General features: G+C 72.7%; 39 protein-coding genes and 1 pseudogene (2 of these 40 running past the window's edge). 16 read left to right on the forward strand and 24 right to left on the reverse strand.

Annotation, left to right across the window (positions count from 1 at the left end; all coding sequences use genetic code 11):
• A protein-coding gene (locus ACWD26_RS00265) for a glycoside hydrolase (protein WP_451265239.1) crosses the window boundary here: on the reverse strand, positions 1–1,379 show its start. Its footprint begins 1,771 nt before the window's first position; 1,379 of the gene's 3,150 nt are visible here — the first part of the coding sequence; the start codon lies at positions 1,377–1,379; its stop codon lies off the left edge, out of view.
• A 218-nt stretch (positions 1,380–1,597) separates the two neighbouring features.
• Between ACWD26_RS00265 and ACWD26_RS00270 the strand changes: the two genes are divergently transcribed.
• The 3 genes from ACWD26_RS00270 (at position 1,598) to ACWD26_RS00280 (ending at position 5,116) form a co-directional block, all read left to right on the forward strand.
• Positions 1,598–2,599 carry a pectate lyase family protein gene (locus tag ACWD26_RS00270; RefSeq protein ID WP_451264570.1) on the forward strand — a complete coding sequence of 334 codons (1,002 nt, stop codon included), beginning with the start codon at positions 1,598–1,600 and terminating at the stop codon, positions 2,597–2,599.
• Between the two features lie 34 nt (positions 2,600–2,633).
• Entirely contained in the window at positions 2,634–3,275 is a 642-nt protein-coding gene (locus ACWD26_RS00275; RefSeq protein WP_451264572.1) for a hypothetical protein, read from the forward strand.
• Positions 3,276–3,385: 110 nt separating this feature from the next.
• On the forward strand, positions 3,386–5,116 hold the full coding sequence (locus ACWD26_RS00280) for a hypothetical protein (protein WP_451264574.1): 1,731 nt from the start codon (positions 3,386–3,388) through the stop codon (positions 5,114–5,116).
• Positions 5,117–5,188: 72 nt separating this feature from the next.
• Here the strand turns inward: ACWD26_RS00280 and ACWD26_RS00285 are convergent, their stop codons facing one another.
• The 6 genes from ACWD26_RS00285 to ACWD26_RS00310 all read right to left on the reverse strand — a co-directional run bounded on the left by ACWD26_RS00285 (position 5,189) and on the right by ACWD26_RS00310 (position 16,142).
• Positions 5,189–5,830 carry a cutinase family protein gene (locus ACWD26_RS00285; RefSeq protein ID WP_451264576.1) on the reverse strand — a complete coding sequence of 214 codons (642 nt, stop codon included), beginning with the start codon at positions 5,828–5,830 and terminating at the stop codon, positions 5,189–5,191.
• 169 nt (positions 5,831–5,999) lie between these two features.
• The gene (locus tag ACWD26_RS00290) at positions 6,000–7,229 is read right to left on the reverse strand and encodes a PucR family transcriptional regulator (protein ID WP_451264578.1); all 1,230 of its coding nucleotides are present in this window, start codon (positions 7,227–7,229) and stop codon (positions 6,000–6,002) included.
• A gap of 122 nt (positions 7,230–7,351) precedes the next feature.
• Positions 7,352–8,335 carry an alpha/beta hydrolase gene (locus ACWD26_RS00295; RefSeq protein WP_451264580.1) on the reverse strand — a complete coding sequence of 328 codons (984 nt, stop codon included), beginning with the start codon at positions 8,333–8,335 and terminating at the stop codon, positions 7,352–7,354.
• Positions 8,336–8,357: 22 nt separating this feature from the next.
• Positions 8,358–12,593, reverse strand: a complete 4,236-nt coding sequence (locus tag ACWD26_RS00300; protein WP_451264582.1) for a beta-ketoacyl synthase N-terminal-like domain-containing protein — start codon at positions 12,591–12,593, stop codon at positions 8,358–8,360.
• Positions 12,590–14,341: a fatty acyl-AMP ligase gene (locus ACWD26_RS00305; RefSeq protein ID WP_451264584.1), complete on the reverse strand. Its 1,752-nt coding sequence runs from the start codon at positions 14,339–14,341 to the stop codon at positions 12,590–12,592. Before ACWD26_RS00305 ends, ACWD26_RS00300 begins: the two co-directional genes overlap by 4 nt.
• Before the next feature lie 130 nt (positions 14,342–14,471).
• Entirely contained in the window at positions 14,472–16,142 is a 1,671-nt protein-coding gene (locus ACWD26_RS00310) for an acyl-CoA carboxylase subunit beta (protein ID WP_451264586.1), read from the reverse strand.
• Positions 16,143–16,488: 346 nt separating this feature from the next.
• On the opposite strand from ACWD26_RS00310, the gene ACWD26_RS00315 reads away from it, so the two are divergent.
• Positions 16,489–16,665 carry a hypothetical protein gene (locus ACWD26_RS00315; RefSeq protein ID WP_451264588.1) on the forward strand — a complete coding sequence of 59 codons (177 nt, stop codon included), beginning with the start codon at positions 16,489–16,491 and terminating at the stop codon, positions 16,663–16,665.
• 53 nt (positions 16,666–16,718) lie between these two features.
• Here the strand turns inward: ACWD26_RS00315 and ACWD26_RS00320 are convergent, their stop codons facing one another.
• Positions 16,719–19,166, reverse strand: coding sequence for a penicillin acylase family protein (locus ACWD26_RS00320; protein WP_451264590.1), 2,448 nt, complete (start codon positions 19,164–19,166; stop codon positions 16,719–16,721).
• 204 nt (positions 19,167–19,370) lie between these two features.
• On the opposite strand from ACWD26_RS00320, the gene ACWD26_RS00325 reads away from it, so the two are divergent.
• Positions 19,371–19,892 (forward strand): hypothetical protein, encoded by a 522-nt coding sequence (locus tag ACWD26_RS00325; protein WP_451264591.1) that lies wholly within the window; start codon positions 19,371–19,373, stop codon positions 19,890–19,892.
• A 26-nt stretch (positions 19,893–19,918) separates the two neighbouring features.
• On the opposite strand, the gene ACWD26_RS00330 is transcribed toward ACWD26_RS00325, so the two are convergent.
• From ACWD26_RS00330 to ACWD26_RS00355, 6 genes are all read right to left on the reverse strand, one after another.
• Positions 19,919–21,037 (reverse strand): SGNH/GDSL hydrolase family protein, encoded by a 1,119-nt coding sequence (locus ACWD26_RS00330; RefSeq protein ID WP_451264593.1) that lies wholly within the window; start codon positions 21,035–21,037, stop codon positions 19,919–19,921.
• Between the two features lie 148 nt (positions 21,038–21,185).
• Positions 21,186–22,037 (reverse strand): dioxygenase family protein, encoded by an 852-nt coding sequence (locus tag ACWD26_RS00335; RefSeq protein WP_451264595.1) that lies wholly within the window; start codon positions 22,035–22,037, stop codon positions 21,186–21,188.
• Complete coding sequence (locus tag ACWD26_RS00340; RefSeq protein WP_451264597.1) at positions 22,030–23,172, reverse strand: maleylacetate reductase; 1,143 nt, start codon at positions 23,170–23,172, stop codon at positions 22,030–22,032. Before ACWD26_RS00340 ends, ACWD26_RS00335 begins: the two co-directional genes overlap by 8 nt.
• Positions 23,169–24,464 carry an MFS transporter gene (locus tag ACWD26_RS00345; protein ID WP_451264599.1) on the reverse strand — a complete coding sequence of 432 codons (1,296 nt, stop codon included), beginning with the start codon at positions 24,462–24,464 and terminating at the stop codon, positions 23,169–23,171. Before ACWD26_RS00345 ends, ACWD26_RS00340 begins: the two co-directional genes overlap by 4 nt.
• Entirely contained in the window at positions 24,461–26,050 is a 1,590-nt protein-coding gene (locus ACWD26_RS00350) for a bifunctional 3-(3-hydroxy-phenyl)propionate/3-hydroxycinnamic acid hydroxylase (RefSeq protein WP_451264601.1), read from the reverse strand. Before ACWD26_RS00350 ends, ACWD26_RS00345 begins: the two co-directional genes overlap by 4 nt.
• Positions 26,043–27,047 (reverse strand): amidohydrolase family protein, encoded by a 1,005-nt coding sequence (locus ACWD26_RS00355; RefSeq protein ID WP_451264603.1) that lies wholly within the window; start codon positions 27,045–27,047, stop codon positions 26,043–26,045. Before ACWD26_RS00355 ends, ACWD26_RS00350 begins: the two co-directional genes overlap by 8 nt.
• 455 nt (positions 27,048–27,502) lie before the next feature.
• On the opposite strand from ACWD26_RS00355, the gene ACWD26_RS00360 reads away from it, so the two are divergent.
• Positions 27,503–28,288 (forward strand): IclR family transcriptional regulator, encoded by a 786-nt coding sequence (locus ACWD26_RS00360; RefSeq protein ID WP_451264605.1) that lies wholly within the window; start codon positions 27,503–27,505, stop codon positions 28,286–28,288.
• Between the two features lie 20 nt (positions 28,289–28,308).
• On the opposite strand, the gene ACWD26_RS00365 is transcribed toward ACWD26_RS00360, so the two are convergent.
• Positions 28,309–29,124, reverse strand: coding sequence for a PaaX family transcriptional regulator (locus ACWD26_RS00365; RefSeq protein ID WP_451264607.1), 816 nt, complete (start codon positions 29,122–29,124; stop codon positions 28,309–28,311).
• A gap of 192 nt (positions 29,125–29,316) precedes the next feature.
• Here ACWD26_RS00365 and ACWD26_RS00370 point away from each other — a divergent pair, with 192 nt between their 5' ends.
• From ACWD26_RS00370 to ACWD26_RS00385, 4 genes are all read left to right on the forward strand, one after another.
• Positions 29,317–30,849 carry an FAD-dependent monooxygenase gene (locus ACWD26_RS00370; RefSeq protein ID WP_451264609.1) on the forward strand — a complete coding sequence of 511 codons (1,533 nt, stop codon included), beginning with the start codon at positions 29,317–29,319 and terminating at the stop codon, positions 30,847–30,849.
• Positions 30,850–30,851: 2 nt separating this feature from the next.
• Positions 30,852–32,960 (forward strand): acetate--CoA ligase family protein, encoded by a 2,109-nt coding sequence (locus ACWD26_RS00375; protein ID WP_451264611.1) that lies wholly within the window; start codon positions 30,852–30,854, stop codon positions 32,958–32,960.
• Complete coding sequence (locus tag ACWD26_RS00380; RefSeq protein ID WP_451264613.1) at positions 32,953–34,638, forward strand: (2,3-dihydroxybenzoyl)adenylate synthase; 1,686 nt, start codon at positions 32,953–32,955, stop codon at positions 34,636–34,638. Before ACWD26_RS00375 ends, ACWD26_RS00380 begins: the two co-directional genes overlap by 8 nt.
• 89 nt (positions 34,639–34,727) lie before the next feature.
• Positions 34,728–35,456 (forward strand): alpha/beta fold hydrolase, encoded by a 729-nt coding sequence (locus ACWD26_RS00385; protein WP_451264615.1) that lies wholly within the window; start codon positions 34,728–34,730, stop codon positions 35,454–35,456.
• 30 nt (positions 35,457–35,486) lie between these two features.
• Here ACWD26_RS00385 and ACWD26_RS00390 read toward each other — a convergent pair whose 3' ends face one another.
• The 6 genes from ACWD26_RS00390 to ACWD26_RS00415 all read right to left on the reverse strand — a co-directional run bounded on the left by ACWD26_RS00390 (position 35,487) and on the right by ACWD26_RS00415 (position 47,607).
• A complete protein-coding gene (locus ACWD26_RS00390) occupies positions 35,487–37,754 on the reverse strand; it encodes a hypothetical protein (protein WP_451264617.1) in 2,268 nt (755 codons plus the stop codon).
• Positions 37,751–38,920, reverse strand: a complete 1,170-nt coding sequence (locus tag ACWD26_RS00395) for a VWA domain-containing protein (protein WP_451264619.1) — start codon at positions 38,918–38,920, stop codon at positions 37,751–37,753. The genes ACWD26_RS00390 and ACWD26_RS00395 overlap by 4 nt, the downstream gene beginning before the upstream one ends.
• The gene (locus ACWD26_RS00400; RefSeq protein WP_451264621.1) at positions 38,917–41,382 is read right to left on the reverse strand and encodes a DUF5682 family protein; all 2,466 of its coding nucleotides are present in this window, start codon (positions 41,380–41,382) and stop codon (positions 38,917–38,919) included. The genes ACWD26_RS00395 and ACWD26_RS00400 overlap by 4 nt, the downstream gene beginning before the upstream one ends.
• Before the next feature lies 1 nt (position 41,383).
• Positions 41,384–42,484, reverse strand: coding sequence for an ATP-binding protein (locus ACWD26_RS00405; RefSeq protein WP_451265241.1), 1,101 nt, complete (start codon positions 42,482–42,484; stop codon positions 41,384–41,386).
• A 92-nt stretch (positions 42,485–42,576) separates the two neighbouring features.
• Positions 42,577–46,269, reverse strand: coding sequence for a DUF4132 domain-containing protein (locus ACWD26_RS00410; protein ID WP_451264623.1), 3,693 nt, complete (start codon positions 46,267–46,269; stop codon positions 42,577–42,579).
• Positions 46,270–46,425: 156 nt separating this feature from the next.
• On the reverse strand, positions 46,426–47,607 hold the full coding sequence (locus ACWD26_RS00415) for a phytanoyl-CoA dioxygenase family protein (RefSeq protein ID WP_451264625.1): 1,182 nt from the start codon (positions 47,605–47,607) through the stop codon (positions 46,426–46,428).
• A 268-nt stretch (positions 47,608–47,875) separates the two neighbouring features.
• Here ACWD26_RS00415 and ACWD26_RS00420 point away from each other — a divergent pair, with 268 nt between their 5' ends.
• From ACWD26_RS00420 to ACWD26_RS00435, 4 genes and pseudogenes are all read left to right on the forward strand, one after another.
• Positions 47,876–48,547, forward strand: a complete 672-nt coding sequence (locus tag ACWD26_RS00420) for a DUF6629 family protein (protein WP_451264627.1) — start codon at positions 47,876–47,878, stop codon at positions 48,545–48,547.
• 32 nt (positions 48,548–48,579) lie between these two features.
• A pseudogene (locus ACWD26_RS00425) lies at positions 48,580–49,323 on the forward strand (GNAT family N-acetyltransferase); the annotation flags it as partial.
• A gap of 15 nt (positions 49,324–49,338) precedes the next feature.
• Positions 49,339–49,887 (forward strand): DinB family protein, encoded by a 549-nt coding sequence (locus ACWD26_RS00430; RefSeq protein WP_451265243.1) that lies wholly within the window; start codon positions 49,339–49,341, stop codon positions 49,885–49,887.
• Positions 49,888–50,001: 114 nt separating this feature from the next.
• Positions 50,002–51,504 (forward strand): glycoside hydrolase family 3 N-terminal domain-containing protein, encoded by a 1,503-nt coding sequence (locus tag ACWD26_RS00435; protein WP_451264629.1) that lies wholly within the window; start codon positions 50,002–50,004, stop codon positions 51,502–51,504.
• A gap of 22 nt (positions 51,505–51,526) precedes the next feature.
• Here ACWD26_RS00435 and ACWD26_RS00440 read toward each other — a convergent pair whose 3' ends face one another.
• Positions 51,527–52,753: a glycoside hydrolase 5 family protein gene (locus ACWD26_RS00440; protein WP_451264631.1), complete on the reverse strand. Its 1,227-nt coding sequence runs from the start codon at positions 52,751–52,753 to the stop codon at positions 51,527–51,529.
• A 76-nt stretch (positions 52,754–52,829) separates the two neighbouring features.
• Here ACWD26_RS00440 and ACWD26_RS00445 point away from each other — a divergent pair, with 76 nt between their 5' ends.
• Entirely contained in the window at positions 52,830–53,861 is a 1,032-nt protein-coding gene (locus tag ACWD26_RS00445; protein ID WP_451264633.1) for a BadF/BadG/BcrA/BcrD ATPase family protein, read from the forward strand.
• Between the two features lie 103 nt (positions 53,862–53,964).
• On the forward strand, positions 53,965–56,337 hold the full coding sequence (locus ACWD26_RS00450; RefSeq protein WP_451264635.1) for a glycoside hydrolase family 3 N-terminal domain-containing protein: 2,373 nt from the start codon (positions 53,965–53,967) through the stop codon (positions 56,335–56,337).
• Here the strand turns inward: ACWD26_RS00450 and ACWD26_RS00455 are convergent.
• Complete coding sequence (locus ACWD26_RS00455; RefSeq protein WP_451264638.1) at positions 56,327–57,244, reverse strand: carbohydrate ABC transporter permease; 918 nt, start codon at positions 57,242–57,244, stop codon at positions 56,327–56,329. The genes ACWD26_RS00450 and ACWD26_RS00455 overlap by 11 nt on opposite strands.
• Positions 57,241–57,671 carry the 3' end of a carbohydrate ABC transporter permease gene (locus ACWD26_RS00460; RefSeq protein ID WP_451264639.1) on the reverse strand. The gene runs 589 nt beyond the window's last position, so only the last 431 of its 1,020 coding nucleotides appear in the window; its start codon lies off the right edge, out of view — the gene reads right to left on this strand; its stop codon occupies positions 57,241–57,243. The genes ACWD26_RS00455 and ACWD26_RS00460 overlap by 4 nt, the downstream gene beginning before the upstream one ends.

Raw genomic sequence — 57,671 nt, forward strand, 5'->3', positions numbered from 1 at the left:
AGGTCGAGGGTCACCGAGCGCGCGGTCGTGCCGCCGTTGACGTGGACGACGCTGGCCGCCCGGCCGGACTTCTTGACCGCCGCGACGCTGGACGGGTCGTCGACCTTCACGAAGTGGTCGCCGGGGCGGATGTGGTGGGTGAAGTTCCGGATGGTGTGGAACTTGGAGTTGGCCCGGATCGGGCACGTCTCCAGGGTGTCCTCGGCGGTGCAGTTGAACGGGACGTGGATGCTGCCCCAGTTCTTGCCGGCCGCGGCCTGTGGGATGGAGTCCTCGACCGGCTGCCAGAACACCCAGGCGGAGGGCTCCAGTTCACGCATGTCGTCGACCATGCGGGTGGCGATCCCGAGGCCGGGCTCCATGCTGGTGAAGTCGGTGCCGGTGCCCCAGGTGCCCTCGACCTCGCTCATCCAGAGCTTCTTGTCCGCGCCCTTGGCGATGTCACGGGCGCTGGTGCGCATGCCGGTGCCGTAGGTGTGCACGTTGAGCTGGGGGACGGCGGCACGCGCGGAGCTGTCGTACGCGTTCCAGTTCTGGGTGAAGATCGTGGGGTTGGTCTCGTCCATCGCGGAGATCTCGGCGTCGGTCCCCGCGCCCTGGAGTGCCTTGTCGAGTGCGAGGACCACCTTCTGCTGGAGCGCGGGGCCCGCGTGCGCGCCCTCCTGTCGGCCGCCGGTGGGCTGGCCGTCCGCACCGATCTGGGTGCCCCAGTAGTTGGTGTTGGGCTCGTTCAGCGGGGCGATGGTGTCGAAGTCGATGCCGTGCTGCTTCTCCATCTCCTCGGTCACCCGCACCAGATACGCGGCGAACTCGTCGACGCGGTCCGCACGGATCTGGTCCGTGTTGGCGTCGAAGCCGCCGGAGACATAGCCGCTGACCGTCTGGAACCAGGGCGGCGAGTTGCTGAAAGCCTCCCAGGTGGTGATCTTGTCCTTGATCTGGTCCACCCACCAGCGCTGGCCGGAGTCGGCGTTCCAGTCCCAGTGGTCGGGGTTGTCGGGGTCCCACCACTCCATGTCCTGCCGGGTGGTTCCCTCGGGGGCCTTCCAGAAGCCCTCCATCGTCGCGCCGGCCTTCATGTAGTCCTCGCGGACGTCGGGGGCGTTGCCGCCGCCGATGTTGTAGCGCGCGATGTTGAGCTTCAGACCGTCCTCACCGAACAGCATGTCGACGAGCTGTCTTCGGACGGGCTCGGGGTAGTTGCCCGTGGCGTTGGCGAACCAGACGAGACTCGTGCCCCACCCCTCGAACTCCTGCTGCTGGTACGACGGGTCGATCCGTACGGTGACCGCGCTCGGCGCCGCGGAGGGCGAGGCCGGGGCGTCCGCGGCCGCCGCCGGGGCGGCCATCAGACCGGCGCCGAGCACCAGGGGGACCATGGGCGCCAAGGCCCGGACGATGCGATGTCGTGGAGTCACGACACTCCCTTCCACAACACAGGGACCACTGGGGTTTCGTTGACATGCCCAAAACACGTGCTTAGCATTCAGGAAACTGAAAGCGCTTTCTAGTCTCTGGGCACTCGTTTGTGTGCTTTTTTGTGTGCTTGTTTTCGCACGACCCGAAAGATCCGCCCACTCGCCCCGGGAGGAACCACATGAGGTCGTCGTTGTCACGCGCCGCACGCGGCGTTCCCGCTCTCACGCTCGCCCTGCTGCTCGCCGCGATCGCGCCCGTGGAGGCGGGGACGGGGGCGGACGTGGTGCCGCTGGCGGAGACGTCCCCCACCGGCTTCGCCGCCGTCAACGCGCTCGGCCAGAACGGCACCACCGGCGGGGCCGGCGGCCCCACCGTGACCGCCACCACCACCGAGCAGTTCCTGGAGTACATCGACACCACGGGCCCGCTGGTCATCCGGGTCCAGGGCACGATCGACATCACCAGCAAACAGGGTGTCCGCCCCGACAAGACCATCATCGGGGTCGGTTCGTCGGCCGTCATCAACGGCGGCGGTCTGGAGTTCTACCGCTCGTACAACGTCATCGTGCGGAACATCAGGTTCACGGGCGCCGAGGACGACGCCATCAGCGTGGGCCAGCAGTCGCACCACATCTGGATCGACCACAACGAGTTCGTCGCCCCGCTCGACGGCGCGGTCGACGTGGTCCGCGCCGCCGAGTACGTCACGGTGTCCTGGAACTGGTTCAACAAGACCGACAAGAGCATGCTGCTCGGGCACTCCGACGGCAACGGCAGCCAGGACACCGGCAAGTTGAAGGTGTCGATCCACCACAACTTCTTCGACGGCTCACGGCAGAGGCACCCCCGGGTCCGGTTCGGTGAGCCGGTGCACGTCTACAACAACTACTACAAGGGGAACGCCATCTACGGCGTCGCCTCGACCATGAACGCCGGCGTCGTCGTCGAGGGCAACCACTTCGAGGGCGTCCCCAACCCCTGCTATTCGGCGAGCGGTTACGACGCCTCCGGGCCGGGCCGGCTGGTCCAGCGGAACAACGTCTTCACCGGGTCCGGTACGTGCGAGACCAACGGCACGGTGACCGAGCCGCGCACCTACTACGGCTACACGCTGGACCCCGTGGCCGACGTCCCGGCCCTCGTACGGGCCGGGGCGGGCACCGGCAAGATCGGTGCCTGATCCCTCCCCCCACCCATGCACAGGAGCCCCCCACATGAGTTCACTGCGCAAGAAGACGGTCATGGCGGCGTTGGCGGCCGCGCTTCTGGCCGGACCCGGTGTCGCGCAGGCGGCCCCACAGGCCCCACAGGCCCCGCAGGCGGCCCCACAGGCCCCGCAGATCGCGCCGGTGCCCCGGGAGCAGGCCGCGGCAGCCACGATCACCTGGACCCTCGTACGGGCGAGCAACCCGACGCAGGACCAGCAGTCGGCGTACACGCTCATCACGGCGGCCATGAACGCGGCGGTCGCCCGGTACAACAACCTCAGCGACCTCGGGAAGAACATCACCGTCCGCTACGAGCCGGGCGTGCCCACCGCCGACGGCAACATCAACGGAACCATTCGCTTCGGTTCCAACCGCAGCTACATGAACGAGCGGACCGCGCTGCACGAGATCGCGCACACCATCGGGGTGGGCACCAGCTCGGGCTGGTCGCGGCTGGGCGGCAGCGGCACCTGGACCGGCGCACAGGCCACGGCGCTGGTCCGGCAGTTCGACGGGGCGAGCGCGAAGATCTCCACCGGCGGTGGCCACTTCTGGCCGTACGGGCTGAACTACGACAACGAGTTCTCCGGCACGGCGGCCGACCGGCACGTCCGGATCGTCGCCGCGATGGTGAGCGACGGGCTGTAACTCCGGTAGCGGCAGGGGGAGTTGGTGCCTGATGACAAAGGCGCCGACAGTAGCTGCGTTGTTGTGAGCATGGGGCGGTGGGGGCGCTTTCGCGGTCCTACCGTCCCAGCATGAACACGAGCCGCAGCAGGAGAAGGAACCCCAGGGCGCGGCGGAGCGTCGCGCTGGCTGTGCTGCTGACCGTCGGAGCGCTCACCGGGGCCGCCCCGGACGCCCGGGGCGAGGAGGCGCGGACCGAGACGGTCGTGGCGTCGACGAGGCCGGCCGACGGCGTGACCGAGACGCTGGTGCGCGTCAAGGCGCCGCTGCCGGCGTCCTTCGGGGCGCGTCCGGCGGCGTGCGACTGGCTGTCGTACCTGCGCTACCGCTCCGCCGACGGACCGGCGGCCTCGGCCGACGCCGACCGGATCCTCGTCGCCCAGCCGGGCATCCTGGAAGGCGCCGGAGCCTTCGACAGCGTCGCCCGCAACACCGTCACCCGCGCCGCCGAACAGGGGCAGCACATCGAGTTCTGGGCGCTGGACCGGCGCTCCAACTGTCTGGAGGACCGCACCGGCGTGGCCTCCGGCGACCAGCACACGGCCGTCGACTACTACTACCGGGACAAGCAGGTCGAGGGCCGCACCTTCGACGGGTTCGTCGGCAACGGCGACCTCGGCTGGATGGCGAAGCTCGGCATCGAGCGCACCGTCCGCGACCAGTACGACCTGCTCATCGCCGAACTGCCCGACCAGCGGGTGCGCGAGGAGAAGGTGCTGTGCGGCGGGCACTCGCTCGGCGGGGTCATCACCGGCTACTTCGCGACCGCCGACTTCGACGGCGACCGGGCCACCATGGCCGACGCCGGACACCGCCAGTGCGCCGGCTACTTCGCCCTCGACACCACCGTCTCCACCTCGCTCGCCGACCTCAGCGGCAGCATCCCGGACGACACCAACCTGCCCGACGTGGGCCTCGGGTACGGCGCGGTCCAGGCCGGGCTCGACAGCGGACTGCTACCGCGCTCACTGTCCGCTCCGGTGCTTCTCAACCCCGAGATGATGACCCTCCTGGCCATCGCCGGTCTGGGCGCCCTCCAGGACCCGGGCGGCGAGGCCACCCTGCCGAGCTATCTGCCCCTCAACACCAACATCGAGGTCACCAACCGCTTCCTGTTCTCCGAGGACACCGCCACCTTCCTCAGCGGATCACCCGCCGTGAAGGACTTCCGGCTCACCAACGAGGCGGTGCTCGGCGCCCTGATGGACGACCACTCCGTACCGCTGGCGTTCCTGCAGAGCAGCGTGGGCTTCTTCGACGGCGGGCCGGTCGTCGACAAGAACTTCCCCGTCGCCAACGGCGGCGAGCAGCAGCCGGCGCTGTTCGGCAGCGAGTACAAGGCCATCCCCGACCAGCCGGGCGGTCCGCTCTACACCTGGCGCAATTACGACCGGGTCGGCGACCCCGACGACCCCGGGTACCGGTCGGCCGACGGGACACCGTTCACCGACGCGGGCAAGGAGGTCACCGACATCCAGGAGCTGGCCCGCAGCATGGCCGAGCAGCCGCTGGACTTCACCGAGCAGTACTTCCCGACCAAGCTGGTCACCGACCTCCAACTGGCGACCTCGCCCCAGGTGAAGCGCCTCGTCGTCCACCCGGACGGGCTCACCGCCCATCCGACGCTCACCGTGCTCGCGGGCGACGGACTGCTCGCGGGCCGTGTCCCGGCCGACCTCGACCCCGTGGTCGCCGACGGCTACCAGCACCTGGACGTGCTGACCGCCGCACCCGTCCAGAACGACGGCCGCCCCGAGCCGGTCTCCACGAGCCTGACGGAGTTCGCGCGGGAACCCAAGTAACCCTGGAAGCCACCGCCCCATGGAAGAAGGGCCCGGGAGGATCTCTTCTCCCGGGCCCTTCGCCTGTGTGTGTCAGACCTTGGTCGCGGCGAAGGCCGCCGCCGCGTCGGCGTTCGCGGTGTAGCCGAGGTGGGCGCCCACGTCACCCCCGCCGTTCTCGCAGACGGGGTCGCCCGCCGCGCAGAAGTCGATGGTGCGGCTCTGGTAGGTCCCGGTGACGCTCTTGCCGATGGCCCGGATCGGGTTGCCGAACAGCAGCACCGCGGCGACCTTCGGTTCGAGCGCGGCGGGGATCGTCGCCACGATCGGGCTGCCGACCACCGCGCCGGCGCTGCTGATGCCGATGGAGTTGTCGACGACGTTCGCACCCTGCGAATAGCCGACGAGAATGAAACGCTGGTTCGGACAGGCGGCGGCCTGACTCCGGACGTGGTTCACCAGATCCGAGTTGCCCTGCGCTGCCGACGTGAGAGAAAGGTCCGCGGGATAGTTCACCTTGTAGCTGGACAGTGATTTGCCCGCGATTTTCTTCTGCAGCGCCGAATACACGGGGTCGCCGACGATGAAACCGAGGTTGCCCGGCTCGAAGGTGCCGCGAGCCGCGACGACGTCGATGTCCGTGCAGGCCGCGGCCGTGGCGGGGGACGCCGAGACGGTGGCCAGTCCGGCCCCGCCGGCCAGCGAGAGCGCGGCGAGGAACAAGCGGATACGCATGGGGATCCTTTGAGGGTGGGGCGCGTGGAGCGCCTGCGGAAAAGGACGTCCCGAAGGTATTCGCCGGGTCAGGCCGAGTGTTATGGCCGGGAATTCAGTATTCTCTTTTCTTTTTGCGCCGAGGTGAGTCGCTTTCCGAGGTGAGTCGCTTTCCTGGGAGGCCGGTTCCTTACGCGGTGAACGTGTCGTCGTCCCGCAGTGCCTCCGCGCGCAGGGCGAGGATGAGGTCCAGGCGGGTGCCGGGGTCATGCAGGGCGTCGCCGAAGAGCTTCTCCAGCTGGCGCAGGCGGTAGCGGACCGTCTGCGGGTGGATGTGGAGACGGGCGGCCACATCGGGCACGTTGCTGCCGCTGAGCAGCCACGCCAGCAGCGTCTCGGCGAGCCGGCCGCGCGTCCCCTCCGCGACCGCGTCCAGCGGGGCCAGCACCTGTGACTGCAGCTGGGCCAGGATCGGTTCGTCGCTGTGCAGCAGCAGCGTCGACAGATGGTCGGCGCAGCGCACCACGCCCTGCCGGGGCAGGATGCCGCGCCCCATCAGGCCGAGCGCACGGGTGGCCCAGTGCAGTGAACGGGCGGCCTCGGTGAGCGGGACCGTCGGGCCGATCGCGGCGGGCCGGCCGCGCAGCGCGAGGGTGAACGCCCGGCCGCCGAAGCGACCGGAACCGTCCGGGTCGGGCACCAGCATCCGGGGCGGCCGGGAATCCATGTCCACCAGCGCCCCGGCCGCCGCGAGCGGCCGTTCCGCCTCCCGCTGGTCGGTGGTCGCCGCCAGCGCGACCACCGCGACCTGCCTCGGCACCGACCACCGGGCGCCGTGCGCCAGGTCCTGCACCGCCTCCGGGGCCACCGGCCCCTCGCCCAGCAGCAGATCTAGCAGCCGTCCGCGCCGCCGCTCCAACTCGTCGGTGCTGCGCGACTGGGCCTCCGCGTATCCGGCGGCGGCCGCCTCGGCGACCTCGTGCACCGTCCTGAACGCCAGTTCGCCCAGCGCGGCCACCACCGAGGAGTCCAGGCCCAGTTCCTCCGCCGTACGGCCCATCAGCCGCCAGGCATGCAGACCTCCGACCCGCAGCGCGGACTGCAGCGCGTCCAGCGCACGGCCCTCCAGGGCCTCGCCGCGCCCGAGTTCGTAGTAGGTGGCGGTGATCGCCGCACCGTGGCCGCGCGGATCGGCGATGTGGTCGACGAACAGGGTCAGCGCCTGGACGACCCCCGATCTGAGGTGCGCGCGATACGCCCCGGCCGGGCGGGCGTACTCCGGGACCTGTCTGCGCACCTCCTCCTCCACCTCGTCGGCGACGGCCTCCAACTGGTCGCGCAGCAGTTTGGCCAGTTCAGGCGGCACTGGGGCGGCGACGGGACCGTCCGGTACGCCGAGCGGCGGGGTGGGGGCAGCCACGGCGGACCCTCCTTTCACCCGGAAGCGGCTCACCCGCGGGCCGGTGCCCGTGGGGCGAGGGACAAGTCCTGGGTTGGACGTGCGTCCCCTGCGCTCCGTTCCGTGCCCCGACGGCACCGGCCTCACGCCGGCACCCCCAGCGCACCGGCGAGCATCGGCCACGACGCGGCGAACTCCCGCCTCCAGTAGGCCCAGCTGTGCCCTCCGCCCGCGTAGAAGTGGGTGGTCACCGGGACGCGCAGCAGGGCGAGCGTGTCGGTGAACGCGTGCGCGGACGGCCACAGCGCGCTCTCCAGCGCCTCCGGGAGCCAGTCGCCGATGCCGCCCACCACCCCGCTGCCACTGGACACGTACAGCGCGGTGCCGCGCAGCCCCGCCGCGCGGGAACGCGGGTTGAAGTCCCGCCAGGTCAGCACGTTCAGGATCGGGTTGCCCCACAACGACAGGGGCGCCAGGTTCTCGCGGGCCACGATGGCGTCCATCAGCGTGGGCACGCCGGGCGCGGTGGTGTCGAGGATGCCGCTGTACGAGGCGGCGGCCCTGAACATGCCCGGATGCCGTGCCGCGTGCGCCATCGCCCCGTACCCGCCGGTGGAGACTCCGGCGACGACCCGGACCCCGGACGCCCGGTAGTCGCGGGCGAGCAGCGCCGGAACCTCGGCGAGCTGGAACGTCTCGTAGTCCGGGCCGTTCCGCCAGGCGGTCGGAATGCCCGTGGGCCCCGCGTCCGGCATCGCCACGATCAGCTCCCGGCCCGCCGTGAACGCCTCGATGTCCGTCTCCCGGGTCCACGACGTGTAGTCGTCGTGGGCGCCGTGGAGGAGGTACAGCACGGGGTACGTCCGGCCGGGCCGCGTGCCGAAGGACGAGGGGAGGATCAGCCGTACGGGGGCGCTGCGGCCCAGGGCGGCGGAGGGGAGGGAGACGTCGAGGGTGCGGGGGCCCAGGCGGGTGGCTGCCTCGGCGGTGCCGGTGGCTGTCATGCCGAAGAGGGCGGCCAGACCGGTGGCGGCCGCCGCTCTGGTGACGGTGCGTCGGGACACTCCGGTGGTCTCGGGGGACGTCGCGGTGTCGCGCGGGGACATGCGGGCGGAACGGTCGGACATGGCGGCTCTCCTCGGAGCGGGTTCAGCGGTTGGTGTCCTTGGCGAGCTCCCACCGCAGATGGGCGGCGATCTCGTCGACGTGCGGCGGGTCGAGCAGCGACAGATGGTGACCGGCGACCCGTACGACCGTCAGCCCCGGGCACACGTCGTCCCAGCCGAGCGCGTCGTCGTCCCGCTCGTACGAGGGGTCGCGCACGGTGTGCGGGGCGGGCTCGGTGGCCCGGTACAGCACCACCCGCCCCTCGTGGCGGCCCGGCCGGTGGGCCTCACCGATCCGCAGATCCAGATAGGAGGCCCGCTGGTGATCGAGGGCGGCCTGCGGTAAGTCCGCTGCCTCGCGCAGCGCCCGCAGCACGGTGTCGACGCGCTCGCCGTCGTCCTCCATCGCGGACAACTCGTCGTACGGCAAGTCCAGTTCGACCCCGTACGTGTCGGCGACGTGCCGGGCGAAGCCCGTGAAGTGGGCGCGGATCCGGTCGGCCGGTGTGCCTTCCGGCCGAGGGAGCGGCCGTACGGAGTCGATGAGCACGACGAGTTCCACGTCCCGTCCGGCCGCCGTGAGCTGCCGCGCCGTCTCCTGCGCGACGAACCCCCCGAACGACCAACCGCCCAGCAGACAGGGCCCGTCGGGATGCGCGGCGGTGATCGCCTCGGCGTAACGGCGTGCCTTCTCGACGACCGTGCGAGCCTCTTCGACCCGCTCCAGCCCGTACACCGGCCGCTCCGCACCGAGGCGTTCGACGAGGGGCCGGTAGACCTCGGTCGTGCCACCGGCGGCGTGGAGGAGGAAGAGCGGGGGGCGGGTGCCGGCGGGTTGGAGGAGGTGGAATGGCCGGGAGTCAGTGGCCGACGTGCGGTCGCCCGGCGATGGGGCCGCTGCCGCGATCGCCGTCGCCCTGCCCGGCAGGGCCTGCTGGATGCGGTGGGCCGTGTCCTCGACCGTCGCGGCGCCCAGCAGGTCGCGCAGGGGCAGTTCGATGCCGAACTCGCGCTCCAACGCGGCGCGGATGCGGACGGCCATCAGTGAGTCCAGGCCCAACTCGGCGAAGGCGGTGGCCGGGGTGATGCGCGTCGGAGGGTGCCCGGTGACGGCGGCGATGTGGTGACAGAGGAGCGCGGAGACCGAGAGGTCCTCCACCGCCGTGCCCTCCGACGTGCGGCCGCCCCCGGATCGGCCCGTCTCCGACGCGCGGCCCCCTTCCACCGCATCGGCCCCGCCCGGCTCGTGGCCCTGTACCGCGACACGGCCCCCTCCCGCGAAGCGCCCCTCGTCGGCCCGCCCCGCCGGAAAGCCCGTCGCCGTACTCCCCGCCCGCCCGTCCGTCCACCAATGCCGCACGTGGCGCCAGCGTGGTGCCGGCAGGTCGATCACGCGGCCCGGCGGCAGGGGCAGTCGGGAGCCGGCGCAGTGGAGAGTGGCGAGTCGGGTGAGGAAGTCCGTGGGGGTGTCGGCGTCGCGGTGGAGGGTGGCGAGGGCGAGGGCGCCGGGGGCGGTGTCCACGATGGCCCGGGTGAGGACCGGGTGGGGGGAGAGCTCGACGAAGGCGGTGTGGCCGTCGGCGGCGGCAGCGGCCACGGCACGGTCGAGACGTACGGGCCGCCGCAGGTTCGCCACCCAGTGCGCCGCGTCGAAGACGCAGTCCCCCCGCGGGTCGTCCAGCACGGTGGAGTAGACGGGCACGCGAGGGCGCCCGCCCCGGATGTCGGCCAGGGAAGCCGCCAACTCGCCCAACAGAGGCTCCACTTGAGGAGAGTGACCGGCCCCGACCACCCGCATGGCGCGTGCGGCACGACCCTCCCCCTCCAGTCGGCGCACCAGTCGGCCCACCGCCTCCTCGTCCCCGGTGACCACTTTCTGCCCGGGTGAGGAGTGCACGGCCACATGCACTCCGGGGAACTCCCTCTCCACCGCGTCGAGTTCGCCGTCGTCGAGGTCGACCACCGCCATCGCCCCGCCCCGCAATCCGCTGAGCAACCGTGCCCGTACGGCGACCACGCGCGCCGCCTCCGACACCTCCAGCGCGCCCGCGCACACCGCGGCGGCCACCTCGCCCAGGGAGTGGCCGATGACGGCGGCGGGCTCGACACCGTGCGCACGCCACAGCTCGGCGAGCGCCAACTGGAGGCCGAAGAGGACGGGTTGGGCGACCTCCAGCCGATCGAGGTCGCCGCCGGAGGCCACGTGGTCGTACAACGACAGACCGCACTCGGGAGCCAGACGCGCGTCCAGCTTCTCCACGGCCGCGGCGAAGGCGGGTTCCTCGGCCAGGAGCCGCCGCCCCATGCCGGTCCACTGGCTGCCGTACCCGGAGAAGACCCAGACGGGCCCGCGCCCGATGAGATCTCGGTCGCCGGTCATGACCCGCGCGTGCGGGCGCCCGGCCGCCAACGCGCCCAGCCCGTCGGCCAGTTCGGCTCGGTCACCGGCGACGACCGCGGCACGTACCGGCCCGCGCCCCGCGCGTCCCGCCAGCGTGCGGGCCACGTCGGCGGGGTGCGCGGCCCGTCCCTCCGGCGTGTCGAGCCAGTCGGCGAGCCGGGCGGCGGTGTCGCGGACACGGGCGGTGTCGGCGTCGGAGAGGAGGTGGAGGCGGGCGGGGGGTTCCTCGGCCGGGTGCGGGAGCAGGGCGCCGGGCCGCCATTCCTCCAGTACCGCATGGGCGTTGGTGCCGCCGAACCCGAACCCGGAGACGCCGGCGGTGGCCGTGCCCCCGTACCGGGGCCATGGCTCGGCCTCGGTCACGACCCGCAGCCGTGCGTCGTCCAGGGCGCTGCCCTCGGCACAGTGCAGTGAGGGCGGGATCAGGTCGTGGTGGAGTGCGAGGACCGTCTTCACCAGGCCGGCGATGCCCGCGGCGGACTCCAGGTGGCCCAGGTTGCCCTTGACGGAGCCGAGGAGCAGCGGCTGGTCGGGGTCGCGGCCCGCGCCGAGCACGGCACCGAGGGCGCCCGCCTCGATGGGGTCGCCGAGCGGGGTGCCGGTGCCGTGTGCCTCGACGTGGTCGATGTGCGCGGGGGAGAGACCGGCCCGCGCGTAGGCGGTGGTCAGGAGCGCTTGCTGGGCCGTCGGGTTGGGGGCGAGGAGACCGTTGGAGCGGCCGTCGGAGTTGACGGCGGTGGCGCGGATCACGGCGAGGACGCGGTCGCCGTCCCGTTCGGCGTCGGACAGCCGCTTCAGGAGCACGGCCGCGCAGCCCTCGCCCCGGCCGATGCCGTCGGCCGCCGCCGAGAACGGCTTGCACCGGCCGTCCGGCGCGAGGGCGCCCGCCCGCCGGAACGCGACGGTGACCGTGGGGGAGAGCAGCACGTTGACCCCGGCGGCGATCGCGGCGTCGCTCTCGCCCGTGCGCAGGCTGACGCACGCGTGGTGCACCGCCACCAGGGACGACGAACACGCGGTGTCGACCGCCATGCTCGGCCCGCGCGTGTCCAGGACGTACGACAGTCGGCCCGCAGCCACGCTCAGCGCCCCGCCGGCCGGCGCCCAGGGGTCGACGGCGGCCGGGTCGGCGCCGGTGAGCTGCCCGTACTCGGGCGCGGAGACCCCGACGAAGACACCGGTGGCGCTGCCGGCGAGGGACGCGGCCGGGACGGCGGCGTGGTCGAGGGTCTCCCGCACGACCTCCAGCAGGATCCGCTGCTGCGGGTCCATCACGGCCGCCTCGCGCGGGGTGACGCGGAAGAAGTCCGCGTCGAACCCGGCGACGTCGTCCAGATAGCCGCCGTACGGGAGCGCGTCGGCGGGCGGGTACGGCGTGAAGTCCCGCCACCGGTCCTCCGGGACCCGCCGGATCGCGTCGACGCCGTCGAGGAGCATCCGCCAGTAGTCCGCCGGGCCCCGCACGCCGCCGGGCAGCCGGCAGCCGACCCCGACGACGGCGATCGGCTCACCGGAAGAGGGCGCGGGAGGGGGAGAGGCCGCGACTTCCACCGGAGCGGTCTCCGCCGCCGTGCCGCACAGGCGGGCCACCAGCGCGTCCACCGTGGTCGCCTCCCACAGCAGCGTCGCCGGCAGGTCCCGGCCCGTCGCCCGGGACAGCTCCCCGGCCAGCACGACCGCGTCCCGCGACGACATACCGAGATCCGCGAACGGCCGGTCCGTCGGCACGTCCCGGACGGCCACACCACTCCAGGCGGCCACGTGCCCGGCGACCAGCCGCCGCAGCGCGTCCCCCGCACCCTCGCGCGCCGACCGGCGCGGCTCGCCTGCCTCGTCCACCGGCCGCAGCGGCTCGTCCGCCTCGCCCACACCGCTCATCCCACGACCTCCGCCGCGTAGGCACCCGCCAGATAGCGCTCACGGGTCAGTGCCCGCGACACCTTTCCGCTGGACGTACGCGGCACCGTGCCCGGTGGGACGAGGACGACGTCGGACAGCCGCAGCCCGTGCCGGGCCGAGACGGCCGCGCGGACCGCCCGTACGAGGTCCGGTACGTCGATGTCCGCGACAGCGACGGTCCGAGCGTGTTCCGCGACGACGACCACCCGCTCGCCGGAGCCGCCGGGAACACCGAACGCGGCGAGCCGGTCGCGCCGTACGGCCGGGTGCGCGTCCTGGGCCGTGGCCTCGACGTCCTGCGGGTAGTGGTTGCGCCCGTCGACGACGATGAGATCCTTCAGGCGCCCGGTGACGATCAACTGGCCGTCCAGGACGGTCCCCAGGTCGCCCGTCCGCAGCCACGCGCCGGAACCGTCCGTGGCATCGGCGAGAGCGGCGCCGAAGACGCGGCGGCTCTGCCGCTCCTGATTCCGGTAGCCACGCCCCACGTTGGGACCCTGCACCCAGATCTCGCCGACCTCCCCCTCCGCCAGCGCCACCCGCGACACCGGGTCGGCGATCCGTACCCGCTGGCCCGCCGGCGTGCCGCAGCCGGCCAGGAGGACGGCCCTCGGATCGTCGGGCCGTGCGGGCAGGGCCTTCCCGGTGGCCAGGGCGTCACGGTCGAGCGCGAAGCCGCGCAACGGCTCCCCGGGGCGGGCGGCGCTGACGAAGACGGTCGCCTCGGCCAGCCCGTACGACGGACAGTGTGTCTCCGGCACGAGCCCCTGTGCGGCGAACGCGGCGTGGAAACGGTCGGCCGTGCCGGGACGGACCGGTTCGCTGCCGTTGATCAGCGCGGCGATCCCGTCCAGCCGCAGCCCGGCCTTCTGCGCCTCGGTGACCGCCGACGCGCAGTAGTCGTAGGCGAAGTTGGGGGCCGCGCTCAGCGCGCGCGGGTGCGCGGCCAGCAGCCGCAGCCAGCGCACCGGCTCGTGCAGGAACGCCACCGGGTCCATCAGCACGGACAGCAGCCCCCGCACCACCGGCGCCGCGACACTCAGCACGAGCCCCATGTCGTGGTACAGCGGCAGCCAGCCCACACAGGTCACCTGACGCGTGTCGGCGCGATAGGCGGCGAGCGCCTGGCGGGCGTTGGCGACGACGTTGGCGTGGGTGATCTCCACGCCCGCGGGGGTGCGGGTCGAACCGGAGGTGTACTGGAGATAGGCGACGGCCAAGTCGTCGAGCGCGGGTGACGGCCGCCAGTCGGCGGCGGCCGCGTCGGGCACCTGGTCCCCGGCGAGGACCTTCACCGCCCGGCCCTCACACAACTCCCGTACCTCGCCGAGGGCGTGACCCGTCGTCACGACGACCGCCGGGCTCGCGTCGGCCAGGACCGCCGACAGCCGGTCACCCTGCCCGGGCAGCCCGGGCGGGAACAGCGGCACGGCGACCAGCCCGGCGGCGAGCGCCCCGAGAAAGGCGGTCACGTACTCCGTTCCTTGCGGACACAGCACGGCGACCCGCGCCCCGGGCTCGGCCTCCGCGGCGAGCCGGGCGGCCACGGCCCGCATCCGCAGGTCCAGCCGGCGCCAGGTCAGGGTGCGGTGGACGCCCCGGGACCGCGGGGCGGGATGGTCGACGAAGGTGAACGCCCGGCGGTCGGGGGTGGTCTCGGCCCAGTGCCGCACATACTCCGGCAGACTGCGGAACACGGGCGCGAGCGGGGGGCGGCGGCTGTCCATCGGGCATGGCTCCTCACGTCGCGGGGGACGACTTGCGGTTCAGAGAGGACGTAGGGGGTCGGCAACGACCTTGTGAGGCCGGGCAGTCGGGTCGGCCACACTTGTGCCGGGAGGCCGGTCGGAGCCGGGTTCAGAGCGGGATGTTGCCGTGGCGGCGCTCCGGCATCGGGGCGCGTTTGCCGCGCAGGGCGCGCAGCGCGCGGCAGATGTGGGCGCGGGTGTCGCGCGGGGCGATGACGGCGTCGACATAGCCGCGCTCGGCGGCGAGGTAGGGCGTGCCGTACGTGCCCTCGTACGCGGTGACGAGTCGGGCGCGCAGCGCCTCGGGGTCGGCCGCGGCGGCGAGTTCGCGGCGGTGCAGGACCCCCACCGCGCCCTCGGCGCCCATGACGGCGATCCGGGCGGTGGGCCAGGCCAGGTTGATGTCGGCGCCCAGGTGCTTGGAGCCCATCACCGCGTATCCGCCGCCGTACGCCTTGCGCACCACCACCGTCACCTTGGGGACGGTCGCCTCGGCGTAGGCGTACAGCAGTTTCGCGCCGCGCCGGATGATGCCGGCCTGCTCCTGGCGGACGCCGGAGAGATAGCCCGGGACGTCGGCGAAGGTGAGCAGCGGGAGGCCGAACGCGTCGCAGAACCGCACGAACCGCGCGGCCTTCTCGGAGGCGTCGATGTCGAGGACCCCGGCGGCGTGCAGCGGCTGGTTGGCGACGACCCCGACGGCGGCACCCTCGACGAGGGCGAGCGCGCAGATGATGTTCGGCGCGAACAGCTCCTGGACCTCCAGGAGTTCACCGTCGTCGACGATCGCGCGCAGGACGTCCCGCATGTCGTAGGCCTGCCCGAGCCGGTCCGGCACCACCGTGTCGAGCTCCAGCCCGGCGGGCGCGGCCCCCGGAGAGTACTGCGGGGGCCGCTCCAGATTGTTGGCGGGGAGGTACGACAGCAGGTCGCGTACGGTGTCGAGGGCGTCCACCTCGTCGGCGGCGAGGAAGTGGGCGTTGCCGTTGACGGTGTTGCTGGTGCGAGCGCCGCCCAGCTCCTCGGCGCTGGTGCGTTCACCGGTGACCGTCTCGATGACGTCGGGTCCGGTGACGAACATGTGCGAGGCGCCGTCCACCATCACGGTGAAGTCGGTGATGGCGGGCGAGTAGGCGGCCCCGCCGGCGCACGGCCCCAGGACCACCGAGATCTGCGGGATCACCCCGGAGGCCTGCACATTGCGGCGGACCAGCTCAGCGTAGAGCGCGAGCGAGGTGACGCCCTCCTGGATACGGGCGCCGCCGCCGTCGTTGAGCCCGATGACCGGGCAGCCGGTCTTCAGGGCGAGGTCCATCAGGGCGATGGTCTTCTCACCGAAGGCCTCACCCATGCTGCCGCCGAACACCGTGGCGTCCTGGGCGAAGACACAGACCTGACGGCCGTCGATCGTGCCGTGCCCGGTGACCACCCCGTCGCCGTACGGGCGCCGGCCGCCCTCTCCGGTGGGGCGGGCCCGCACGAACAGGCCCGTCTCCGTGAACGAGCCCGCGTCCAGCAGCAGATCGATCCGCTCCCGGGCGCCGTACTCCCCCCGTCTCCTCGGCCCGCCCGGAGCGACCGCCCGCACCCGGCGGCTCTCCAGTTCCGCGATGCGGTCGGCGGTCCCGTCCGCGGCCCGGTCGGCAGCCCGGTCGGCGGCCCGGTCGGTGTTCCCGTCCGTCTGCCCGTCTGTCTTCCGGTCGACGGTTCGTTCACGGACCGGCTCGGGCACGGGACCGGCCGTCCGCTCCGCCACCTGCCGCGCCCGGGATGTCGTCACCTCTAGTGTCACAGCCACCTCCGAAGTGGCTTTCGAATATGGCAGCGCGTGAGGGGCGGACCGGGGCAATCACCGTTCTGTTTGCGGGAGATGAGTCCTGCGGGACCGGGGTTCGTCCGTGGGTGACAAGGGTTCGGGGGCGACCGGACGCGTTCGAGACGGATGGCTGTAATCGTGCTTCACTTGAGGTTTCAACGTGCCGGGATCTCGGCGCCCGAAACTCACCGTGAAGATCGTCGACCGCTGGCCCCGAGTGCGTCCCCGGCGACGTCGACCTCGGCCAGCAGGCCTTCGCCCGTATCGCCGACCCCGTGGCGGGACGGGTGCCGATCACCTGGACCCTGGCATGACCTGGCGCCAACTGCCGCGCCAGGGGTACCACTACTTCGTCTCGGCCGACGGCATCGGCTGCGGCTCCGACATCCGCGTCACCGACATCCACGGCCGGACCCTCACCGACACCGGCGTCACCCTCACACCTGACGTCGACCAGCCGGACCGCGCCCAGTTCACCAAGCGCTGACCCGTGGGCAGGGTGCGCGCCCCGGTCGGCCTCCGTCAGCGGTGGTCAGCGTGTCAGCGGTGCAGCGTCGTCACCTCCAAGGCCGGATCACTCGCTATCTCGGTCTGGGTGAAGCGTTCTCGGACCCACTGCTCGCGGGAGTAGAGGCGCGTCTGGTCGGTGTAGTGCGGGGAGGCCTGATTGGCCGACTGGCCGTAGGTGAGGAGGGTGTGGGCGCGCGGGCCGTCAGGGGTCAGTTCGACGGCCATGAGGAAGCTGGTGCCGAAGGCCCCGGCGGGCGGGGTACCGGTGCCCGACTCGGGGCCCGCGTCCACGACGTTGAAGCATCCCTTGTCGCCGGTGCAGCCGGAGAGCGGTATGCCGGCCCACTTCTGGACGGCGCCGAGCTCGATGTCCACCGGCAGATCACGGGCGGCGAAGTCCCGGACGGCGTCGGCCAGGGCGCGCCCGACCCGAACGTCGTCGCCCTTGATGCCGCGCGGCGTGGTGAGTGGCTGCTCCGGGTCGTAGGGGACGCGCCGCCAGGTGTCGGGCGGGCCGGCCCCGAGGAGATGTTCGAAGAAGGTCATCCAGAGCGCGGCGCCCCGGCTGCCGGTGTCGGCGCGGGTGTCCCAGGCGGCGAGGGTCGCGCAGGCCTGCCGAACGTCGACTGCCTGGCCGTCCGTGGCCTTCGGCATCGGGTTGGCACGGCACATGGCGACCACGTCGTCTCGGCCCGTCTCGGCCGACAGGACGCGGTTGCCCAGCATCGAGGCACGCAGGCCGTCCAGGGTGAAACCCGGGGCGCCGAGTCCGTCCGTGCCGGCCGCGCGTTCCCCGATCATCCGCAGTCCGAGCTGCGCACGCTGCCCGAGCCGGGCATCACTGTCGTACGCGGCGGGGAAGCCGGTGAGGGGAGACTCCGGGTTGGTGTACCGGGGGCCGTTGTTGGAATTGGCGACGTAGTCGGCGCGGCTCAGCCTCGGCTGGTGGGACGGGCCGTGGACACCGGGCACGATCGCGTCGGGGTCGCTGCCCCAGGCACAGGCCGAGGTGGAACCGTCCAGAGCGGAGGGCCGCCCTTCCTCGTCGCCCGGCAGGCTGCAGCGCCTCAGCTGTTCGTCGGTGAGATGGGCGACCACAGAGGAGTCGGTGAAGTACGTGCCGCCACCGGTGTCGGCCGCGAGGGTGTACGTCCAGGGAATGCCCTGGTAGGTCTCCTGGGCGCTGCGCAACTGGCCGAGGTCGCGGGCCTTGCCCATGGCCAGCCAGGTGTTCATGGAGCGCAGGTTGTCGGCGTTGGCGTCGCGGACGGCGTACGCCGTACCGGTGGTCCAGCCGGAGGAGAGCACGGCCCCGAAGCGGGAGGTGTAAAGGGTCCGCTCGACGGTCGTGAGCCCGCCGTTCTCGTCGCGGACGGTGACCGGGACCGTGCGGCGCTGCATACGCTCGGCCTTGCCGTCGACCACGTAGCTGGTCGGGTCGCCGGGCACCAGCTTCAACGCGTAGACGGAGGAGTGCTGGGCGTCGCTCGCGGTGTGCGTCCAGGCGACATGCCGGTTGTGGCCGATCAGGACCACGGGTGTGCCGTAGATGCCGGCGCCGGACACGTCCAGGGTGCCGGGGATGGTCAACTGCACCTGGTAGAAGCGGAAACCGCCCATGGCCCAGGGCAGATGCGGGTTCGCGAGGACCATCGCGTTGCCGGTGCGCGTGGCCTCGCGCCCGAGGGCCCACCCGTTGCTGCCGAAGTCGGCGCCGAGGCCCGGCAGGCGCGGGGCCGCCTTCGCCGTCGTGTTCCCCTTCGCCGTCGTCTCTCCCTTCGTCGGTGGCTTCGCGTCGCCGATGTCCGGGGCAAGCGGGACCGCACCGGTCGCGCCATTGACGTCGTACACCACCTTCCACAGGTCGAGCGCGGTGATCGGCCGTACCCACGGCTTGCCCTCGCAGCGGGCGTCCGGGAGATCGTCGACGCCCGTGTCGCGCAGGTAGCGGTTGTACCCGGCGGCGTACCCCTCGACCATCCGGCGCAGTTCCGTCGTCGGCCCCACCGGCGCCTTCCGGTCGAGCAGCCGTCGGACGGTGCCCGCGCGTGACTGCCCCTCGTAATACGTGTCGCTCGCCAGGTTGGCGCCCTCACCGGCCTCCCCGTCCGGCCCGAAGAACCTCGACCGCTCTCCGCGTAACGTCACCACCTGGTCGGCGAGTTCGCACACGTTGTCCTGCGCGAACGCGTAGCCGTAGCCGTATCCGAGCCCGTCGAAGTCGCGGGCCAGTATGTGTGGGATGCCGTACTCGGTACGGCTGATCCGGGCCGTGTATCCACCCTCGCCCACCGCGTCGCCACCCGTCTCGCCCACTGCCCGGTCCGCCGCCTCGCCACCCGCTCCCGTCGCCGCGGACGAGGGAGCGGGCAGCAGGACGGCGGTGGCGGAGGCCACGCAGAGCGCGGCCGCGACAGCCGCCAACCGGCCGGTGAAAAATCCTCTGTGACGCTTCGTCAGCGTCCTGGTTTCGCCCATGGCGCTACTTTTGCGGAACGACCCGGGGGGCGCATCGCGCCCCGGATTGATTTCCCGGAGCCGTATCAGCCTGGGGAGGTACATCTTTCGGTTCAGCAGGGAAATGTGGCCCAGGACACGTCCCCTCCGTGGCCTGCGCCATTTCCGTGCCGACGGCATCCGGTTACGTTTTGCAACGCATTCCCGACACCCACGGATGGCCCAGTGCTCGCAGATCTCTCCCCGCTCATAGCGGCGACCACCCAATGGCTGACCCGCGCCTACCCGGCGGGCGGCGGCGCGCTCGACGACGCGCTCTGCGAGGCCCAGGCCCGGCAGGCCGTCACCGTGGCGGCCTGGCTTCGCTATCCGACACCGATGGACGCGGCGCTCGTCGGCATGGCGGGACCCGGTGGTTCCGCACGGCTCGACTGGATCACCGGCGCCGACGACGTCCCGGCACCGGAGGAGTACGCCTGGCGGACCTGGGTGGACGAGGTCGTGGCCAGCTGGGCGGCCTGTCTGCTCGCCGACCCCGAGCTCGCCCACGCCGCCGTGGCCGCCCTCACCGACTCCCCGCACACGGCCGGCTCACCGGTCGCCTTCCGCCGCCTCCTCACCCCGGACGACCTCGACCGGCGGGCGGCCACCCTGCTGCGCCACCCCGACCTCCTCGCCCCCGTGGCGGCCCTGCACCACGCAGGGCTCCTCGACACGCTGCAGCCGGGGCAGGCGCTGACGGCCTGAGCCGCGCGGCGACCGCCCCGGCCCCGCTACCAGCGCAACGGCAGCCCCGCCAGGTGATCGTCCAGCAGCCCGGAGATGATCCGGTGGTCGTGGAGCGAGGGGTGCCAGTCGCAGCCCAGGTGATCCAGAGCGGGGTCGTCGTAGTACCAGTGGCTGACCCGGGCGTCGCCCCGTCGACGGCGCTCCTCGACGATCCGCAGGGTGGCCTCCGCGAACGCGGTGGTGTTCCAGAGGTGGGCGGCGGAGACCACGAGGAACGTCCCGGGCCCGTACCGGGCGCGCAACGTGTCGAGGAAGCCGTGGTAGGCGCTCTCGTAGGCGGCGACCAGCTCGGCCTGCGTGGCCCAGCGCTCGCCCGGGTTCAGGGGCGTCGAGAAGTCGTTGATGCCGAGCCCGACCACGACGACCTGCGGACGCCAGCTCGCCGGTTTCCGCCAGACGTCGCCCTCGATGTTCAGCAGGGCCCGATCGTAGTACGTGCGAAAGTCGGTGCCGGGTTCGCCGCCGTTGTAATTGCGGACCATTCCACGGCCGGAAAAGGCGTTGATCTGGTGGTCCGCGTCGAGGTTTCGTGCGGTGAGCGCGCCGAAAGCGAGATCGGCGTTGCTGTTCCGGTTGACCCCGCCGTTGCCGGAACAGTCCTGGGTGGTGGAGACATTGCCGTATCCGGCGGTGAACGAGTCACCGATGAACTCGATCTGCCTGCTCCGTGCCCGGGGTCTCGCGAGAACCGCGCCACCGGCGGCGGCGACGAACCCGCCGAACCTGCCCGCCGCCCACGGGCTCTCCGTCCGCTTCACCACCCGCACGCGGTGCGTGCCGTCGGCGAGCCCGTCGATCCAGGATATGGTCCGGCCCGGGGTGACCAGGGTGGCGACGGTCGTTCCGTCGACCTGGACGTCGTAGTCGTTGTCGGCGTCGTCGAGGACGACGCCGACCCCCGTCCCTCGGAACCGCCCCTCGAAGGAGATGCCGGGCCAGCTGTACCGCACGGTCCCGTCCGAGGCCTTCCTGACCCGGCCCACCGTGTGAAAGCGGGCCGCCCGGGCGTCGGCGGCCCGCGCGGGCGACGCGACGGTGGTGACGAGTCCCGCGGCGGCGGCCGCGACCACCGTCCGACGGGGTAACTGGCGAGGCGTCTGCATGTGGCCGTCCCTTCGACACACGGTGAGTGGGAGCGCTCCCAGATACGTGCGCTCTCGACGCTGACCGTCACACGCGGCGCCGTCAACCCCTGACGACGACCTACGTCACCCCGCCCACGACCGGCCGGGCGAGCGCCGTACGTGCCCCCTACTCCTTCCTCAGCACGATGTCGAAGCGCGCCGAGGTCCACGTCCCTTCCACCGGGCGGCCGTCCGGTGTGGGTGTCCCGGCCGGACGGCGGTCGAACGGGCGGACGAGTGAGTCCTTCACACCGAAGACCGAGTCGGCGTCCAGCGTGGGGTCGCCCGCGACGAAGATGTGCGTGATGAGCGGGCGGTAGCCGGGTGCCGTCACCTTGAAGTGCAGGTGGGGTGCCCGCATCGGGGAACGGCCGGCCCGGTCGAGAAGGCGCCCCACGGGGCCGTCGTCCGGGATCGGGTACGGCGTCGGGGTGAGCCCCCAGAACCGGTAGCGGCCCTCGGCGTCGGTGAACAGGTGCGCGCGCCCGGCGAGCCCGCCGTCGTCGTACTGGACGTCGTACATCCCGTCGTCGTCGGCCTCCCACACCTCGACCCGGGCCCCGGCGACCGGGGAGCCGTCGGGGCCCGTGACCCGGCCCTCGACCCACGAGGGCTCGCCGCTCGCGCCTCCCGCGATGTCCCCGCCGAGTGCGATGCCGGGCGAGTCCTGGACGAAGAAGGGGCCGAGGACCGTGGACTCGGTGGCCTCGCCGTCGCCCGGCTCGTTCACCGCGACGGTCAGCATCGAGATGCCGAGCACGTCCGAGAGGAGGACGAATTCCTGGCGGGTGTCGGTCGTGAGGTGACCGGCCGCCGTCAGGAACGCGATCGCCGCGGACCACTCCTCCTCGGTGAGCCGCGTCTCGCGCACGAAGGCGTGCGCGTGCCGGACGAGGGCCCGCATCACCTCGCGGAACCGGTCGTCCCGCGCGCCGTCGAAGCTCGCGACGACCTTGTCGGTCAGCTCCTGCTCAGTCATCGGCCGGCTCTTTCGCGCGAGGGGACTCATTCGGATGAAGGCCGGCCGGAGACACCGGTACTGGCACCGGCACGTCCCCGCGCCATGCGCGCCCCAGCAGCGCGCGCATGGCGTCGCGGGTCACCGGGCGCGGGTTGGCGGCCGGGACCTGGGCCATGACCAGTTCGGCGGCCCGGTCGAGTTCCTCCTCGGCTAGTCCCAACTCGGCCAGGGAGCAAGGGGGTTGGAGCCTGGCGTAGAGGTCGAGGAGCGCGCCGAAGGGATCGGCGGGCGAGCCGAGTGCCCCGCCCAGGCGCTGTGCGGCGTCGGGGGCGGCGGGCAGGTTCAGGCCGACCACATGGGGGAGCACCACGGAGTGCAGGGCGGCGTGTTCGAGGTCGTACGCGCCGCCTAGGACGTGGCACACCTTGTGGTGCAGTCCGGAACCGGCCCCGGCGAAGGCGACCGCCCCGAGGTAGGTGCCGAAGAGGATGTCGCGGCGGGCGGCGACGTCCTGGCCGTCGGCGACGACGCGCGGCAGCGCGGACGCCAGCGACCGGACGCCCTCGGCGGCCAGGGCGGAGCTGATCGGGTTGTGCCGGGGGGCCCACCACGCGTCGACGCAGTGGGCGAGGGCGTTGAGCCCCGACGTCACCGACAGCCGGGCCGGCAGCGACAGCATCAGGGTGGCGTCGTAGACGACGACCCGGGGGAGCACCTTCGGGTCGACGCCGGTGCGCTTGTGGCCGTCCTCGGTGAGGCCCCAGACGGGGGTGGCCTCGGAGCCGGCGTAGGTGGTGGGGACGGCGAGGACCGGCAGGCCGGTGGTGAGCGCCGCCGCCTTCGCGGTGCCGGTGGTCGAGCCGCCGCCGACGCTCAGCAGCAGGTCGGCGGCGTGCTCACGGGCGGCGGCCCGGACGGCGCCCGCGACCTCGGCCGGTACGTGGGGCCGGACCCCGCCGAAGATCCCGACGACGGGGAGGCCCTCGCAGAGGTCCTCGGCCAGGGCGCGTTCGGCGTCGGCCGCGATCACCAGGACCCGGCGCGCGCCGAGCCCGGTGACCTCGGCCGCCACGTCGTCCCGCGCGGTCCCGGAGCCGAAGACGACCCGCTGACCCCAGGACTCGTACACCACCGTCGAGCGGACGGGGCTCACGGCGCCACCGTCGCGCGTACCCGGGGCACGGCACCCGCCGCGACCGCCCCGGCCAGCGCGGGGACGGCGAAGGCGTAGAAGGCCCACTCGACGTCGGCGCCGGAGCTGAGCACGAACGCGCCCAGGGACGGGCCGACGATCGCGCCGAGCCGGCCGATGGACAGGGCCCAGGCGAGACCGTTGCCGCGCACGGCGTCCGGATACCTGGTCACGATGAACGCGTTGCCGAGGATCTGCGAACCGATGAACCCGAAGCCGCTGATGAACATGAGCACGAACATCACGACCGTCGGCGGGCGGGTGCTCATCGCGATCAGGCTCAGGGTGCCGACCAGGAAGGCGACGACCACGACCCGCTTGGCGCCGAGCGCGTCCGCGATCCGGCCGCCGACGATGGCGCCGACGCCGACGCCCAGCCACATCGCCGCGGTCTGCAGCAGCGCCGAGCCGAGCGAGAAGCCGGCGGCCTGCATGATGCTGGGTAGCCAGGTGCTGATGCCGAAGACCAGCAGGAGACCGCAGAAGGACATGGCCCAGAAGAGCACGGTCGACACCGCGAGCCCGCCCGTCAGCAGCGAGCCGAGACCCAGCAGGCGGCCCGGGTCCGCCGTCGGCGCCGCCTCCGCCGGGGCGAGACCGAGCCGCTCCTCCACCTCACGCGCCTCGGCCGCACGGCCCGTACGGCGCAGGTGGAACGGGCTCTCGGGGAGCCTGAGCAGCAGCGGCACGGCCAGGAACACCGGGACGACACCGATCACATACAGCCAGCGGTACGACACGTCGGGGAGCAGGGCCGTGCCCAGCAGAGGGGAGACCAGGGCACCGGCCGCGTAACCGCTCATGATCAGGGCGATGTTGCGGCTGCGGCGGTTCGGTTCGCTGAGGTCGGCGACGAAGGCGTTGATCGTCGGCAGGACGACTCCCAGACCGAGGCCGACGATCAGACGGCCGGCGCCGAAGGACGGCACGCCGCCCGCGACCGTGCAGACCGCCATGCCGACGGTGAACACCGTGGTCCCGGCGAGCAGGAGCCGGCGTGGCCCGGTGCGGTGGACGAGGGCCCCGGCGAGGCCCGCGCCGATGAGCATGCCGATGCCGACGAGCGAGCCGATCGTGCCGGCCTCCGCCTTGTCGATGCCGAGTGAGGGGTCGCCGAGGAGCGCGGGCACGGTGACGCCGTACACGGCGAGGTCGTATCCCTCAAGGGAGGAGACGATCCACGCGGCGACCAGCATGAACGTGGTCGCGGGTACTCTGCGGACGGTCGGGCGTATGACGGACGGAGCGGTCATGGCCGGATCCTTTCTCCGACGATTGCAGGAGCCTGCATCGGCTCGACTGCTGTGGCAAGGGTCTTCAGGAGCGCGGGGGCATCTGTGAGCGAGGCCACGGCGCCGAGGATGTAGAAGTCGGGCCGCCACAGGACGGCGGCGCTGCCGGTCTCGTCGAACCAGCGCCCGTAGACGCCGCCGACATCGGTGAACCCCTCGGTGGTGAGGCGGCGGTCGGTGAGGTGGTGGACGCCGACGCCGAGCCGGGCGGCCTCGGCCATGGCCGAGGGGGCGAGCGAGCCGCCTTCGCGGCCGTCGGCCAGGAGGACGAACCCCCGGCCGAGTACGGCGTCGAACAGCCCCACGGTGCCGTGCGCCTCGACCAGGCCCTGCGGCATCAGATGCCCGGCCTGCGGGGACGCGTCGTGCAGACCCGGGCCGAGACCCGGGAAGCGCATCTTCTCGGGGCGGCCGTCGGCCTGGCGCTGCGCGATCAGCCGGGCGTCGCGCTCGGCGGCGGCCACCGGGTCGCGCATCGTCTGCACCCGGCCCAGCTCGATGCCCTTGGCGATGATGGCCCGGACATGGGGCTCGCGCTCGCTCTGGTAGGTGTCGAGCAGCGCGTCGTCGGCGCCGCGCAGCACGGCGTCCAGCTTGAACGCGATGTTCTGGGCGTCCCGGATGCCCGAGCACATGCCCTGCCCGAGGAACGGCGGCATCTGGTGGGCCGCGTCCCCGGCCAGCAGGATCCGGCCGCGGCGCCAGTGCTCCGCCACGAGCGAGCGGAAGGTGTAGGTGGCGACGCGGATGAGGTCGGCCTGGCTCCGGTCGACGTACTCGGCGACCCGCGCCCACACCCGGTCGGGCTCCCGCTCGACGGGGAACGACTCGACCGAGTCGAGCATGAAGCTGAACCGGTGGTGCTCGGGGCCCAGCGAGATGATCGAGACGGGCTGCTTCGGGTCGCACACCTGGCGGGCCTTGGGGATGTCCGCGCCGCCGTCCTTCCTCAGCCGGAAGTCGCAGACCATCCACGGCTCGGAGAATCCGTAGTCCTCCTGGCCGACGGCGAGCCAGTCCCGGGTGAAGCTGTTGCCGCCGTCGCAGGCGACGACGTACCGGGCCGGGACGACGGCGTCCGTTCCCTCGACCCGGACGTCCACGCCGTGCGGGGCGTCGTGGAGGGCGGTGACCTTGGAGTCCATGCGGATCTCGACGTTGCCGAGACCACGGACCAAACCGTCGAGGGCGTCCTCCAGAAAGGGCTGGTACATCATGTACCACTCCGCCCAGCCCTGGCCGCCGACGGCGGCGAAGTCGTGCTCGATGAGCAACTCGCCCGCACCGTTGCGCCACTCGTAGTTCCGCTGGACGTGCAGCGTCGGCAGCAGGGCCCGGGAGAGACCGAGACGGTCGAAGGTGCGCATCGTCTCGTCGTCGAAGATGGCGGCGCGCGGCAGGTTGTAGAGGGTGGGGTAGCGCTCCAGCACGATCACGTCATGGCCTGCCTGACCCAGCAGTGCCGCCGTGACCATGCCCACGGGCCCGTACCCGATGACGGCGACGTCGTACATGTGCGTGCCCTTCCGTTCCACTGCCTCAGACACCGGCGTACGCGGGTGCGGGTGCGGGGGCGTCGTCGGTGGCGAGGCCGAGGAGCTTCTCGGCGTTCCGGTGGCCGATCTTCACGCGGTCGGCGTCGCTGATCGGCGCGTTCCGCAGGAACTTCGTGGCCGTCTCGATGTCCTCGAAGGGGTAGTCGGTGCCGAAGAGGATGTGGTCGGCGCCCATCGAGAGCAGCGCGGTCAGCAGCGGGGCGGAGGAACAGACACCGCTGGTGGTGATGTAGAGGTTCTCGCGGATGTACTCCGAGGGACGCCCGCGCTTGAGCTCGATGCCGTGGTGGGCGTGGAACTCCCAGCGGGAGTCCATGCGCCACAGCACGAACGGCAGCCCCTCTCCCATGTGGCCGAGCAGCAGCTTGGCCTTGGGGAAGTCGTCGAAGACTCCGCCGAAGACCAGCCGCAGGACATGGGTGGCGGTGTCGATGCCCCAGCTCCACATCGGCCCGACGAGCTCGGGGTGGCCGGACAGCACGTGCGCGGTGTCGACGCCGTTGGCCGGGTGCAGATAGAGCGGCACGTCGAAATGTTCGGCGCGCTCCCAGACGACGCGGAGCTCGGGGTCGTCGAGGTAGCGGCCGTGGGTGTGCGCGTTGACGAGGGCACCGCGCAGACCGAGCTGGGTGACCGCGCGCTCCAGCTCGTCGGCGGCGGCCTTCGGGTCCTGCAGCGGCAGGGCGGCGAAGCCGGAGAAGCGGTCGGGGTGCTCGGCGATGACACCGGTCAGGAAGTCGTTGACGGTGCTCGCCTGGCGTACGGCGGCCGCCGGGTCCTTCTCGGCCTGGAGACCGGGGGAGTTGAGCGACAGCACCTGCATGTCCAGGCCCGCCGCGTCCATGTCGTCGAGGCGTTCCTCGGTGAGGTCGAGGAGCCGGCGCGAGGCTTCCGCCCAGGCGTGCGGCTGGGCGATGGAGGCGGTGGACGCGCCGTGGCCCACCAGATCCGGGGTCACGAAGTGCTCTTCGAGGCCGATCAGCTTCATTGCGGAGTTCTCCTCGGGGCGGCCGGGGGCCGGGGATCGGGTGGCGAACACCGACGAGGCCTCGGGGGAGCGAGGTCTCGCCGGCGGTTGCGGGGAGGGGGCCCGGTTCGGCGTACGTGGCCGGAGCGGGCGGGGTGACGGCGAGTGTGTGCGCGTCGGACAGGCGGCTCTTCGGCTGCGAGGGGGGACGCCGGTACGGCGGGGCCAGCCGGGTGGCGGTGAGTGCCACCGGTCCGCAGTTCACCAGAACGTAACGCGTTCCGCAATAGTGAATGTAAGATCGGTCGAGAAAACGCGGGGTAGGCTCGTCGGCCGGCGGTTCGCCGACGCCCCAAAGGGGCGCGGGCAACGGCGCGACCAGCCACGACGGCGCCGCACAGGAACCCACGGCACATCGCGGCACTTCCAGCGGAGCGCCCACGCGTTCGTCCATCGACAGGGGAGAGAGCTGCGCCGTGACCACCACTGACCCCAAGGACCACAACGGGGAACGGCAGGGCATCCAGTCCGTCGAGACCGCGATGCGGGTCCTGCTCGCGCTGGAGAGCGGCGGCGGCGCCCTGAGCCTGTCGGCGATCGCGCAGGCCAGCGGCATGCAGCCCAGCAAGGCGCACCGCTACCTCGTGAGCCTCGGCCGCATAGGGCTGACCTCGCAGGACCCCGCGTCCGGCCTCTACGACTTCGGCGCCGCCATGCGCCGTATGGGCGCCGAGGCGTTGCGCCGCACCAACGAGGTAGCGGTGGCGGACGGCCACGCCGCACGGCTCCGCGACCGCACGGGCCACTCCGTGAACCTCTCCGTCTGGGGCGACCGCGGCCCGATCGTCGTCAGTTGGGCCTACGGCACCCGCCCCCTGCCCCTGACCGTGCGCGTCGGCGCCACGCTCCCGCTGCTCACGTCATCGGTCGGCCGTGTCTTCCTGGCCCATCTGCCCGAGAGCCTCACCGGCGAGGTGCTGAGCGGCGAGCTGCGCGGCAAGGAGGCCGAGTGGACGGCCGAACGCCTCGCCGACACCCGGGCCCGCGTCCTCGAACAGGGGCACGCCGAGACCCACGGCAGCGTCATCCCGGGCATCATCTCCGTCGCCGCCCCGGTCTTCGCGGCCGGCGACCCGCTGCCGCTCGCCATCTCCGTCGTCCTCCCGGAAAGCGCCGGTACCCCGGACCACCTCGCCGAGGTGACCCGCGAACTGCACGCGACGGTGACGGCGGCGTCGCACGAGCTGGGGCACCTTTCGTAACGCGACGCCGCCGGTGGCGGCTACGCCCGCGGCGTGCGGCGGGTGCCCGCCACCTCGTCGTAGTACGACTCGGCCGACGGGCCGAGGACGTCGTGGGCCTCCAGAAACATCTCGTGCGCCTCGTGGCCCACCCAGCCCGCCGGCAGCAGCTCGGTCGGCAGAGCGGGGTCGCGGAAGGGGAACTTGCGGTAGTCGTACGTCAGCCGCATGCGCTCGACCAGGGCCTCCTCGGGGCTGAGGTGCCCGGCCCGGTACGACGGCATCCGGCCGCGATAGGTGCGCAGCAGCTCCCGGTAGTCCTCGTTCAGGGTGGCCAGGTCCCAGCTGCGGGCCGCCATCTCCCGGTCGACGGGCAGTCCGCCGGACTGGCAGCGCAGGGTGTCGAGCCGGACGGCCGGCTCGTCCGCGAACTTCTCCCGGACCTGCTGGAGCCGGTCGTGCGGGGAGACGTAGGTGGACGGCGCCAGCGGGCCGAAGCCCAGCCAGGCAAGGTCCTTGCGGATGCGGTCGCGTACACCGCGCTCGGTCTCCGGGACCGAGTAGATGACCATGTACCAGTGCCGGTCCCAGTCGGCCGGTGCCCGGTCGAAGATGCGTGAGCGGCCCTCGTCGAGGAGCTGGAGACTGCGCTTGTTGAGCGCGTAGACGGTCTCCCGGCCCTCGCGCCGGACGTCGAACCAGCCCTCCTTGCGCAACCGCGCCAGAACCACCCGGACCGTGCTCTCCCCTACGCCGAAGCAGCCCATCAGGGTGCTCAGGGTGCGCATCCTGGCGTCGCCGCCGCGGTAGCGGACGTAGTCGCCGAACAGGTCGAAGACGATTGATCGAGGCTTCACGGAAACGACTATGGCACACGGACGGTCGTCGTGAAGGTGAGCGGTTCGGTCGGCACTCCCCCCGAGCAGTGGGCTGATCCCGCACTTCCCCTCGCGAAAATGCGCAACAAATTATTGACGCCCGTGTATCCATTGACACAAGATGCTCGCGGGCCTGAGTCTGGGCCTGTACTCGATGCGGAGGTCGCAGCCATGGTTTCTCGGATCGCTTGCGTGGGAGGCGGCCCCGGCGGGCTGTTCTTCGCGGCGCTCGTCAAGCAGGCCGATCCGTCGGTCGAGGTGACGGTCTTCGAACGGAACCGCCCGGAGGACACCTTCGGTTTCGGCGTGGTGTTCTCCGACGCGACCCTGGCCGCCATCCACGAGGCCGATCCCGTGCTGCGCACGGCGCTCGCGGACCACGGCCGGCACTGGGACGACATCGAGGTACGGCTCAAGGGCCGACGGATCCGCTGCGGCGGCAACGGCATGGCCGCCATCACCCGCAAGACCCTGCTCCAGCTGCTGCACGAGCGGGCCGCCGAGGTCGGCGTCGATCTCCGCTTCAGCCACGAGATCCCCGCCGATCCGGCCGGGCTCGCCGACTACGACCTGATCGTGGCCGCCGACGGGGCCAACTCCCGCTTCCGCGACCGCCTCGCCGACGTCCTCGTCCCCGAGGTGGAGGTCGCGACCGCCAAGTTCATCTGGTTCGGCACGAACTACCTCTTCGACGGCCTGACCTTCGTCCATGAGCACGGGCCGCACGGCACGTTCGCCGTGCACGGCTACCCGATCAGCGACAGCGTCAGCACCTTCATCGTGGAGACCGACGAGGAGTCCTGGCGGCGGGCGGGCCTCGACGAGTTCGACACCGCACAGCCGCCCGGACCGAGCGACGAGAAGACCAGGCACTACCTGGAGAAGCTCTTCGCCGAACAGATCGACGGCCATGAACTGCTGGTCAACAACTCCCGCTGGGGCAACTTCCGCACCCGCCGCACCCGCCGCTGGCACAGCGGGAACGTCGTCCTGCTCGGCGACGCCGCCCACACCGCGCACTTCTCCGTCGGCTCCGGCACCAAGATGGCCATGGAGGACGCCGTCGCCCTCGCCGACAGCCTCGTCGCCCACCGCGACGACCTGCCGGCCGCCCTGGAGGCGTACGAGGCCGCCCGGCGCCCCCCGGTGGAGAAGATCCAGGGCGCCGCCCGGCCCAGCCTGTCCTGGTGGGAGCACTTCGGGCGCTACCACGACGCCCTCGGCCCCACCCAGTTCGCCTTCCACTTCATCTCCCGCTCCATCGGCAAGGACCGGATCGCCCGTCGCGACCCCGACTTCGTCGACCGGGTCGTACGGGACTGGCGCGTCGCCCATGAGGGACACGCCCCCCTCGACACGCCGTTCATGGAGTTCGACCGACGGCGCCTGACCGCCGAGCAGCTCGCGGAGCTGCGGGGCGGGGGCTCGCGGTGCCTGTGGCTGACGGCGCCCGACGGGGAGGCTGAACTCCCCGCGCTGTACGAGGAGTTGACCGCTGCCTTGGGCGGTGATGTGCCCCCGGACCTGGTCGCCGTACAGGACGGCACCCCGCTCACCAGGTCCCTCCTCGCCGAACAGGCCCGGCTGGTGTACGGCGTTCCCGCGCTGATCGTGGAGGACGGGATGGACGACGACCGGGCCGAGACGCTGCTGCTGTCCGGCCGTGCCGACCTGGTCGCCTCCACGGCAGAAGGGCGGTCCTGACCATGACCGAGAACCCTGCACACAATCTGGCACCGAACCCGGCACCGAACCTGACACCGCTCCTCGCACCCGAGGGCGTCGTGGTCATCGGTGCCTCGCGGCAGGCCGGGAAGCTCGGCGCCGCCATGGCCCGCTCGCTGGCCGTCTTCACCGGCGCCCGCGCGCTCGTCAACGCGCGCCGCCCCGAACCCGCGGCCGGCGTGTACGCCTCGGTCGCCGAAGCGGCGGCACACACCGAAGGGCGCCTCGACCTGGCCGTGTTGTGCGTACCCGCGTCCGGCTGCGCGGACGCCTTGGCCGAGGCGGCCGCCGCCGGATGCCGCGCCGCGCTGGTCTGCGCCGGCGGGTTCGGTGAGGCGGGACCGGAGGGCGAGGAACACGCGGACGCGCTGCGCCGGGTCGCGCGGGAGACCGGGGTCCGGCTGCTCGGCCCCAACACCTCCGGGTTCTTCGCGCCCCACCTGGGCCTGACGGCCAGTTTCGTGCCCGCCGCCGGACAGCTTCCGGCCGGTGACATCGCCGTCGTCGCGGCCAGCGGGGGCGTCAACCACGCGCTCTCCTTCGACCTCGCCGCCGCGGGCAACGGCATCAGCCTCGGCGTCGGCATCGGCGCGGGTCTCGACGTCACCGCCGCGGAAGTCCTGGAGCACCTCGTGACGGACGACCGTACGACGGCCGTCGCCCTGCACCTGGAGACGGTGCCGGACGGACCGCGGCTGGTGGCGGCCGTGCGCGAGGTGGCCGCCGTCAAACCCGTCGTGGCGCTCGTCGTGGGCCGCAGCGACGTCGGGGACTTCGCCCGCTCGCACACCGGCGCGCTCGCCACCTCCTGGCGCACGACGCGGGCCGCGCTGCGGCAGGCCGGGGCGGTGGTCGTCGACGACGAACGGGAGTTGGTGGACGCGCTCACCGCGCTGTCCCGTATCCGGCTGCGCCCCCAGCCGGACCCCGGACTCGGCATCGTGACCGCCCAGGCCGGTCCGGGACTGCTGCTGGCCGACCGGGCGGGCGCGGACGGCATCCGCATGCCGGAGCTGGCGGCCGGCACACGGCACGCCCTGGGCGAACTGCTGCCCCTGCTCACCTACCAACGCAACCCGGTCGACACCGGCCGGCCCGCCGAGACCTTCGCCCGCGTCCTCGCCTCCACGGCCGCCGACCCGGCCGTGGACCTGCTCGCCGTCTACGCCCTCACCGAGCCGGACAGCGTCGACCTCGCCTCCGCCGCCCAGGACGCCGGCCTCGGCGCCGACTCCCCGGCCGTGGTCGTCGTCGGCGGACTCCCCGACGACGTCGCCGAGCAACGAGCCCGTCTGCACAAGTCGGGCATCCCGGCCCTCCCGGGTCCTGCCTCCGCCGCCAACGCCGTACGCGCCCTGGTGACGGACGCGCGACAGCGGGCGATGCGGGAGGCGGGTTCCGTGTCCGGTGGACCCGCGCCGGTGTCCGCTGCCGCGTCCGTGCCGACCGGACCTCTCGACGAGGACGCCGCCAAGTCGTTCCTCGCGGAGCTCGGCATCCGCACCCCCGACCGGGTCGCCTGCGACTCCCGCGCGGACGCCCATGACGCCCTGCGGCTGCTGGGCGGCCCGGTCGCGGTGAAGGTGCTCGACGCCGCCATCCTCCACAAGACGGAGGTCGGTGGGGTGCGTCTGGGAGTGCGTACGGCCGACGAACTGGACGCGGCGCTGGACGCCATCGGGGACGGGCGCCGCTACCTGGTGGAGACGATGGCCCCGCCCGGTGTCGATCTGGTGCTCGGGGCGCGGCGGGACCCGGTGTTCGGGCCGGTCGTGCTGGCGGGGCTGGGCGGTACGGCCGCCGAGGCGCTCGCCGACGTGGCGATCCGGCTCGCCCCGCTGTCCACAGCCGAGGCCGCCGCCATGCCCGACGACCTGGCCGCCCGCGCCCTCCTGGACGGATGGCGTGGTGGGCCGGTGCTCGACCGGGCCGAGTTCGGGCGGGTCGCGGCGGGGCTCGCCGCCGCTCTGGCCGCGAGCCCGGGGACCGCCGAGATCGAGATCAACCCGCTGCGGCTGACCGCCGACGGGCTGATCGCCCTGGACGCCGTGATCGTGCACCACACCTCTGAGGAGAGCGACCATGCCTAGGCCGAGCAGCGACGGAGCTGTGCCCTGGCCCGCGGAGTACGCGGCGCGCTACACCGCCAAGGGCTACTGGGAGGGCGTCGCCCTCGGGGACCGGCTGCACACCGCCGCCGACGCCACGCCCGACGCCCTCGCGGTCGTCGACGGCGCACGACGCCTGACGTACCGCCAACTCGCCGAACACGCGGACGCCACCGCCCTGCGCCTGGCCGCGCTGGGCCTTCGCCCGGACGACCGGCTCGTGGTGCAACTGCCCAACACCGCCGAGTTCGTGATCCTCACCTACGCCTGTCTGCGCCTCGGCGTCATCCCGGTCATGGCGCTCCCCGGCCATCGCAGACACGAGATCGGCCACCTCGTCGAGCAGAGCGAGGCCGTGGCCCTCGCGGTGCCGGACTTCCTGAAGGACCACGACCACCAGGCGATGGCGTTCGAGGTCGCCGAGACCTCGTCGACGCTCCGTCATGTGCTGGTGCTCGGCGACAAGGTGGGCGACGGCGCCGTGGATCTGCGGGAGCTGTGCGCGGCGCCCGAGGGCGAGGACGGGGGACAGGGCGTGCGGGAGGCCGTGGACGCGTACCGGCCCGACAGTCGTTCCGTCGCCGTCTTCCTGCTCTCCGGCGGCACCACCGGCCTGCCCAAGCTCATCACCCGCACCCACGACGACTACCTCTACAACGCCCGCCGCAGCGCCCAGGTCTGCGAACTCGGCCCCGACACGGTCTACTTCGCCGCACTGCCCCTCGGCCACAACTTCCCGCTCGCCTGTCCGGGCCTGCTCGGCACCCTGCTGAACGGCGGCCGGGTCGTGCTCGGTTCGCCCAGCCCCGAGAAGGCGTTCGCGCTGATCGAGAAAGAGGGCGTCACCGCGACCGCCGTGGTTCCCGCCATCGCCCAACGCTGGCTGGACCACCGCGCGGACCACCCCGGAACCGACCTGAGCTCGCTGCGGCTGCTCCAGGTCGGCGGCTCCCGGCTCGCCGACCACGTCGCCCGCCGCGTGGGCCCCGAACTGGGCTGCACCCTCCAGCAGGTGTTCGGCATGGCCGAGGGGCTGCTCAACTACACCCGCCCGGACGACCCCGAGGACGTCATCTGTACGACACAGGGGCGCCCCATGTGCGACGACGACGAACTCCTCGTCGTCGACGAACTGGGTGAGCCGGTCCCCGACGGGACACCAGGCGTGCTGCTCACGCGCGGCCCGTACACCCCGCGTGGCTACTACCGGGCCGAGGAGCAGAACGCCCGCGCGTTCACCGAGGACGGCTGGTACCGCACCGGTGACATCGTGCGGCTGCGGCCCGACGGCAACCTCGTCGTCGAGGGCCGGGACAAGGACATGATCATCCGGGGTGGGGAGAACATCTCCGCCGAGGAGATCGAGAACTTCGCCTACCAGACGCCGGGTGTCGCCCGCGCCGCCGCCGTCGCCATGCCCGACCTCGAACTCGGCGAGCGGGTCTGCCTCTACGTCGTACCGGAACCGGGTCACACGGTCACCCTCGACGACATCCACCACGTCATGGAGCGCGCGGGCATCGCCCGCTTCAAGTTCCCGGACCGGCTGGTGACCGTTCCCGAACTCGCCGCCACCAAGGTCGGAAAGATCGACAAGAAGGCCCTGCGCGCCGACATCGCCCACCGCCTGGACACCGAGGGCACCCCCGACCGCCACTGACCCGGTGACCCCGGCGCGTCGCTCACTGGCGCACCGATCACCGTCGTCGAGGACAAGGCGTGAGCACCTTCATCCCAAAGGAGATCGACATGAGTGAGACGTTCGTCCTGGTGACCGGGGCGTGGCACGGCGGCTGGGCCTGGCGGCCGGTCGCGAGCGAACTGCGGTCCGCCGGCCACGAGGTGCACACCCCGACCCTGGCCGGCCTGGGCACCGGCGACGACCCGCGCGGGGTGACCCTCACGGACTGTGTGAACAGCCTCGTGGAGTACGTCGAGAGAGCCGGTCTGCACGACATCACCCTCGTCGGCCACAGCTGGGGCGGATACGTCCTGACCGGCGCGGCACCGAAGCTCGCCGCACGCGTCCGCCGCCTCGTCTTCTGGAGCGCCTTCGTGCCGAACGACGGCGAGTCACTGATCGAGGCGTGCCCACCGCACTACGGCGAGATGTTCCACGCCCTGGCCGCCGCCTCCGGCGACGACACGGTGAGCCTGCCCCTGGAGGTCTGGCAGCAGGCGTTCATGCAGGACGCCGGCGAGGAGGCCCAGCGGCTCGTCCACTCCCTCCTGGTCCCCCAGCCTCTCGGCACGTTCACCGAGAAGCCCGACACGACCGCCTTCACCGCGCTCGACCTCCCCACCGCCTACATCCTGTCCACCGGGGATCTCTCCCTCCCCGGTGAGTGGGCCTGGGCCGAACGGTTCCCCCAGCGGCTCAAGAACCCCCTCGTCATAGAGACCCCGGGCAGCCACGAGGGCTGCTTCACGCGACCCGCCGAGCTGGCGGGGGCGTTCGTCCGGGCTTGCGCGGTGTAGCGCCCCGGGCCGGGTCGGCCCGGGTGGGGACTAGCGAGTGAGTTCGGATGTGGCGAGCAGGCGTATGCATGCGTCGGTCCAGGCTCTGGTGGCCGCGTCCGGGACGTCGAGTACGCCTCCCTGTCTCTGTCCCTCTCCATGCACGTGGTGTCCCTGCTCGTGCTGTCCCCGCTCGTGGCCGTGGCCGTGTCCGTGGCCGTGATCCAGCGTGTCGAGGAGCCGTCTCAGCAGGCTCGACGAGGTGGCGAGACCGGTGCGGGTCAGCCGGTCCGCCGCCTCGCGGAGCCGGTCGAGGGCCGAGCGGGGGAGACGGCGCAGACCGTGGTGGGCCGCGTCGGCGAGCGCGGTGAGGCCCGCTTCGACGGCTGTCGTGACCGGGTCGGGAGGGGTGCGGTCGGCGAGCGGCAGCGCGGGGGGACTCGTCGGCGGGGCGAGGTCGGGGACGACTACTCCGTCGGGGCCGAGGAGCGCGAGCGGGGTGATGAGGGCCTGGCCCCGGACGTGGCGCACGGCCCCGCTCAGATACCGGACCTCGCCTCCGACGAGGGCCACGGCGAGCGCGTCCAAGGCGTCCGGGCACAGCGGATTGTGGGGTGCGTGGACGAAGACCGGATTCCCCACGGCATCCCGGACGGTCGCTTTGAGGACTTGCTCGGCCGGGTCGTAGCCCACCTCCAGGACCTCGGAGAGTTCGACGACCCGTACCGACTCCGCCTCCACCCGCGCCCGGATCAGCCGTGGCGGGCGGTCTTCGGTCGACGCGGCGAGGCCCGGGACCTCGCGGACCAGGAGCGGTGCGGGCAGTTCCGCCCAGGACCGGCCGACCGGGGACACCGTGGTGGCGGCCAGGCGCCCACGGGTCAGGGTCAGTCTGCGGCTCGGGGTGCGGCGGGCGTTCTCACTGACCAGGTTGCCCGTGGCCAGCGCGGACAGGGTCGTGCCCAGCAGCCGCCGGGACGCGAGGGCGTGCCTTGCCGCGGGCGGCGAGGGACGATGTCCACCGGGCCCCGGTTGCGGGGCCGTGTCCCGTGGCCTGGCCTCGGGCCAGTCCTTGCGGAGGACGAGGACGACCCCCGCTGCCGCATGGGCGAAGTACACCTCGGCCACGGGGCGTTCGGCGCTGCCGGAGACACGGCAGCCGAGCGCGGTGAGCCGCACCCGCCGCAGTGGCGTCTCCGCCGACTCCCGCGTGCCGAGCACCTCGGGGTGATCGGCGGCCCGGTGCCGGGCGTGCAGTTCGGCGAGGAGGGCCGCGACCTCCTCCGGGCGGTGTGTCGCGTCGCGGTCCGCGTAGGCGTCCAACTGATCCGCCAGTTCCTTGGCCGCCGCCGCGGGCCAGTGCAGCGAGGCCGCCGCGAGCCGCCGACCCGTCGTACGCAACGCGACCGTCTGGACCGGATCGGCGTGGGCGACACCGTCCCGGAGCAACTCGTCGGCCAGCTCGACCGCTCGCCGGAGATGCGAGGCCGACACCGACCGGGGCCGAGGCGTCTGCGGCGAGAGGGCCTCGGGGCGCGGCGGCTCGTGAGGTCCGTCGCCGACGAAATCCCCCTGGAGCGGTCCGTCGCCGGCGGCCTGGTGCCGGAGCGGGTTGTCGCTGTCGGTCTCCTCCTGGAGCGGGTCGTCGCTGTCGGTCTCCTCCTGGAGTGCGGCGTCGCCGTCGGCGGCCGGTGTCCGGAGGGAGACCAGGACGAGCCTCGCTTGCCGGTCGGTCGTGTCGGCCGTGCGGAACGCCCAGAGCGCGAGGGCCAGCATCTCCCTGCGCACGGTGTCGGCCGCGTCGGTCAGCGCGTGCGCGGCCTGGCCCGGCACGGGGAAACGCACGGTGCACGTAGGCAGTTCGACCCAGGGGTGGGGTTCCTGCGAGGTGGGGCGGTGGACCCGGGCCGTGACCCCGCGCCGTGCGGTGCGCCGTGCGGCGCTCAGGGCGCGGGCACCCACGGCGGCCTCGAGCGCCGCGTCGTCGATGTCCCCCGGAGACCAGTCGGGTGCCCCCTCCCCGAGCGGTGCCGCGTCCGTCGCCCGCTGGTAGGCGAGGACCAACCCGACGAGGTGGCGGCAGACCCCGGCCGCGCCACAACCGCAGGACCCGCCGTCCAGCGACGCCCCCGGCGGCATCGAGGCCTCGGCGCCGTCCGCGAAACGGGCGGTCACCGCGCCGTCCGGCGCGGTGCTCAGCTCCGGTGGCGACCCGGCGTCGAGATCCTTGGTCGCCCGCCGCACCAACCCCCGGTTGGCGAGCGCCGCGAGGGTGTCGGGGGTCAGGGCCAGAAGGTCCGTACGTGGTGATGCCGTCAACGTCCCAGCCTCTCCGCCACGAAACCGGCCAGCTCACCCGGTGTCATCGCGCCCACCCGCGCCCCCTCCCGCGCGAGACGGCCGGCGAGTTCGCGGTCATAGGCAGGGCTCGCCTCCTCGTCGAGAGCGGCGAGCCCCAGCACGGTCGTGCCTTGCTCCACCAGCGCCCGCACCCTCCGTACCAGCCGGAACGGATCCCCGCCCTCGTAGAAGTCGGAGATCACGACGAAGACGCACCGCCGAGGGTTCTCGATCAGACCCGCGCCGTAGTCCACGGCTCGCGCGATGTCCGTGCCACCGCCGAGCTGTACCCGCATCAGTAGTTCCACCGGATCGGTCACGTCCGACGTCAGGTCGACGACCGAGGTGTCGAACGCCACCAGATGGGTCTTGAGCCCTGGCAGCCCCCACAGACAGGCCGCGGTCACCGCGGCGTGGATGACCGACCCGGCCATCGAACCGGACTGGTCCACCAGCAGCACCAGTTGCCACTGTTCGAGATGGCGTCGGGTGCGGGAGTGGAAGTGCGGGCGCTCGATGAGCAGTCGGCGCTCCTCGGGCTGGTAGTGGGCCAGGTTGGCGCGCACCGTCGTCCGGAAGTCGAAGTTCCTGGCCAGGGCCCGCCGGCTCGGGTGGCGGGCTCGGGTGCCGGTGAAGGTCTTGCGGATCTCCGGCCGTAGCCGCTCCAACAGTTGGCGCACCACGCTCTCCACGATGCGCCGGGCCAGCCGCAGCACCTCGGGGTTCATCAGATGCCTGGTGCGCAGCACGGCCCGCAGCAGGGTCGCGCTGGGCTCGACCCGCTCCAGTACCGCCGGGTCGGTGACGATCTCCTGGATGCCGTACCGCTCCACCGCGTCCCGTTCCAGACGCTCGATCGTCTCCTTCGGGAACAGCCGGTGGATGTCGTCGAGCCAGTCGACGGCTGTCACGACGGACGGCCCGTCACCGGCCGTGCGCTCCCGGTTCTCCCTTCGGCGCACACCGCGTTCGGCGAGGTCCGGGTCCCTGCCGTAGAGCCAGTCCAACGCGGCGTCGCGCGCCAGGGCCTCCTGGCTCAGCGGGCCCGTACAGCGCTCGGCCGGAGAGCCGAGAACGAGCCGCCAGCGTTCGAGGACCGGGTCCGGGGTGCCGTGACCGTGAGTGGCGTGGTTGTCGTCGGTCATCCCGTGCCCCCGAGGCCATAGCGCCGAAGGTGTCGTGTCACGGTCTCCTCCAGGACGGCCGCCCGGGCCAGCAGGACGGGGTCCGCGCTCGTCCGCAGCAGCGAGCGTGCCGATCCGCGAACGCCCCTGCGCTCCATCAGCCGCTCGGCGATCCGCTCGCGCTCGCGCGGGGGGAAGAAGGCGAAGGCCTGGCGCAGCGCGGGCAGGCCGATCAGGAACTCCTCCTCCGGCATCGCCCCGACCATGTCGTCCAGCACTCCGATCAGCGGTTCAGGCCCACCGTCGTCGGCTCTCTGAGCGGCCGTCAGTTCGTTGCGCGCGACGGCGAACAGCCCCGCCAGCCAGTCGCCCAGCACCGAGGGCCCCGGCAACTCCCGCACCGCGCCGCCCACGGCGGCGGGGCCAGGTGCCTCCGCGAGGCAGCGGTGGAGGCCGAAGGCGGCGCCGCGCAGATCGGGCGGAGCCGCCGTGTCCCGGCTGACGCGGTAGGCGACCGAGGCCGCCGTCTCGCGGGTCACGGACAGCACCTCGGACGCGTGCCACAGCGCGTCACGCACCGCCGCCACGGCGGCCAGCCGAGCGAGGTCCACTCCCGGACCGCTCGTCCCGGACGCCGGCGTCCGAGGGCCGCGCGCCCCTTCGAACAGCCACAGCAGACGCTCCACCGCCCCGTCCAGCACGGTCACGAGCAGCGGGCTCCGCGCCACGCCGAACACCCGGTCGTGCCGCCACAGCCCGAGCGCCGTGGCGAGCACGTCTCCCAGCGGCCCCGGCTCACGCAACCGGCGTACTCGTACGGCCAGCGCGTCCAGCAGTGGATCCGCCAACCGCGCCACACCGCACAGCACCACGTCGAACAAGGTGCGCGCGAGCACATCGGCGTCCGCGCCGTCGTCCACACCGAGGTCACCCGCAGCGCCGCCTGCGCCCCCGACCGCCCCTGTGCTCCCGGCAGTTCCTACCACCGCACCCGTGCCCGGCCCCGGGACGGCGCCCGGCCCCGTCGTGCCCCGTGCCCGCTCGGTGAGGACCGCCTCCGCCGCTTCGTCCAGAGCGGCCCCGTACGCCCCCGCCTCGATCAGTGCCGCGTCGCGCGCGGGTGCCGGACGCTTTTCCCAGCGTTCGCCGAACTCCGGGTCGGCGCCCCCTCGCGGACCCTTGGTGCGGACATGCCCCGGAACTTCGAGCACCCGCAACCGGTGCAGGACCCGACTGCGCTCCAGATCCCCCGGACGCGTGAGGTCGAACACGAACGGCCCCTCGCCGGTCAGCCCGAGGGCCGCCAGCCGCCCGGCGACATCGGCGACGAGCGGTGGCCTCGGTGTCTCGGGGTGGAGGGCGCCCACCCGGTCGCCACTGCTCGCCGCGATCATCTCCACCACCACCGGATGGGCTCCTGGCGTGAGCGTGCCGTTCGTCGTCCACGGCAGAGGCTGGTCCAGATCCTCGCCGATCAGCGCGCCCGCCATGCCGTCGAGCACATCGCTCCTGGCCGGGCGCGTGTGGCCGCGCAGCGCGGTCAGGCCCTGGGTGAGGGCGCGGGCGGCGATCAGGTCGGCCGTGGACACGGGGTGGTTGCGGGCCCGCAGCCTGGACGCCACCGCGCGCACCAGCCCGTCCGCCGCCGCCTCCACCCCTCCGTCCCAGACCCGCTGGTAGTAGCCGGGTGACGGCATCCCCGACTGGTACCCGGCGAAGGAGTCCAGCTGCCGGAACGAGTACGGCACGAGGAAGCTGCCCGTCAGCGCTCCCTCGGCCGCCGAGGGCACCTCGGGCCAGCTCGGAGCACCGTCCGAACGGAGAGCGGTCTCCTCGGCGCCCGCCGCCCCCACCAGCGCCCGCAGCGCCGGCTGGTGGAAGCCCCCGGTGACCACCACGACCGTCGGGTCCCCGGGCACCGCGAGGGCCGCCCTCACCCAGGACGCCATGTACACCTCACGGGCCTGGTCGCCCTCGTCGGCGTCGGCGTCGCCTCGTACGGTCTCGAAGTAGGCGTCGAGCCGGGCGGCGAGGTCCTCGTCGTCGGCCACCTCGAAGAGCCGGTCCCAGAGGGCGTCCACGCTGTCCACGTCGAAGCGGGAGCACAGCCGTGCCGTCGCCTCCGTATAGCGGGCCTCCGCGTCGGCGTAGCGGTTGACGCGCTCCGCGAACGCGGGGTGCCAGGCCGGGAGGTCGATGAACCGGACCTCGGCGCCCGCCGCCCGCCCCGCCCGCAGGGCCACCCACTCCGGGGAGTAGTCGCACAGCGGCGTCCACGAGGTGGCGGCACGGTTCCCGTCCCGGTAGTGGCTGAACACCGCCACGGGCAGCTCATGGCCGAGAAGCAGCTCGTCCAGGCGGCCGTTCATGTCGGACGGGCCCTCCACCAGCACATACGCGGGCCGCAGCCGCTCCACGGTCGAGGCGACCAGCCGTGCGCAGGCCGGGGAGTGGTGGCGTACCCCCAGGAACACGGCGGGCACGTCAGCCGTCCCCGTCCAGCAGATGCCGCGCGTCGTACAGGGCCTGCCACTGCTGGCCCCGTCGGCGCGGCACCCGCTGTTCCAGATGGCGGCGCAGCCGGGCCAGGTCCTCGGGGCTGTCCTTGGCCACCGTGCCCGCCAGACAGGCCACCACGTCGGCGGCGCTGCCCGGTTCCCCGCGCAGGAACCAGCCGCGCACCCCCACCGCGTGGGCGACCGACACGGCTTCGGCCGTGCTCATCACCGCCGACGGCCGGTCCACCGCGCCGCCCTCGTGCGTCCTGCCCGAGCGCAGCTCCCGGAAGGTCGTGACCAGCACCTCCAGCACATCGCGGTCGGGCGCGATCTCCACGCCGGACTGGCGCAGCAGCTCGGCCGCCTCCGCCTCGACGAGGGCCAGTTCGGTGTCCAGGTCGGGCACCGGGAACACCGTCTCGAAGTTGAAGCGGCGCTTGAGGGCCGCGCTCATCTCGTTGACGCCCCGGTCCCGGGTGTTGGCCGTCGCGATGACGTTGAAGCCCTTGCGGGCGAAGACCATCCCGGCGGCGCCCTCCAGCTCGGGGATCGCCACCACACGTTCGGAGAGCAGCGACAGCAGCGAGTCCTGCACTTCGAGCGCGCAGCGGGTGATCTCCTCGAAGCGCACGATCCGGCCCTCCGCCATGCCCCGGAGCATCGGAGCCGGTACCAGGGAGCGACGTGAGGGGCCCTCGGCGACGAGCAGCGCGTAGTTCCAGCCGTACTTGATCTGGTCCTCGGTGGTGGCCGCGCCGCCCTGCACGGTCAGCGTCGACGTACCGCTGACGGCGGCGGCGATCAGCTCCGACAGAAGCGACTTGGCGGTGCCGGGCTCCCCGACGAGCATCAGCCCGCGATTGGTCGCCAGCGTCACCAGGGCACGCTCGACGAGCGAGGGGTTCCCCACGAACTTCCCGCTGATGCCCGCGCTTTCGTCGCCGACCACGAACCGGCGCGCCGCCCGCAGGCTCAACTCCCAGCCGGGCGGCCGAGGTCCGCTGTCGTCGGCACGCAGCGCGGCCAGCTCGTCCGCGTAGCGCACCTCGGCGGGCGGCCGCTGCAGCTCGGCCGCTGTCTCCGCCATCCCCCTGGCCTCCGCCACCCCCACCGTCTCCGCAGCCCGAGTCGTCCCCGCCCTCTGGGCCATTCCCGCCGTCTGCGCGGTCTCCGTCGTCGTCACGGGGCCGTCAGCTCCGTCAGGTCGGCGAGCAGCTCCGACACCGCCACCGGGTCGATCTCCTCGAAGCGGGCGCTGTAGGCGTCATTCCGCCAGTAGTGGGTCGGCCGGGTGGCGAGCCAGATGTGCTCCACCTTCTGCTCCTCGGCGGGGTCGAAGGAGCCGACGGCGATGCCGTGGTCGGGGACGAGCACCGCGTGGCGGTTCGGGGCGAGCTGTTTGGAGATCCAGCACTCGACACCGGCGTCCAGCGGCTGTCCGCGCCGCCAGCCCCGCCGCTCCAGTCCGACGAGCCGGCCCGTCGTCACCGTGAGGCCCTCGAAACGCTCCAGCCGCCACCCGGCGGCCTCCTCCGCGGTCAGCTCGAACACCCGCCGCCCCAGCTGCGGGAACGGCTGGAGGATCTCGTAGTCCGCGAACAGCTCCGCCCAGGCGTCGAGCTCACCCAGATGCAGCGGGTGCGCGATCCGTACGGTCGCCTCGTCGGGCAGAACGAACGTGCTGTCCTCGGCATCCGCGAACGTACGGTCCTCCGCCACCCGGAACGCCGTCGTCGTCCCGTCCAGGTCGCTCAGCCACACCAGCCGCCGGACGAGATGCCACAGCAGGGGATGCCCGACGAACAGTTCGCGGAACTCGCCCGCCGACCACGAACGCCCCTGCGCCATGGCCGACTCCAGCCGCCGGACCTGGTCGGCGGCGATGGTCCGCACATCCTTCTTCAGCGTCATGAACCGTTTGCGCTCGGCGGGCGCCAGCTCCGCGTCGTCCCGCGCGCCCGGCTGGGGCAGGCCCTTACGGCGCTTGCCGTCGGGGTCCTCGACGAAGGGGCGCAGCTGTTCGTCGAAGCCGACCGTGAACGTACGGCTGCCGTAGTCGATGACCGTGGTGCCCCGCGCGTCCAGGCCGAAGTCGGGCACCAGCCGGTCGGCGAGCTGCTCGCCGGTCAGCCCGAGACCCTCCGCGACCTCGGCGATCTTCTCCTGCGCGCGGGCCTTGAGCGCCTTGAACTTCACGCGCTGCGCCACACCGTGCAGATGCAGCAGCGCCACGTCGGTGCCGATCGCGGCCAGTACGCCCAGTCCGTCCACCGCCCGTTGGTGCGCACCCTCACCGGGCCAGGCCCGGACCAGCGGTGTGAGTCGGCGTACCGTCTCGTCGTCACCCAGCAGCCCCAGCCCGGACAGCGCCCAGCTCTCCTGGCTCGGCATGCCGGCGAGCCGCCACTGCTCGAACAGGGCCCAGACGAACTCGGCCAGTGACTCCGGCGCGCACAGCTCCCGGACCACGGCCAGTCCCGGATAGGGCTCGCCCGGCCGGGACATCGCGAGCATGGTCACCACATGCCGGGTGGCGTCGGCGGGCAGCGCGCCGCCGGAACGCACCAGGATCTGCGGCAGCAGCACCGGCTCGGCCCACTCGACGGGCTCGGGCAGCTTCGACGGCAGCGCGGTCCGCAGCGGGTCGGCGAAGAGAAGGTTCTCGATCGCCTCGGCCGCCTCGGCGCCGTATCCCTCGGCGGCGGACCGCACGACCTGCTCCCCGTGCAGGGCCGCGATGGTGCGCAGCGCCTGCTCGGCGTGGCGCCGCGCGAGGCCGGCCTTGCCCACGGCGTCCGGCACCAGCAGCGGCGCGGCGGTCTTCCCGTGCCGCCTGAACCACGAACGGGCCGTATCCCGGGCCGACTTCAGCCGCACGGCCCACTCGGCGACCAGCCGGGCCGTCTCCACGCTCACATACGGCAGCAACAGCGGCGCGAGCGACGCGGGCCACTTCGGGGCGAGACGCAGCACCACTCCCAGCGCGTCCGTACCGAACCGGGCGACGATCGGCTTGAGAGCGGCGTCGCTGTCCACCAGGCTCGTCGGGTTCCACTCGTCGAGCAGTGGCCGGACCAGGTCCGCGGGTTTGCTGAGGAACAGCCCCATCGAGCCGACCTTGTCCGAGCGGACCGCCTCCTGCAGGGTGTCCGGATCGTCCGACCACTCCGTCCGCGCGGCCCAGTCCCGCTCCCAGGACGGGGTGTCCGCCCACTCCTCCCGCTCACCGGGCAGCCAGACGATCCCGGGCTCGTCCTCGGTGACCAGCCCGGTGACCGTGCGGACCTTGGCGGCCTTGCGCGGCCGGGTCCACGGGGGACTCGTGAGCAACTCGGGCAGGGCCGCGGCCGGGGCGTCCGGCACCCGGTCCCGCGGACTCAGCAGCGGTTCCACCGCGCCCGCCGCCTCCGGCGAGAGTGAGGTGAGCGCCTCCTCGGCGATGTCGGGGTTGGCGGACACATGCACCAGCAGCGCGTGCCGGAGGTTCTCGGTGTTCGGCCCGCCCTTCGCCACGGCCTCGGCCAGCATGCGCAGGGCACGCCTCGGGTAGCGGCGGGCCGCCTTCGCCACGAAGGGCTGCGCCCGCTTGTCGCCGAGCTCGGCCAGCAGCAGGGCGAACGCCTCGTCGGAGGGAAGCTCGACCAGGATCGAGCAGACCTTCTTGAAGGTGTCCGCCGCGACGTACGACCCCATCAGCTCCTCCGCCACGAGCGGTGCCACCGCCGTACCGATGCCCTCGGCGATGGTGGCGACCGTCGACATCGGCCATCCTGTGTAGCGCAGAGAGGCCACACCGCCCAGCAGCCGGACCTGCTCCGGGGAGTTGAACGAACAGAACAGCATCGAGCGCAGGACCTGGTCATGTGGACGGTCGGCCTCGGGGCCGCCCGCGCACTCGTCGAGCCAGGCCGTCTCGGTGGGGACGAGGTACGAGACGACGACGCGTCTGCGGGCGCTGCCCCGCATCCCGCCGAGTGCCGCCACCACCGCGCGGTACGTGTCCTCGTCGGTGGCGGCGAGCCGCGCGCGCATGCGATCCGCGACGCTTCGCACCCGCCATGCCTGGCCGGCGAAGAGTTGGTTCGGTGCGCGCTCGACGCGGGGGTCGGAGCGGTGGGGCCCGCGCTGTTCGAAGTGCACGTCGATGTCGAAGAGTTCGACGGTCGCTCGGGCGGCGAAGACCAGCCCGTGGGCCTCCACCCAGGCATCGGCGCAGGCCGCGCCGGACAGGGCCGTGTCGGAGGCGACGGCCAGGACGGCCGCGCCCATCGGGTCGGCCATGCCGGCGAGATGAGCCTGCGCGGCCCGCACCAGATCCGCGTCACTCCGCGGGCTGTCCAGGTACTGCCGTACCCAGTCGGCCGTGTCACGCAACTGCCGCTCCGCCGCGTCCGCGGCCCCCTTGCGCGGGGGCGTCGGCTTACGGGGGACGCCGCCCCGGCGAGGATGGACGTGACGGTGCCAGGCGGCCGGCAGCACGAAGGTGTCCTCGTCGACGACCGCCCCCTCCGGCCGACCGTCCCCCGAAGCCGAAGCCGAAGCCGAAGCCGAAGCCGAAGCCGAAGCCGAAGCCGAAGCCGAAGCCGAAGCCGAAGCGATGGGGATCGCGGACGCGGCCGTGTCGTCGGCGGCCGGCGCCGACGCGTCGCCCTCGACGACCGGCGCCGCGCCGACCTCCCGATACCCCTTGCGCTCCTTGGCCGCGGCGGTCTTCCGCAGATACTCGGCGGCCTCCTCCGGGGAAGCGCACTCCTTGACCTGTGTCCGGCCCTCCGTGCCGCAACGCCCGTACCGGACGGTCACCGTGGCACCGTCCGCCACGGCCTCCCAGAACTTCGACGAGTTCCCCTCGGCATACTCCCAGCGGCGCACGCCCCCACCCCTTCCGGCCCTGCGGGCTCCCCGGCCCACCCCCACGTGAACGCAGCCGTTGACCGGCGGATTCACGCCGGTTCAGCGACGATCACCACAGTAGAGGGACCCACTGACAACGCCGCCGGCGGCGGCAGCGCCAGCGACTGCGCGGCGTCACGAGCGCCCTCGGCGCCGTGTGCCCGCCTTCAGTTCGCGGCGCAGGCGCTCCGGGGCCCACGTCTCGGTGACGGCCTGCCCGAGGAGGCCGGCCTGGGAGGGCGGGGCGAGGCCGTCGACCGGTGGGTCGAGGTCGAGGTCGGTGGGGAAGGGGTATCCCTCGGCGGTGGCGGCGACCACGCGGCGCAGCCAGTCCTCGGTGGCGCCCTCGGACTTGCGCCGCAGCAGGACCGGGAAGAGCGCGTTCGCCATCGTCTCGCGGTCCACGGTCTCCATGGCACGGCCGAACGCGGAGGAGATCTGCAGCAGGTTCGCCATGCGCCGGATGTCCGACGAGCGGTTGTGTCCGGCGGCGTGGAAGAGCGCCGGATTGAAGAAGGCCGCGTCGCCGTTCTCCAACGGGAGTTGGACGTGGTGGGCGTCGAAGTACTCGATGAACTCCGGGAGTCGCCAGGCGAGGTAGCCGGGCTCGTACTTCTGCGAGTGGGGCAGGTAGAGGGTCGGGCCGGACTCCACGGGCATGTCACCGTGGGCGACCGCGCCCTGGAGGGTCAGGGCAGGGGAGAGACGGTGGACGTGCGCGGGGTAGGCGGCGGCCTGCCGCTGGGAGAGGAACCCTAGGTGGTAGTCGCGGTGCGGGCTCTGCGCGGCGCCGCCGGGGTTGACGACATTGACCTGGGAGGTGACCTGGTAGGCGGGGCCGAGCCAGGCCTCGGCGATCAGCGCCAGGATGTCGTTGGCGTAGTAGTCGGCGAACACCTCCGGTGCCCGTACGGCCAGCTTCTCCAGCGCGTTCCAGACCCGGTCGTTGGCGCCGGGCTTCGCGAAGTGGTCGCCCCGGCGCGTGCCCGTGGCGCGCTCCTCCTCGATCAGTTCCCGGAAGGCGGCCGACGCCCGGTCCACGACGGCCGGGTCGGCGAACGCGCCCTTGAACACCACGATGCCGGGACCGTCCGACAGGGCCCGCACCAGCTCCGTCCGTACGTTCCGACGGCCGTCGGGGGTGCTCGTCAGGGCGCGGAGCCGGTCACTGTCGTAGAGCGGTACGTTCCGCTCGATCCGCTCGGCGGAGGGGTGGTCGGCGGGGTCGGTGTGTCGCTCGACGAGGGCGCGGAACGAGTCGAGATCGCAGTCCGCCTCGGTCAGCCAGGTCCGTGACACCGCAGCGATGGGGGACATCGCGGCTCCTTTCGCAGCAGGATTCCACCCTTGGGTCTCCGCCAGTCTGAGGACGTCGAACCCGTCATTCAATGCGCGGAAACCCGTCAAAAACACATCACGGGGCCGGGAAGAACGGCGGTGAGCCACCGCACACGACCGAGGAGACCCACGAGGTACGGCGGGACGTCGGGGCCTTGGAGCGACCGGCCCCCGTGTCGCCGGGGTCGTCGGTCGGGAGCGACGTAGCGTGGCTCGGGCGTACGACGGTCGACCCCATGGTGGCGTGATGTGTTGGAGTGCGATGGCGGATCTCGTGGCGGGCGCCGGTGTCGGGGCCGTCGGGGTGGCCTGTGTGGCGCTGGTGCGCAAGGGCCGGGATCTGCCGCTCGCCGCCCTGCCGTTGCTGCTCGGGGCCCACCAGATCGTGGAGTCGGTGATCTGGTCCTCGGGCGGCGGCAGCGGACCGGCCACCGTCGCCTGGGCCGTCATCGCCCTGCCGCTGCTGGCCGTATGGGTGCCGGCGGGCGTGTGGTGCGCCGCCCCGCCGTACGCCCGGACCCGGCTCACCGTCCCGCTCGCCGTCGGCGTCGCGACGGCCGTGCTGCTCGCCCACGGCCTCGCCACCGGCCCGGCGACGGCCGAGATCCGCGGCCGCACCATCGGCTACACGATCGACCTCTCCCTTCCCCTCGTTCTCGTCGCGGGCTACCTCCTCGCCACCGTCGGGTCGTTGCTCCTGTCCGGCGACCGTCGGCTCTCCCTGCTCGGCGTCCTGGCGGCCGTCGGCGCCGTGATCTGCTGGACCCTGTGGCGGCTGGAGTTCATCTCGACCTGGTGCGCCTTCGCCGCCCTGTGCTCGGTGGTGCTGCTCGGCTGGGTACGCGCCCGGCCGACGGCTTCCTCGGGTCCGTCCGGTCGCCCGGCCACAGAGCGTCGGGCGCGTCGGAAAGGCGATTGACAGGGCACACGTGCGCGCGAGAAATCTTGGGCATGGACGCGGACCGCCATGCCCCGCGCCCGTACCGGGGCCCCGAGGACCATGACGCGATGGTCGCCGTACGACGGGGATGCGCTGAGCGGGACGGCATCGACGCCGGATCGGTCGTGGAGGGAATCCCGGCGGCGGCCGAGATCGCGGAAACCTGCGCGGCGTCGGAGGACCCGTACGCGAACCAGGCCCTGGGGAGTTGGCCGAGTCGGCCGGCTCGTGCGGGAGCACGGCACCGGGCGGACGGCAGTGCTCGGCGCGAACGCCATGGTGGGTGAAGCCGACGCGACGGCGTTGCTGCCGGCCCGCGGCTACCGGCGCGTCTTCAGCCTGGTGGAACTGGAGTTGACCGACCTCCGCCGACTGCCGGAGGCCAAACCCCTGCCGACCGGCGTCCGCGTCGGGGCCGTCGAACCGGATGGTCATCGCGACGCATGGGCGACGGTCGTCGATTCCTACGCGGACGCCGCCTTCACCCGGACGTGGACGTACGATCGCTTCCTGGCCACGGCCGACCCGACCTGCCGGCTGCCGCGTGGGATGGGGACCTGATGGCCGGTGTCGCCCTGTGCTCCCCGCGTCGGCGGGACCGCACGTGGGTGAGGTCGAGGAGTTGAGCGTCCGGGTGGAGTCGAGACGACGGGGGGCTCGGCCGGGCCCTGCTGCTCGACGGCCTGCGCTGTCTCCGCGAGCACGGCGCCGAGACCGCACGCCTCCACACCGGAACCGCGAACCCGCACCGCAGCCCAGAAAGGTGGACCATGACCGACACAGCGGCCCCCAAGCACTCTTCACCCAGGTGGAACGACGACACCCGCCCGGCCCCACCCTCCGTCGGCGGCGAAAGGGAGATCCTGAGCGCCGTCCTCGACTGGCACCGGGCAACCTTCGAGCTCAAGTGCGCCGGCCTGTCTCCGGAGCAGTTGTCCGAACGGGCGGTGCCGCCCTCCGGCCTGTCCCTGCACGGCATGGTGCGGCATCTGGCCGGCGTCGAGCGCTGGTGGTTCCGCATGCAGTTCGCCGGTGAGGACGTTCCGATGCTCTACTACTCCGACGACGACCCCGACCAGGACTTCGACAGCCTGGAGGGTGACGTCGACGAAGCCTTCGCCGTGTGGCGGACCGAGTGCGAGCACTCCAGGCGGATCACGGCCGCTGCCGCATCGCTGGACGAGACAGGGACACGCAAGAGGACCGGCGAGCCGATCTCACTGCGCAGGATCATGGTGGACATGATCGCCGAGTACGCACGACACAACGGCCACGCCGATCTCCTGCGCGAAAGGATCGACGGCTCCACCGGGATGTAGCAGTCCCATGGCCTCCTCGTGGCAGCCGGCGAACAGGCGCCGACGCCGGGCTTGGTGAATCATTCATCCACCGTGCTGTTGACTTTCGGATGAGTGAGCCAGAGGATTTCGGGGGTGACACACTCCGCCGCCGGGCCGCTCGGCCCGGTCCTCCCCGCGGCCCTCGACGAGGCAGCCCACCGCTGCCTCGTCGCGGGCTTCGACGGCACGACGACCGTCCCCGACACCCTGAAACGGCTCATCGACCGCGGACTGGGCGGGGTCATCCTGTTCACCCGCAATGTGCGCGACGCCGACCAGGTCCGTGAACTCACCGGCACGCTGCGCACCTTGCGCCCGGACCTGCTGGTGGCCATCGACAACGAGGGCGGCGGCATCGGGCACCTCGTCGCCGCGGGCGCCCCCGAGGTGCCCGGCTCGTGGGCGCTCGGCGCCGCCGACGACCCGCGACTGACCGCCGCCTGCGCCGACGCCCTGGCCGGACACCTGCTCTCCCTCGGCATCACCGTCTCCTACGCCCCCGTGGCCGACGTCCAGAGCCGGCCGGAGAACCCGATCGTCCGCACCCGGGCCTTCGGCGGCGACCCGGCTCTGGTCTCGCGGCATCTGCGGGCCTGGATCGAGGCCACCGAGGCGCGCGGTGTGGCCTCCTGCGCCAAGCACTTCCCCGGCCACGGCGGAACCGTCACCGACAGCCACCACGAACTGGCCCTCGACCCGAGGCCGTACGACGAACTGGACCTCGCCCCCTTCAGGACCGCCGTCAACGCGGGCGTGCCCATGCTGATGAGCGCCCATGTCGTCTTCCCGGCCCTCGACCCGGACCGGCCCGCCACCCTCAGCCCACGCATCCTCTCCGAGCTTCTGCGCGGCGAACTCGGCTTCGACGGCGTCCTCGTCAGCGACGCGCTGGAGATGAGGGCCATCGCCGACCGCTACGGCGAGGCGGCCGGCGCCCGGCTCGCCCTCGCCGCCGGAGCGGACCAGGTCATCGTCGCCGTACCGGACCTGGAGGTCACCCTCGCCTGCCGGGACGCCGTGCTCGACGCCCTGCGGTCGGGTGACCTCGCCGAGGAGCGGGTGACCGAGGCCGCGGAACGGGTACGGCGGCTCGCGCTGCGGTACGCGGTGCCGTACCGGCAGGGCGACGTGGCGCCCTGGGACGCGGAGGCCGGGCTGACGGCGGCCCGGCGAGCTGTGCGGAGCGGGATGCCCTTGCCGGAACCGGTGCCGGGCGCCCATGTCGTCGACTGCTTCCTGCCCCCGCACCCCGCCCTCAACTGGGGCGGCGAGGACCTCCTGACCGAGGTCCGCGCGCTCGACCCCTCGGTCACGGGCACGGCGGTCGCCGGGGAGCCGGACGACATCGGAGCCGTCGCGGGGGAGGCGCTGCGCGTCGCGGCGGGGCGGCCGCTGGTCGTCGCCGTGTGCGACGCGGAGCTGCACCCCTGGCAGCAGCGCCTGCGGGACGCGCTGGTGGCCGCACGGCCGGACGCCCTTCTGGTCTCCACCGGCCTGCCGGAGCAGCGCGACGAGGTCGACGAGGTGTGCGCGCACGGGAGGGGCCGGGTCAACCTGCGGGCGCTGGCGGAGGTGTTGACGGGGCGGACACTCTGACGGCGTCCGCCCCAAGATCCCCTCACTTCGCCTCGACCAGCTCCGTGATCCCCCTCGCCGCGAGGTACCCCGTGTCCTCCGCGCGCTCCGCCAGGACCACCGCCGGGTGGGTGCCCTCCTGTCGCAGACGCATCCAGGCGTCGAAGAACGCGCCGCCCGGGCCGGAGACCGAGCGCGTGGCGTGGGTGCAGTCCAGGACCAGGGCGGTCGTGCGGGGAGCGGGCGGGGCGGCGGCCGTACGGATCTCGGCGACCGTCGTGGACAGGGCGTCCGCGATCGGCTTGGGGCGGCCCGAGGAGTCGAACAGGCCGAGCGTGTACTCCAGTTCCGGGAAGTCGGCGAGGGAACGGTCGACGTCGTGGGAACACCACCAGGTGACGCCCCACAGCCGGGCACAGCCGGCCGCGTTCAGGAGGGTCGCGCGGGCGAAGTCGGGAGCGTCGGCCGCCGGGATGTGCGGCTCGGGGGCGCCGGTCTCCTGGACCCAGACGGGGCGGGCCGGATCGGTGGCGTAGGCGGCCGCCAGCTCCGTGCCGTACTCGGCGAGATGGTGCACCTGGGGCGAGCGCGGGCCGTAGCGGCGGGCGCAGTCGGCGGAGAAGACCCAGGGGTGGACGGTGGTGAGGTCACCCTTGCGGGCCGAGGCCTCGGGGGTGAAGGGATGGTCGTCGCCGTACCAGGCGGCGTCGTACGCCGAGTGCGTGACCAGGCCGACGCCCTCGCCGAGCCCGTCGCGCGCGGCGGCCAGCAGGGTGTCCAGGTAGTGGTCGACCTCGGTCACGGACACCGGGTTGTGTTCGACCAGGTTGTTGAGCTCGTTGCCGAGCTGGAGGCCGATGAGGTGGGGGTGGCCGGACAGGGCGCGGCCCAGCGTGCGCAGCAGCAGGGCCTGGGCCTCGACGGCCTCGGGGTCGGTGAGGACGTTGCGGTGGTGCCAGCTGCGGGTCCACTCCGGATAGAAGTCGAAGCTCGACAGATGGCCCTGGACGCCGTCCACGACGACGTCCAGGCCGCACTCGGCCGCGAGGTCCACCAGTCGCACGAGCTGGTCCACGGCCGAGGCGCGGACCAGGGTGCGGTTGGGCTGGAGCAGGGGCCACAGATGGAAGACCCGGACATGGTCCAGGCCCAACCCGGCGATCTGGGCCAGGTCCTCGCGCGCGAGTCCGGGATCGAAGTCGTGCCAGGCGTGGAACCAGCCCCTGCGTGGGGTGTAGTTCACTCCGAAGCGGAGTGCGGGTGCGGGCAAGGGCGGCGTGCTGATGGCGTCCTCCTCAGGAGCTGGACCTTGTCTCCGGCGAATGTATCAACCACCATGGACGGCAATGAATAGTGATTTGAACCAAGCTTCTCCGGCCTATGTGGTCGGCCTCGACGCCGGTGGCACCCGTACGCGTGCCGTGCTGGCGGAGTCGGGTGACGGCCGGGTCCGGGGCGAGGGCGTGGCCGGGCCGGGGAACGCGCTCACCGTGCCGGGGGCGGTGCTCGCGGACCACCTCGCCGAGGCCCTGGCGCAGGCCGTGCCCGAAGGGCTGCGCGGGCGGGTCGTCGCGGTGGCGGGAGGGTTCGCGGGGGCCGGGCATCAGCGGCAGGGGGCCGAGGAGCCCGGCCGGGTGCGGGCCGAGGCGGCCCTCGCGACCGCGCTCGACCGGGTGGGCATCACCGCCGCCACGGTCGGCGTCCACAGCGACATCGAGACGACGTTCGCCGCGGCCCCGGGCCATCCCGCCGACGGGCTGGTCCTGGTGGCCGGCACCGGCGCGGTCGCGGCCCGGATCGCGGGACGGGCGCCGACCGCGACCTCCGGCGGCGACGGCTGGCTCCTCGGCGACGACGGCGGCGGTTTCTGGATCGGCCGCGCCGCCGTACGGGCGGCCCTGCGCGCGGCCGACGGCCGGAGTGTGCCCACCGCACTCGTCCTCGCCATCGGCCGGGACCTGGGACTGCCCCCGGAGGTCCTGCCCCCGGAGGGCTACGGCACTACCGAGGCCGTCCACTGGAGCGCCGACCGCCGCACCGCCTACCGCGCCCGGCTGCTGCCCGCCGTCATGGACCGGTCGCCGGTCCGCCTGGCCGACCACGCCCCCGCGGTGGTGCGGACCGCCGAGGAGAAGGACGCCGTCGCCGTCCAGATCCTTCAGGAGGGTGCCCGCCGCCTAGCCGAGACCGTCATGGCCCTGGCACCGCGCCCGGGCGAACCCCTCGTGGCCACCGGCGGCCTGCTCGCCCCGCACGGTCCCCTGCTGCTCCCGCTGACCGAACGCCTGGCGCACCTCTCGCTCGCCGTCACCCCGGTGTCGGACGGCTCCCCCGGAGCCGTGGCCCTGGCCCGCCTCGCCCACGGCTCCGGTGGCTGAACCGCCTCGTCCACGGCTCCGGCGGCTGAACCGCCTCGCCCACGCCTCCGGTGGCTGACGGCCCCGCCACCCCCCTCCTCCCTCCCGCCGACAAGGACGACCCATGCCCCCTCAGGACCACCCGGTCGCCCCGGCCGCCGCCGCCCCCGCACGGCCCCCGTACCTCGACCCGACCGCCCCCCTCGACACCCGCATCGCCGACCTCCTCTCCCGTATGACCCCGCGCGAGAAGGTCGGCCAGCTCAACCAGCGGATGTACGGCTGGGACGCCTACCGCCGCACCCCGGGCGGCGCCTTCGAGCTCACCGGAGCCCTGTACGCCGAGACCGAGCGCTTCGCCGGCCTCGGCGCCCTCTACGGCCTGATGCGCGCCGACGCCTGGTCCGGCGTCGACCACGGCCACGGACCGGGCGTCGAGGACAGCGCCGACCTGGCCGACCTGGTCCAGCGCCACGTCCTGGAACGCAGCCGCCTGCGCATCCCCGCCCTGTTCGTCGAGGAGGTGCCGCACGGCCACATGGCCCTCGACGGCACGGTCCTCCCCGTCAATCTGGCCGTCGGCGCCACCTGGGACCCCGCCCTGTACGAGCGGGCCGCCGCCCACGCGGCGGCCGAACTCCGCGCCCGCGGCGGCCACGTGGCCCTCGCCTCCGCGCTCGACATCGCCCGTGACCCGCGCTGGGGCCGCACCGAGGAGTGCTTCGGCGAGGACCCCTACCTCGCGGCCCGCCTGACCGAGGCGCTGGTGCGGGGCATGCAGGGAACACCGGGCCCGGATGGTCCTTTCGCCGCCGACCGCGCCCCCGTCGTCCTCAAGCACTTCGCCGGCCAGGGCGCCACCGTCGGCGGCCGTAACTCCGCCGAGTCCGAACTCGGTCCCCGCGAACTGCACGAGATCCACCTCCCGGCCGCCCGCGCCGGAGTCCGGGCTGGCGCCGCCGCCGTCATGGCCGCCTACAACGAGGTCGACGGCATGCCCTGCTCCGGCAACCGCGCCCTCCTCACCGGGCTGCTCCGCGACCGCTGGGGCTTCCAGGGCCTGGTCATGGCCGACGGACTCGCCGTGGACCGCCTCGCCCGCATTACCGGCGACAAGGTCTCCGCCGGCGCCCTCGCCCTCGACGCGGGTGTCGACCTCAGCCTCTGGGACGAGGGCTTCACCCACCTGGAGGAGGCCGTCGAGCGCGGCCTGGTGAGCGAGGCCGCCCTGGACGCCGCCGTCGCCCGCGTCCTGCGCCTGAAGTTCCGCCTCGGCCTGTTCGAGAACCCGTACGCCCGCCGCGCGCCGACCCCCGAGCCCACCGGCCGCGCACAGACCCCCGAGCCCAACGGGGGCGCGCAGGCCCCCGAGCCCACCGGCCGCACGTTGATCCCCGAACAGACCCGCCGCGCGCGGACACTCGAACACACCGGCCGCGTACTCAGCACCGACCTCGCCCGAGCCTGCGTCACCCTCCTCCGCAATCAGGCCGGCGTCCTCCCGATCGGGCCCTCGGTACGCCGTATGGCCGTGCTCGGCCCGCACGCCGACACCACCGCCCACCAACTCGGCGACTACACCGCCCCGCAGCGCCCCGGCACCGGCGTGAGCGTCCTCGACGCACTGCGCCGCCTCGCCCCGCCCGGCACCGACATCCGCCATGCCAAGGGCGCGGCCCTCACCGGCGCCGACCGCACCGGCATCCCGGCCGCGATCACCGAGGCCGCCGCGGCCGACCTGGCCGTGCTCGTGCTGGGCGGCAGCAGCGCCCGTACCCCCGACACCGAGTTCGACGCCAACGGCGCCGCGCGGAGCGTCGTGTCCGAGATGACCTGCGGCGAGGGCGTCGACCTGGCGGGACTGCGGCTGGGAACGGCGCAGGAGGCCCTGCTGGACGCCGTCGTCGCGACGGGCACGCCCACCGTGGTCGTCCTGGTGCAGGGCCGCCCGCACGTCGTGCCCGACACCGCCGCGGCGCTGCTCACCGCCTGGTATCCCGGTCCGTGGGGCGGCGAGGCCGTCGCCGAGGTGTTGCTCGGGCTCGCCGAGCCCGCCGGCCGGCTCCCCGTCTCCGTTCCGCGCTCGGCCGCCCAGCTCCCCGTCCACTACAACCACAAGGACATCGAGTACGGCGGGTACGTGGACGAGAGCGCCGAGCCGGCGTACTCCTTCGGGCACGGGCTGTCGTACACGACCTTCGTCCACGGCGCGCCCCGGGTCTCGGGGCGCACGGTCGAGGTGGACGTCACCAACACCGGGGACCGCCACGGGCGTTCGGTCGTCCAGGTGTACCTCCGCAGGCTGATCACCCGCACATGGCCGCGCACCCTCGAACTGTGTGCGTTCGAGGGTGTCGGCCTGGCGCCGGGCGAGCGCCGTACGGTCTCCCTGTCGATCGACGTGCCCCCGGGGACCGATGTCGTGGAGATCCGGGTCGCGCGGTCCGCGCGGGAGGCGCTCGACGTCGTCCCCGTCGTCGTGGACCTCAGAGCTTGACGGCCCCCGACGAAACCCCCTTGTAGAACCACCGCTGCGTGATCACGAACAGCACCAGCACCGGGATCACGGAGATGACCGAACCCGCCATCACCATCCGCTGGTCGTAACCGAAGGAGGAGGACTGCAGACGGGCGAGGCCCAGTGTCAGGGTGAAGTGGTCCTCGGTGCGCAGCACGATCAGGGGCCAGAGGAAGTCGTCCCAGGCGCTGATGAAGGTGTTGATGGTGACGACGAGGATCGCGCCCCACGCCGAGGGCAGATACAGGTACCGGAACCGCTTCCACTCGCCCGCCCCGTCCAGCATCGCCGCGTCCTCGATCTCACGCGGCACGGCGAGGAACGCGGCCCGCATGATGAGGACGTTGATGGCGGCGACGAAGCCGGGCAGCCAGACGCCCACCAGGTTGTCGACCAGGCCCAGGTCACGGATGCTGAGGAACAGCGAGACCATGATCGACTCGAAGGGGAACATCATGGACGCCATCAGCAGCACCCAGACCAGCTTGCGGCCCTTCCAGCTCGGCTTGGACAGCATGTAGCCGGCGAGCGTGGAGAAGACCAGCTGGCTGGTGACCGACAGCACGACGATCACCATGCTGTTGCGGATGTACGACCACACCGGGACCTGGTCGAACACCTCGCGGTAGGCGCGCAGGGTCGGGTCGCGGGGGAAGAGGGAGGCGTTGGAGCCGAACACGTCCTCGCTGACGCCCTTCAGCGACGACAGCAGCTGCCACAGCAGCGGGCCGACGGTGATGCCGAGGACGAACAGCAACAGCAGGTAGCGGACGACGAGTTCGCGCGGCCGGCCGTAGTCCCGCCAGCGCGGCATCAGCCGCCGCCGTCGTCTCTCCACCGGTGTCACGGCCGCCGCCGTCCGCTGCTCCTTCACGGCGGTGGTCATGACTCGTCCTCCTTCGTCAGGCGCTGTGCGAGCAGCGTCAGGCCCAGGGTGAGTACGAAGAGGGCGACGCTGACCGCCGAGCCGTAGCCGGCGTTGCCGGTCAGCGGGTCGAGGGCGACGTCCCGGATGTAGAAGGGGAGGGTGCGGTCGGCGCCGCCGGGGCCGCCGGTGGCGCCGCCGAGCATGTAGATCTCGGTGAACACGCGCAGCGAGCCGATACCGGTGAGGGTGCCGACGAGCATCATCGAGGTGCGTACCCCGGGCATCGTGACGTGCCAGAAGCGGCGGACCGGGCCCGCGCCGTCGACGGCGGCGGCCTCGTGCAGTTCCTTCGGCACGTTCCCCAGCGCGGCCAGGTAGAAGATCATGTACCAGCCGAGGCCCTTCCACAGGGTGAGCCCCATCGCGCACAGCAGGATCAGCCAGG

The organism is Streptomyces sp. NPDC002787 (assembly GCF_053592095.1).

Bases quoted from the DNA above. Each gene is read 5' to 3' on its own strand.
- ACWD26_RS00270 (WP_451264570.1), top strand. From the start codon at position 1,598: ATGAGGTCGTCGTTGTCACGCGCCGCACGCGGCGTTCCCGCTCTCACG.
- ACWD26_RS00275 (WP_451264572.1), top strand. From the start codon at position 2,634: ATGAGTTCACTGCGCAAGAAGACGGTCATGGCGGCGTTGGCGGCCGCG.
- ACWD26_RS00280 (WP_451264574.1), top strand. From the start codon at position 3,386: ATGAACACGAGCCGCAGCAGGAGAAGGAACCCCAGGGCGCGGCGGAGC.
- ACWD26_RS00285 (WP_451264576.1), bottom strand. From the start codon at position 5,830: ATGCGTATCCGCTTGTTCCTCGCCGCGCTCTCGCTGGCCGGCGGGGCC.
- ACWD26_RS00295 (WP_451264580.1), bottom strand. From the start codon at position 8,335: ATGTCCGACCGTTCCGCCCGCATGTCCCCGCGCGACACCGCGACGTCC.
- ACWD26_RS00300 (WP_451264582.1), bottom strand. From the start codon at position 12,593: ATGAGCGGTGTGGGCGAGGCGGACGAGCCGCTGCGGCCGGTGGACGAG.
- ACWD26_RS00305 (WP_451264584.1), bottom strand. From the start codon at position 14,341: ATGGACAGCCGCCGCCCCCCGCTCGCGCCCGTGTTCCGCAGTCTGCCG.
- ACWD26_RS00315 (WP_451264588.1), top strand. From the start codon at position 16,489: ATGACCTGGCGCCAACTGCCGCGCCAGGGGTACCACTACTTCGTCTCG.
- ACWD26_RS00320 (WP_451264590.1), bottom strand. From the start codon at position 19,166: ATGGGCGAAACCAGGACGCTGACGAAGCGTCACAGAGGATTTTTCACC.
- ACWD26_RS00330 (WP_451264593.1), bottom strand. From the start codon at position 21,037: ATGCAGACGCCTCGCCAGTTACCCCGTCGGACGGTGGTCGCGGCCGCC.
- ACWD26_RS00335 (WP_451264595.1), bottom strand. From the start codon at position 22,037: ATGACTGAGCAGGAGCTGACCGACAAGGTCGTCGCGAGCTTCGACGGC.
- ACWD26_RS00345 (WP_451264599.1), bottom strand. From the start codon at position 24,464: ATGACCGCTCCGTCCGTCATACGCCCGACCGTCCGCAGAGTACCCGCG.
- ACWD26_RS00355 (WP_451264603.1), bottom strand. From the start codon at position 27,047: ATGAAGCTGATCGGCCTCGAAGAGCACTTCGTGACCCCGGATCTGGTG.
- ACWD26_RS00370 (WP_451264609.1), top strand. From the start codon at position 29,317: ATGGTTTCTCGGATCGCTTGCGTGGGAGGCGGCCCCGGCGGGCTGTTC.
- ACWD26_RS00375 (WP_451264611.1), top strand. From the start codon at position 30,852: ATGACCGAGAACCCTGCACACAATCTGGCACCGAACCCGGCACCGAAC.
- ACWD26_RS00380 (WP_451264613.1), top strand. From the start codon at position 32,953: ATGCCTAGGCCGAGCAGCGACGGAGCTGTGCCCTGGCCCGCGGAGTAC.
- ACWD26_RS00385 (WP_451264615.1), top strand. From the start codon at position 34,728: ATGAGTGAGACGTTCGTCCTGGTGACCGGGGCGTGGCACGGCGGCTGG.
- ACWD26_RS00395 (WP_451264619.1), bottom strand. From the start codon at position 38,920: ATGACCGACGACAACCACGCCACTCACGGTCACGGCACCCCGGACCCG.
- ACWD26_RS00405 (WP_451265241.1), bottom strand. From the start codon at position 42,484: ATGGCGGAGACAGCGGCCGAGCTGCAGCGGCCGCCCGCCGAGGTGCGC.
- ACWD26_RS00415 (WP_451264625.1), bottom strand. From the start codon at position 47,607: ATGTCCCCCATCGCTGCGGTGTCACGGACCTGGCTGACCGAGGCGGAC.
- ACWD26_RS00420 (WP_451264627.1), top strand. From the start codon at position 47,876: ATGTGTTGGAGTGCGATGGCGGATCTCGTGGCGGGCGCCGGTGTCGGG.
- ACWD26_RS00430 (WP_451265243.1), top strand. From the start codon at position 49,339: ATGACCGACACAGCGGCCCCCAAGCACTCTTCACCCAGGTGGAACGAC.
- ACWD26_RS00445 (WP_451264633.1), top strand. From the start codon at position 52,830: ATGAATAGTGATTTGAACCAAGCTTCTCCGGCCTATGTGGTCGGCCTC.
- ACWD26_RS00450 (WP_451264635.1), top strand. From the start codon at position 53,965: ATGCCCCCTCAGGACCACCCGGTCGCCCCGGCCGCCGCCGCCCCCGCA.
- ACWD26_RS00455 (WP_451264638.1), bottom strand. From the start codon at position 57,244: ATGACCACCGCCGTGAAGGAGCAGCGGACGGCGGCGGCCGTGACACCG.